Raw genomic sequence first — 55,761 nt, forward strand, 5'->3', positions numbered from 1 at the left:
AAGGCCTTGGCCTGGGCGCCGGTGGTCAGCTCCTGGCCGGCGTACTGCGACAGGTAGGGCTTGATCGCCGGGTCCTCGATCGCCTTGCCGGACGGCATCGTGATCTTCTGGTCGGCGAGCTGGCTGTGCACGTTGTCCGTCACGAAGTTGCTGGCCCAGGTCGCAGTCCGCCTGCGACCAGGAGGGCCGTGGCCATGATGCAGCCGGCCGCCGTGAGGAGGGTGTCGAGGGTCCTGCGTCGCCTGGTCCTCATCTCCCGCTGTACGGGGTTGGCGGCCCCAATTGCCTTGCCCTAGTGGGCATTCCCAAATACCGGGCGCATCATTCTGCTTGGCGTCGGGGCGGCTTCCAGTGCAACCGCCTTGTCGTCGTGATGCGATTCGAGGAGAGTGTCCACATGGACTTCAACGAGATTGTCAACGATGCCAAGAAGCTCGCAAGCGAGCACCCCGACCAGGCAAAGGCCGCCGTGGATGCGGGGGAAGGGCTCATCGACGAGCGCACGGGAGGCAAGTTCGCCGCCCAGGTCAAGCAGGGCGGCGACGCGGTAGAGGGTCAGCTGGCACTTCCCCCGGACACCCCCTGACACCACCTGACAGGAAGCCGTTGGTGCTGGGATCCTCGATCAGCGCTGGGTAGCAGCTCTCGAGCTGATCGCGGTGTAGACAAATACACCCGACGTGCCCGGGTTGCTGATGCACGTCTTTCCTAGCGCGCTGATGGGTTCGGTGGTAGTCATGAGCGACCGCGCGCCCCCCGGGCGCGCCCGAGCTCGGTGGGAGTAGACGATGGGTGATATCGCAGGCAAGGTCGACAAGGCGTTCGAGACGGTGAGCATCAGCGAGCTGGCGGACGCGCCAGTTGACGCGTTGCAGGGAGTCAGCCCGGGGGACGCAGAGCACCTCAAGGCCGCGTTCAACATCAAGACCGTCCGAGACCTCGGCACCAACAAGCACTTCCTGTGGGCGCAGGCCATCGCCAAGCTCGCCGAGTAAATCGTCGGGCAGGTGCCGACGGAACCGCCCCGGCCACGACGGCCGGGGCGGTTCCGTGTAGGTGATGCTTCCCCTGGTGACGAGGGCGGCCGTCATCGCCTTCCCGTGACGAGGTTGGAGGCGCATAGTGCACCTGCCTGAGGTCGTTTCACGCGCTCTTACAACCGCCATGGTTACCTAGCGCGTCCAGCGCGGACGTCGCCAGCCAGCCAGCCCTGGGGCGCGGTCGAACTGACCGGGTGTGGCCGACGTTGCCTGCCCGGTTGGCTTGGGTGCCGTCACGGCTTGACAACCAAGGCATGCCGTTCTCATCTCCCGGCGCCGTTCGGGGCCGGGCTGGTTGGTGGGCTCTGTGAGCGGCAATCGTCGCGTTGGGTGCCGTGCCCACGCATCATCTGGGTTGTCACCAGGGCTCCATAGCCTGACCGCATGGCGGGCTTGTGGCAATACCTACTTCATGACTGGGACCCCGAAGATGGCGTCAGCATGGAGGACTGGGCGCAAGCCCTTGCCGACAGGGGCTGGGTCACGTGGGCCGGGTCCGGCTGCTGGACCGCCCACGATGGCCGCGGGGTCTGGCGGGTATCGCTGCGCCGGGAACCTGAGTTTCTCAAGGCCGAGCTGCGGGAGAAGCGGAGGTCGCAGCGCGCCCTTCCCTGACGGCTGCGCCGTCCCGGGGCCGGCAGAGCGGGTGCTTGCCGCCGCCGGTCCCGCGCCTCTCGCAGGAAGCCGATACCGACGTCACTGCCGGTGAGCTGACTGAGGTGCTGGTCAAGGTGAGCAGCGAGCGTGCCAGGGGTCCATGGAGGCGGCGACGCTCTGAGGGTCAGATGGTTTCGGCGAGTTCCGGGAAGGGCGGGGCCGAGAACGGGACCACCGGCGTCAGGATCGGCGTGACCGGGAACGGGATGAAGTCAGCGGTCAGAGGGCAGGAGTACTCCGCCCAGGGAATCGTGTTGTCGCCGACGCTCACAGGTCCGCTGACGTTGTACATCTGCGTCATTTCGTCGAAGAGCGCCTTCTCGTTGCCCTCCGGCACACGGCCCCCGATGAGCTGGACGAGGTCGACAGGTACCCCCGCTGCCCCGAAGGCCCCGTAGTAGTTGTCGTGCCCGGTCACGAAGGAGGAGTAGGGCGGGACGCAGGGGAGGTCCAACCCGAGGCTGTCGGCTGTGGACGCGACCGCGAAGGCCTGGGCGTTGTAGGCGAACTGGGTCCGGTTGACTGCCATGCCCGAAAGGCTCCCGATGTCGATCGCGACACTGGCGTAGCGGAAGACCGCGTTTTCTATCAGGGTGTCTGCTTTGGCGTCTGCGAAGGCGAGGCCGCGCCAGTCACCGGGCGTGGGATCGATGCGGTCACCCGCCGTGGTGCCACCGGGCAAGGAATCGCGCCAGGAGGTGAAGACCACCGGCGCATCGGGGGTGCCACCGAGGTTGAGCTGCCCCTCGATGCGGATGGGTCGGTCGCCCGACGCCTTGACCACGGTGCCGGCGGGCACGCTGAGGCTGCTGCCCAGGGGGACGGCCGTCACGGTGGGCTTGGGGCTCCACCAGTTCCCGGAGGTGTAGCTCAGGACCAGGCCCCAGCCAGCACCACCGAACAGGGTCGCGCCATCGGCGAAGACGGTGTCGTTGAGCTGGACCCCGTTGACGCGGGAGTCGACCGCTGTGTTCCCTTGGGCCAGCCTGATGGGATCGTACGGCTCGGTCACGTTCACCGCGATGGTGTCACCGCTGATGATCTCGAACGTGCAGTCGACGACGTAGGTGGACGGCTCGGACAGCGAGATACCGGTAACCATCCGCGTGAAGCTGTCGTCCGTGATGGTCGTTCGCGCGCCCCGACCGATCGCCAGGCCCGTACCACCGCCCTCGAACGCGACGCCGACGACGCTTGCGGTGGCACCGTCCTCAACGGCTATCCCGGTCGCACTCTCGACGAAGGTCGACCCGCTGGCGGCCACAGCCCCGCCGGCGGTCGCGGCCACCCCGGCGGTGGCGTAACGCACGCTGGCACCGAGAAGCGTCGCGTGACCGCCGTCCAGTACGCGTACGCCCCCGAAGTGGTTGCCCCATCTCGGGTCCTGGTAGGTGCCTGGTTCGGCAATAGGGCCGCCGGCCGCGTCGTCCGTCAGTTTGGTCAGCGTCCCGTAGACGTTCAAGGTCCCGGCGACCCGCAGCTCACCGGCCTCGGCGTTGTTGGGCCAGTGGTCAGCGTAGGCGAACTTCACGACAGCACCGGAAGGCACCGTGACCGTGCTTCCAGCCGGCACGTTCGGGGGCGGCACGTAGGGCACACCGTAGGGGTAGGTATTCGTGACGACCATGCCCCAGCCAGGCCCACCGAACAGCCGGGCGCCGTCCGCGAAGACTGGGTTGTGAAGGTAGACGCCGTTGATCCGGGAGTTGGTCGCGACGTTGCCCTGCGAGAACCTCGCCGGGTCGAAGGCCTCGCCCATCACCACCGAGATCGTGTCGCCGCTGATGGCGTCGAAGGCACAGTTGGTCACGTTGGTGGAGGGGTTGGCGAGGTACACCCCGGTCTGCAGGCCGGAGAAGCGGTTGTGGTCCACCACGACGTCCGCGCCCGAGGGGATGTTGAGACCTGTGGTCCCCCGCTCGAACAAGGTGTCCTCGACGGTCCCCGAGGCGCCGGACTCGAAGGTGGCTCCGGTCCCGACGTCGCTCAGCTCGCTGCCCGAGACCACCGCCGATCCACCGCTAGCCACGGTCAGGGCGGAGGCGCCGTATCGCAGGCGGGACCCTGGCAGTACCCGAGCAACTCCACCGTCGACCACGTGGACGCCTGAGAAGTGGGCACCGCCCCACAGCGGGTCGTTGTACGTCCCGGGAGCGGCGATCGACCCTCCGGCGTCGTCGTCGGTCAGCTTCGTCAGCGTCCCGTACACGTTCAACGTCCCAGCGACTCTCAGGTCACCGACCTCGCTGTAGTTGGGCCAGTGGTCGAAGTAGGCGAACTTCACCACGGCGTCGGCGGGAACGGTCACGGTGCTGCCCGAGGGGACGTTCGGTGCTGGAACGCCTGACCCGCCATAGCCGTAGCTGTTGGTGACCACCAGTCCCCAGCCGGGGCGCCCGAAAAGGCGGGCGCCGTCCTCGAACACCGGGTTGCGCAGGTGCACCCCGTTGATCCTCGAGCTGGTCGCCTCGTTGCCCTGCGAGAACGACGTCGGGTCGACCGGGGAGTACTCCACGGAGATGGTGTCGGCCTGGATCGAGTCGAACCGCGAGTTCGACACCGTCGCACCGGGACCGCCGAGGGTGACGGCCGTCTGCAGCCCGGTGAACGTGGCGTCGTCGATCGTGACCGTCGAGTCCGCAGTGGTGACGACTCCGCGTCCCGACCCGGCGACCGTCGTGGAGCGCAGGATGCCGGTCGCGCCGTCCACCACCACTATCGCCACGGCGTTGTCGCTCAGCCGGGACCCGGTGACCACTGCGCTACCGCCCGCCTGGACGGTCACCCCGGTCTGGGCCCATCGCAGGGCCGCGCCGGATATCTGGGCCGTGCCCCCAGCCAGGACGCTGAGGCCGCCCCAATACGCCGGGAGCGCCGCCCCGGGGTCGGACGCCGTGAGGCCGATGCTGGGGTCGCCGGTTGAGGTCAGGATCACCGGGGTTCCGGCCGCAGTGGTCGCGAAGGTTCCTGCCACCTGCAGGGAAGCGTTGGCATCCGCGGCAATGGTCGTGCCGCCCTCGGCCCTCAGCGACGCGCCAGTAGCGACGGTGACGGGTCCCTGCAGCCTGTAGACACCAGCACACTCCGGCGACCACACCCGGTCGCTGGATAGCGTGCCCGAGACGTCGACGATGGCCTGGTACTCGGTCCCGCAGGCGCCCTCGTAGGCGAAGAGCCCGGTGGCCCCGGCACGCGAGGTGTCCTGGGCCGTCCAGACCTTAACGACGACGGGTCCGACGGTGCTCGCCGGCGGCGTCTCCACGATGATCTCGCTGTCGGAAACCACCGAGACGATCCTCGCCTCACGCGTGCCGAACAGGACCTTCACGGCCTGCCCCACCTCGTCGCCGGTGAGCGTGACGAGGGTGGCCCCTGACGTGTCCCCCGAGGCGGGGGTGGGCGTGACGGCCGTCGGTGCGGCGAGCACGGTGAAGAGATCCGCGGGGCCGTCGGTGGAGGTGCCAGCCGGTGTCACCACCCGCACGTGGACCTGGGCGGGACCTTCCATCGCGGGGCTGTTCACGATGATCTCCCGGTCGGACTCAATGCTGAATCCGGACGTCCTTTCCGCGCCGAACAGGACAGCCGTGGCGCCGGTCAGACCCGTTCCCTCGATGTGCACAACCGTCCCACCGCTGACGTCTCCGCTGTCAGGCGACACCGCGGTGACCACCGGCTGCGCCGCCGGCGTCACATACACGTACTCCAAGGAGTTACTGACCCCACCAGGGGTCGTCACCGTGAGCGGTACCGTGCCCGCGACGTGCGCGGGCGTGGTGACCGTCAGGGAGGTCGGGCCCGTGATGGTCAACCCGGTCCCCGCCGCGTCGCCGAAGGAGACAGCGGTGGCTCCCGTCAGCTCCGTGCCTGTGATGTGCACGAGCGTGCCGCCGCTTGGGTCCCCAGCTCCGGGGCTGACGGTTGTGACTGTCGGGGGCGGCGGGGTAGGCGGGGCGTCGTACGAGTAGCTCAGAGAGTTACTGACGCCACCAGCGGACGTGACCGTGACCGGGACCGTCCCCGCGACGTGCGCCGGCGTGGTGACGGTCAGGGAGGTGGCGCCCGTGACGCGCAACCCGGTCCCAGCCGTGCCCCCGAAGGAGACCGCAGTGGCGCCGGTCAGGTCCGTGCCGGTGATCACCACAGCGGCGCCGCCGGCCGTCGGTCCGACCGTCGGTGTGATGCCACCAATCCTGGGTGCTGCCCATCCGGTCACTTCGCGCGCTGTGGTGGTCGTCGCCGCGGCTGTGAGCGTGGGCGCCACCGAAAGGCGGAAGGACCAGGCCCCCAAGGACGGAACCGTGTAGGACGCCCGGTACGCCCCAGTCGCGGTGGTGGCCCCGGTGGCCACGGTCGACCACGTAGTGGCGCTGGCGGGTCGGCGCTCGATGCTCACGGTGCGGACAACGTACCGGCTGCCTGTCCTTATGGAGACGTCGTTGGTCACGGTGGACCCCACCGGGACCGCGCTTGACCTGGTCTCCCACCCGGCCACCGACGTGCTTTCGCCGGTGACGCCCGTGACCGTGCGTGCGCTGCTGGTCGCCGACGACGCTGCAACGGTCGCCGGGACGTAAACCCGGAAGTACCACGTGCCTGCGGCCGGGACCGCATAGGACGCCGTATAAGCCCCTGTGCTGGTGGTCGTGCCGGTCGCAGTCGTCGTCCACACGGTCGACGACGAGGGCCGCCGCTGGACACTCACCGCACGGTTCGGATACCCGGTCCCCGTCTTGACCCAGATCGCATCTCGGATGACATAGCCGGGGGCGGCGCTGGTGGCGGTCGCGGTCCACCCTGTGATGGTCGTTGCGACGCCCGCGACGCCTGTGACCTTCCGAGCGCCTGTCGTGAAGGCGGACGCAGCGGCGGTTCCCTTGACGGCCAGCCGGAAGTACCAGACCCCGGTGCCGGGAACCGCGTAGGCCGCTGTGTAGGCCCCAGAGCTGCTCGTGGTCCCCGTCCCGACCGTCGACCACGTTGCCGACGTGGACGGTCGACGTTGCACGACGACCGATCGCGCCGAGTACGAGGCTCCGGTCTTGACGGAGACGGCGTCCTTGATGACGTACCCCACCGCCGCGCTGGTCGCCGTGGTCGACCAACCTGACACCGCCGTCGGTGTGGCCGCCAGCGCCGGCGTCGGAACGCCCATCGACACCAGACACGCGACGATGAGCACCACCCACACACGACGCCGCATCCGCCTGCCTCCCCGTCCCTGTCATGGCGCAGGGAGGGCCGTTCGCTCGGGGCGGACTCCACTGCCGGCCCGAGTCTGCCGACTCAAGACCCGGCCTCGCAGGCGAATGGGCAACTGACCGCCCGTTGGGACGATGGCCGGCGTCCCTGGACCAAACGACACGGTCCACATGGAACCCACCCCCTGCCACGACCCGGGGTACTACTGCCGACCGTGCCCCGCCAGGCCAATACAGGACCTACACCCTCCGAGTACAGGAAGACCATCATGCGCATCCCCCTAGCCATCACCGCGGCAGCCGCCGCCCTTACCCTGAGTGCTTGCGGTGCAGCCACCACCGGCACCGACTTGGTCGCGGACCAGGAGGCTTCCAGCGCTGCTGCGCCTGCGGGCAACGCCAAGCCCAAGGCGTCGGCCAAGCCCAAGGCGCCGGCCAAGCCCAAGATGACCAAGACCCAGGCCAACGCCGTGCGCTCGGCGCAGAGCTACCTCGACATGAGCGGCTTCTCCAAGCAGGGGCTCATTCACCAGTTGTCGTCGTCGGCCGGTGAGGGCTACACGAAGGCGGACGCCACCTTCGCGGTCAACTACCTGAAGCCCAACTGGAAGAAGGAAGCCGTCGAGGCGGCCGAGAGCTACCAGCAGACCATGCCGATGTCCCGCGCCGGCCTGATCCACCAGCTGTCCTCCAGCGCCGGCGAGGGCTTCACCAAGGCCGAGGCGACCTACGCGGCCGACAAGGTGCTGAAGTGAGCACCGCCCAGACTCCCCGCTCAGGGTAGGTCCAGCAGGAAAGACAGAAGGCCCGCACCCCGCAGCCGGGGTGCGGGCCTTCGTGTGCGGATACTCAGCTACGGGGGGCGGAGACGCCCTTCACTGTCCATGCGCGGACGAAAGACATGGCGAACCGGTTGGTCAGGCCCGCGGCGTTCTCCCACACGGGAGCCGGGTCGTTGGCGGTCTAGCGAGTGTTTCCGTCGCTGGTCGTTCTGCGCCGCAAACGCAGGAAGGCCACGGGAGCCCCCTCCCGCCGTGGCGGGAGGGGGCTCCAGTAGCGCCTATACGCCGAGCACTCGTGATAGCTGTCGCCATGTGTCCCGGTCGAGGTCTCGAAAGTCTCCGGTGATCGTTCGCAGCATGTTGCGCTCCGCCCGACTGGTGCCCCTGACGATGCCCTCATGGTGCTCGTAGGTGTTCACCGCTTGGAGCGCACCGTGAGCCGTTCCCGCCCAAGGCGCGACTCGCTCGTCGTACGCGTACAGCCGTTCGAGCGTGGTCCTCTTGTTCTCGGCCAGGGTGAGTGCTCGTCCCGTCAGGGGGTCACCGGCGCTATCGGATCGCGGAACTATCAGGTCAAGAAGGCTTGACCAGTCAGCTGGTGCGACTGGCGTGGCGCAGAGCTGGGCGACCTCTCGGGAGAAGTCGTCGGCGAGGGTATGGACCATCGCCAACGCTTGTCGTGCCTCGCCGAGCCGGGCGTGGGAGTGCCGCGAGTGCTTGACCTTGTACTGCTGGCCGGGTTCAGCGAGGGCAAGGTCGCGGGTGTTGTCGCAGACGGTGTCGGTGATGGTGCGCTTGAACGTGGTGGCGATGGAGCCGTCGAACGATGTGGTGGCCAGCAGGTTGGGGCGGAAGGTGACGCCTTCCGGCGTAGTGATGCTCTGCGGGACGCTGACCTCGACCCAGGCGACAGCGCCACCACGGAGGAGGCCGGCGGAGCTGATGCACAGGTAGTCGTCGAGGATGTTCGCCACTGTGGTCAGCAGCCATTCGCGGTACTGGTGCATGACGTAGCCGCTGGTGAAGATGCCCATGACGTAGTGGGTGTCGCTGCGGGTGATGGCCTGACGATCACCGAGGGCATGCCATCTGCGGGGTAGTCCGTCGGCACCGAGGTGGGTCATGGTGTCGACGGTGGTGGGGACCTCCACTGCCGGTCGCCCACGTCGCTGAGGAACTGGGCATCTCTCGTCAGTGCGCCCACCGCTGAGTGGCCCGGTTCCGCACCCAAGGCCCCGCCGGGCTGCTCGATCGGTCCTCGCGGCCACGTCGGTTACGCACGGCGCACGCGGCCGAGCGTCTTCGCCTGGACGTACGGCGCGACCAGGTCTGGATCGGCCCCGAGCTCCGGGATCCCGGCCCGCTCCGTCTCAGCGATCCTGCGCCGGCATGGGGGCCCTACCTGCGCAGTCCGGGTGGCCATCAGGTCGCCTTGATGGTGATCGACTTGCTCGTGTTGTAAGAGAAGTAAGTGTCATTGGAACGGTAGCCGCCCAGGTTCGCTCGCAGCGTTGCCGCGCCTGTGTGGAACGCTGGCTGCCCACTCGCCGCCCAGATGTACATGCCTACAACGTGAGGGGCACCGTCACAGACGAGCAAAGGGGACGACCATTCGTTGTCGCGGTTGTTCTCCGCTGTATAGACAGTCCCGCCAATGCTCTGACTTAGCTGGAGCTGAAGGTTGGTCCACCCATTGCTAGCGGCGCAGCTTACGGTTGCCTGAACGCGCACCCTAGCGCCGCCATCCTTCAAATGGCCGTACCGGCTGAGCGAATTGATGTAGTTGCCTTGAGCGCCCACGGCCGCCTGGGCGGCAGGGGCGGTGCTCAGCGCTAGTGCGCCGACCAGAGCAGCGCTTACGGCGATCTTCCGAGCCGGGATGCGAGCTCCTTGACCTGAGGTCCGCCCGGTAGGAGATGGGGGTCGAATGGCCGACAGGCGTGGACTGTTCATGATTTTCCTCAATGACCTGATGGATAGGATTATTCGATCACCGCTCGGTGCCGTCAACGCGGCGCTGACAGCACCGAGCGGTGACGGTCACGCTGTTCGAATTGGGCCATGGGTTTCTGCTGACAGGGAAATTGGCCCAAAGTGATGCGAGGGCATTCCAGGAAGACCGCTCGGCCTGCAGCGGAATCGGCATTCTGGGGCCAATTCCGACCTGTGCTCGATACGAGGTTAGTGACACCCGTACCGTCTGACATCCCCTACCCTCCGTAGTCGAGACGCTGTAGCCGGACCGGGACGCGTGCGTGTGACTGATCCCGCTCTCTTCGTCGTCACCTAAGATGATGCACACTCGTACCGCCGGACGGTTAGCAATGAGCCACGGCGGGGTCCACAAAGGGCGTCCCCGTAAGGGGGCCCGACGTGGCGCCGTTGTTGTAGAACGCGTCGGCACTCACGTAGTAGGCGCTATTCCAGGGACTGGATGCGATTCGGTACCACCAGATGTTGCCGTCTGCGACGCGGAACCCCTCGAGGGCGCACGCGATCTGCACGCTCGTGAAGGCAGGGATGGTCGGACCCTGCGCCCCGCCCGCGTTCGTGTAGTTGGTCCAGCTCTTAGCATCACCGCCCACGGTCTCGGTCCACGTTTGAGCTGGCGGTGGAGGCGGTGATCCGACGGTGAGGGTGTTCGAAGTAGCTCCGCCGAGGGTCACCCACACCTGATCGCCGGGGATGTCGTCGTAGCAGGTCTGGCCGTTGTCGAAGGTCTGTGTACCGCCTGCCAGTATCACTGTGAAGGTCTGGTTTCCACCACTCGCGAAGTTGCACGTGTACTGGTAGCTACCGGCGTTGAACCCGCTGGTCGTCATCGTGATCCACGTGGGATGTGCCGTGCTCCAATCGATGGAGACAGAACCCACCGGCGGAGGCGGCGGCGTGCAGTGGGGTGCCCAATCGCCTGTGTAATCGGGTACTGACTGAATAGTCCTCAGCGTCAACGACCGTGGCTGCCCGACTTTGGCGGTCAAGCATGCCAGCTCGGTTGTGTTGGGCACCCAGTGTCGGTACCCGTCGGCCCCGACTTGCCAGACTCTCCCGGACACGCCGTCTCGCACCAGCCCGCCAGCTGAAAGCGGAGCGCCAGTCGTTTGATTTATCCAAGCCCGGTCGCCTGATGCACTAACCGGTGCCCCCCAGGTCCAGTGCGCGTTGTCGCTTCTTGAGGTGGCGGCAACGAGTTGCCACCCACCCCGATACCACATCAGCATTGGGCCCCCTGAATCGCCAGGACGTATCGACGAAGAAACCCCCTTCGAGCACAGGTTGCCCAAGTTGGAGTACGGGCAACTCGCGTACGTCTGGTCACCGTCTGGAGTCTTCACGGCATAGTTCGGCAACCGGTTTGAACCCAGAGCGCCGTATCCAAGAATGGTCCCGTGATTGCCGACGGTTGGCGTCGATGAAGGCGCGATTGGTACCGCCATAATCCACGAAGGCATGACTCCGGCCGTATGAATTAAAGCAAGATCGTGAAATGGACGGTTTACGTCCCCAGCAGGACTGTCATATGCCTGAGGGTCCGGCACGACGCTGTCGGCCAAAGACGTCCATGAGGCACTCTGACCGATCACCCCTTGAGTTACGCGTACATGCACGTCCGCGTTGGCCCACCGTTTGCCGCCAATAACTCCACCCTGGAAAACACAATGTGCGGCCGTGAGGATCCAACGGTCGGCGATGACGGTTCCGGTGCACACCTCATAGTTTGCGGGCGCTGGCGCTGGCACGTGAATCAGAACGACGAAGGGTTGGGACACGCTTGTTTGTGCTTGTCCACCAGCAATGGCATGAGCGGGCCCACTCGACGCAACGTTCAGCGTCACCGCTAGAGCTCCGACGAGTAGTACAGCGATCATGCGGATCTGCCTCAGCCAAGCACTCATGCGAGTCCCTTCGTAGCGGCGCCGAGGCTAGTGGCCCAAGCACTGGGCCGATCCTGCGCGCGAGGGGATCACGCAGTCAATGACCCAGTGGAGGGGTAGACAGACGGCCCAAACCTGTGGGTGGCGTCTGAGTCGGGCCGCCACTTGACGGGTCTGCTGCACGAACGGGTGACAGTTTCGGTTAGGCCACTTGGGTGGCGGGCGTAGTCATGATCAGCTCGTATTCGACGGGGGTCAATCGGCCGAGTGCGGCTTGTCGGCGTCGGCGGTGATAGGTCCTTTCGATCCAGGTCACGATCGCGATGCGTAGCTCCTGCCGGGTGGCCCACGGGTGACGGTCCAGGACGTTCTTCTGCAGCAGGCTGAAGAAGGACTCCATAGCCGCGTTGTCGCCAGCGGCACCGACGCGGCCCATGGACCCGACCATGGTGTGGCGGTTCAGGGTGCGAACCAGTTTCCGGCTTCGAAACTGCGACCCGCGGTCGGTGTGCAGGACACAGCCAGCGACCTCGGCGCCCTCGGCCCGGCGCCGGGCGACGGCGTTGTCCAAGGCCGCGACGGCCAGGCGTGACTTCATCCGTGAGTCGATCGAGTACCCGACGATGCGGCCCGAGTAGACGTCCTTGACCGCGCAGAGGTACAGCTTTCCCTCACCGGTCCAGTGCTCGGTGATGTCGGCCAGCCACAGCTGGTTTGGGCGCTGGGCGGTGAACTCGTGCCGGGTCCAGCCGTTGGCGTCGGTGACCGCGAGCAGGTCGTCATGGACCGGTGGACCCGCCTTCTTGCCGTTGCGGCCACGCTTCTTCCCGAACGCGGACCACCAGCCCAGCTGCGAGCAGAGCCGCCACGCGGTCCGGGCGGCCATGACCTGGCCGGCGTCGCGGGCTTCGTCGACCAAGAACCGTTAGCCGAACTCCGGGTCGTCGCGGTGGGCGTCGAACAACGCGTTCGCGCGGTACGCCGCGACCAGTTCGGCGGTCGTGACCGGGCCCGCCAGCCAGCGGTAGTAGGGCTGGCGAGCGATCTTCAGTACCCGGCACGTCACCGTGACGGGGATTCCGTCGTCGGCCAGCTCGCGGACGAGCGGGTACATCATTTTCCCGGCAGGTTCGCCTGGGACAAGTAGGCCGCGGCGCGGCGTAGGACCTCGTTCTCTTGCTCGAGCAACTTGATCCGCTTGGTCGCCTCACGCAACGCATCGGACTCATCGCCCCGCCGGCCCGAACCGGCAGAAGTCGATGAGCTGCGCTCGTCGATCGTCAGCCACCGCTTCAGACACGACGCCGAGATGCCGAAGTCCTTCGCGACCTGGGCCATCGATGCATCGGAGTCGCGGTAGACCCGGATCACGTCCTGACGGAACTCCTTGGGAAACGCCTTGGGCATGGTGCACATCCTTCCAGCGCCGAAACACATCGACGCAGATCAGGTGTCACCTATCCGTGCAGCAGACCCAAGGTCCTCGGCCAGCTGTGGGGCGCGTCACGCCGGCACAAGCGGAGGCGGCTGCCATGCCGTCTAGGGCCGTGTACGGACCCCACGCCCATACCAGCCCGACGGACGCTGCTCTAGGACTCTTCAGTCTCGACAGCGCGTCTCCCCGGACAGGCAGCGAACCGCAATCCGCCCTCGCGTGCCCCTGAGATGTGCTTCCATCATGATGCGGCGGAAGTTCTGTAGGGGGGATCGTGTCGAAGGCTTCATCGCGACTCTGGATTGCGTTGGGGATCGCGCTTCCCCTGAGCGCTGCTGTCAGCATGGTGGGTTGGGGGTTGGGCAACTCCGGGCATCAGCCGAGTGTGGCTTCTGACACACCGTCACCAACCACTGTGACTGTGACCTCTACCGTCGCCCCCACACCGCTGACCGTTACAAAGACGGTGCATTCAACCGTCACGCGGACGGTCGAACCGCCAACCGCGAAGAAGACAGCCCTCGCTCCCGGGACGCCCATGATGCGGAGGCCACAAGGAGAGTTGACTCTCGTTGCATTCCAGAACCCGTCGGCCGATCTGACGTGCGTGGAGGTGACGACGACCTACGACAACCGCTCAGACACGGCGATCGACTCAGTTACACAGACGTTCATCACCAACTACACGCCCAAGCACAAGGAGGGTGAGTACCCCGATTCGGTGACGGGCCCAGCGAAGACGATGACCCAAGTGGTCGGCATTGCTGCGTACAGCCAGAAGGTCGTCACTTGGGAAGTCTGCGCACCCGAACTTGCGAGCAAGCAAAACCCTCCTCGTCCCGATGGACTCGACTCATTTATGTCGGAGATTGGAGCCGCACCAGCCGACTTTTCGTGGCGGTGGGTGAACCGTTGAGCTCGGAGGGCCGGGCCGCCGACTGCGTTCCGACCTGCACGACGGTTGCCCTCCCAAGGGACCCGAGAACCGAGCTCGAGGACGTTGCAGCTCGCCTAGGCCGTTGGCATGCCTGACCTCTAGCATTCCCCCGGCAGGGGAGAAAAGCAGTCGGCGTCACCATAGACGCCATCCGCGGAGGTCACCTGAACCCCGAACATCAAGACCGCAACCACGGCCAAGAAGAGCATGAACTGGCATGCGGACTTGGGCCTCACGAGCCATGAGCTGGCATGCGACATTGTTGCGCCGGATGGAGCGTCGAAGCGTGTGAAGAGCGCCGTTGCGAATATGGCCGCAGCAGCTAGATCCAGTGACGCCCAAGAGTCCCGGTGCATGACTAGGGGCGCCACAGGATTGAAGACGATGGCGATCACGGCGAAGCAGGGGATGGCTACACGAGTCCACCACAGCTGGTCTTCGTTGTCGTTTGCACTTTGGTGGTAGCCCATGATGGCGATGGCGATGGCGATGGCTGATACGGCCCAACGCATGAACACGTAGAAGTCATAAGGCCAGCGGAACAGCGCGACCAGGAGCAGCACGCTGGCGACGGCGGCGAGCGGACGGTGGATACCCGATGCTTGAACACTGGAACGGGCGGAGTCTCGCGCTATGACGCCGCGGCTACCACCGTGCGACGACACTGATGACGCGGGTAGGGAAGCATCGGCATGACGCACGGAAGGCCTGCGTCCAAGACCAGGCGTTGTCGCGCGAGCCGTCACGCTCCCGGCAGCCCCAGTCGCCTCCCAGCGACCGGTGGCAGGAACGTGGTTGATAGGCCGGGTGACTTGAACACCATCGGCCACCGGATGGCCAGGCAATTGACCGCCACGGCACTCGACACCACCCACGGCGTGTCGACTGGGACGCGAGGACGCACCCTCAGAGACGAGTTTGTTGCCGCACACCGCGCACGCGACAACAGCACGGACGGGCTCGCTCCTCGGAGCGGGCGAGCCGTTGGCGCGATCGCCACCGCCGGCACTCCTGACGCCGACGCAGAAGCGCGTGTGGAGATCCTCACTGCCATGGAGCACCAGCTGCCGGCACTTGGGGCAGGGCGTCCGATCGGACTCTTCATCAGGCATTGCCAGACTGCTTTCTCCCGTGTTCGTCTCTCGCGACGCATAGTGACATAAGGATCAGCTCGAGAAGAATGAGCGGTGACACGGCCTCGTCAGTGCGCACCGCGCCGTGCTGGGGCTTGAATATCTCGAAGATGCCTGCACACCTTCCCATGCGCTGCACGGCATAGAGGCCGAGTGGTTTCCGCCACGTGAACTGCACACCGCCGACCAGTCCGGCTTCGATATCGCCGCCTACCTCGTGCTCAGCGATGGGCAGCGGCTGCTGGTCACGGTCGAGGTGAAGTACACCGACTCGTTCTCGGCGAAGAAGATGACGTGGGAGCGATACGCCGCACATCTTCAGGCTGCAGGCCTCGCTGAGCGCGCTATGCAGGACATCGTCCGGGCCGGCGGCAGCCAGTTCCTTCGGTCCGTCTCGCTGACGGACTCCCTCCGTCGTCGCGGCGTGCGGAGCGGCCCTGGCGTGGGGCGGGTGCTCGCTGTGGTGCTCGGTCGGGGCGACGACAAGTCGGCCAGAGCGGTCGTTAACAAGATCACCGAGTACCGGCCGAGCACCCCGGTCGCCTTTTGGTCTCACGAGAACTTCCCGCAGGCGTGCAGCCGCGAGCCTGAGTTAGCAGAGTGGTCGCAGTCCTTGAAGAGGCGCTACGTGTTGCCGGTCGGAGGCAGCATGTGAAGTCGTATCAGCCGATCAACGAAGCAGGCCTTGGTCATATCGAGCAGGCGACTGATCACTGAAGTCAGGGGCATGCATGGGACCGCGGGGTGTCGACCCAGTCGCAGCAGAAAGGCTCGCTTGTGAGACGTGGATTGCGACGCACGCCCGTGAGCGAGGATCTTCCGCGCGCCGGAACCGCGTCCCGAGGTCATTGCCGGTCGGTCGATCAGCCTGACGTCGATTGGGCCATGCCCGCGACCATCGTCGCGTCCAGCTACCGACCAACCCCGCACACCCCCATCACCGGCGGGCGACCGCTGCTCGAGCGGGATCTTCGGGCGCGGCACACTACCGCCGGTACGGCAGGGGGCGGCAGGGGCCTTCCTCATAGCAAAGGATCGTGGTGTCCGGGCCGACGGGGCCTCCGTCCGGGCCGGCGTGCCGGGCTCGGACGGAGATCATCCGGCCCCGGCTCATATCCAGCTTGATGCGGGCGGCAGGCTTGTTCGGTGCCGCAACGATCTTGAGGCCTTCGGCGCCGAACCCGTCCGCAATGACGTCGTAGCCGCCAGTCGCCCAAGGCGTCGGCTGCCAGGCCAGCTCGACAATCCGGGCGTCCTGGACGGTGCCGTACAGCCCGGTGATCTCCCCGGGCGCGGCCTGGACGCGGTGCGCGCGCTGCCACGCCGTCCACGCAGCGGCTGCCAACACGACGAGGACCGCCAGCGCGGCCCATCCGCGTACACGCCCTCGGCGCCGCTTCGCGCGCGCGGCGTCGACCGCGCGCGCGTCGGCGCGTTCACGCTCCAGGATGCCGCCCAGCTGGGCCAGGTCGTGGATCTCGTGGTGTCCGTAGAAGACGCCGCCGACGCTGTAGCGGGGGAGGGGCCCGTCGTTGACCTTTGCAGTCAGGTTCACGCCGTCGACGGTGAACATGCACGTGGCCACGGCGTGCTCCATCACGTTGTACCCGGGGTCCTCCTCGACCATGGCCACGGAGACCACCAGCGCCTTCGGTGCTGGCTCGATGCGCTGGTTGCGGCACCACTGGTCCACGAACGGCTGGGCGTTCGCACGGGCGCTGTGCTGCATGGCCTCACGGCGGGCAGCGGTCCCCCGGAGCTGTTCCGCGTACCGTCGACGGGCCTCGTCCCCTGCCGCCATCCCAGCCCCCGTCCTGCGCGCGTAGGAGTGTGCGATGAGGCTACTGGGGCCAAGCTGCGGGCACTAGAGCCCAGAGCGTGCCGGCGCAGCGGGACCGTGGGCCTGCGGGACACGGGGGTCAGCTGGCAGCCTCGGCCAGCGGCAGCAGATCCGGCATCACCGACGCCGTCGGCATCGCCATGCCCAGGTGCTGGTACGTGGCCGCGGTCGCGAGCCGTCAGCGGGAGGTCCGGTTCAACAGCACGACCCGCATCAGGGAAGACTCGTGCACCTCCCCCAACGTGCCGGCCCGGAGCTCGACGCGGACGCCGTCGCTCGGATGTGTGCCCCACCGTCATGGGCTGAGACACGCACCAACCGAAGTGTCCTGAGCAGAACCCACCCGTCCTGCAGTGTCCGGCCCAGAGCCCAGACCGAGAAACGTCTGGGTCAGACCGGCCATACACCCGCTGGCCGACACAACCGCCCAAACCGGGTGATGGTGGCGCTCGCCTGCTGAATGGGGCTGGACGAGACCGGCGGCGCGGGGGCTGAATGGTCTTCTGCCCCCGGCGGGGGTCGCTGCCCCAGGAGGGGGAGACATGGGCCCTGACCTCGCACAACACGCCCCACGGCGATGCAGCACGCGCCAGGTGCTCACCGCGGCCGTGGCCACCGCCGCGGTCCTGCTGACGGCCTGCACCGGCAGCAGCGATCCCGGCGGCAAGAGCAAGGCGGCGACCGCGACGCCGTCAGCGGCGGCCACACAAGCGGGCTTCACCGGCGCTGGCGAAGGCTTCGGGGTCGAGCCTGCGACCGCGGCAGCCCTGGGTGCCCGCGCCACCGATGTCAGCAAGGATCCCGCAGCGGTCGCCGGTCTGCCTGAGTGGAAGCGCGTCGCGCCAGTGCTCGAGGTCGACGTCAAGGCGCAGCCCACCAAGGCGACGACCATCTCCGTGCCGCTGACAGCCCCCGTCGGCCGCAACGACATGGTGGTCGTTCTGGCCCGGCACACCTCGGCCGACCCGTGGGAACCATTGAAGGCAACGGTGAGCGCCGACGGGCGTCACGCCGTCGCGGCGACGACGCACTTCTCCACGTTCGCCGCACTGCTGGCCCCGGTCCAGGAGATGCTGAAGCAGCTGCGCGCCATCGTCGACGAGGCCCTCTCCGGCGCGCCCTCCGAAGGCCAGCCTCCGACCTGCGAAGGGACAGAGTGGGTGAACTATTACGGCCCGAGCGTCAGGGAGTCAGGCAAGAAGGCGCTGTCGTGGTGCGTAGGTCTGGACCCCCTCCAACAGGTGAAGGTGGTCAACATGCGCCGGTACCCGCTCTTGGTGCGCCAAACCGGCTCCTACACCAAGGCCGTCAGCCAGGACTGGTTTGTCAAGCTCGTCACGAAGTATGCCCCGGGGTACAAGAACGCTGTGCTGCTGTTGCCCCGTGAGGGCGCCACCTTCGCCGCTCTGCCGTCAGCCACCGTCCGCTCCGAGTTCGATGGTCTCGCGGAGTCGCTGCTCGCCTTCACCGCCGCCTACGACGCGGCCGCCTTCGTCATGCCCAAGAGCGTTCCTAAAGTGTCCGTGAAGCACTGGACCCTGATCAAGGACGCAGTTGAGTCGACCAGGTGCCTCAACGCACTCAGCAGCGGAAACCCGGCAAGGACGATCGCCACGTGCATGACCGGCAAGGTGCTCCAACTGGCGTATGGGGATTGGGGCGAGGTGGCCTCGTGGATGCTCACCGGCGTGGCGGTCATGGAGTTCTTCCATTCGTCACTGAACGCGCTGGGCGACCAGTTCAACGACCGCTCCGTGACCACCCTGTCCATGCACGGCTGGGCTTTTGACGACGATGACGACGACGCCACCGTCATCAAGGCGATCAAGCTCGGAATGGCGATGCTGAACATGTCCACACAGTCCGGCAGCGCGGGGATGCGGGCGCTGTCCGGGCCTATCGCCAACCCCCTTGCGGACGAGTTGGACCGGAACATGGAACCCGTGACCAAGCACCAGAACTGCGCCATATTCACCCCCGGACCGCTCGCCTGCGACGTGCAACTGTGGATCGGGCCGCCGTCCGAGTCCAACCCCGCCAAGAACTACCGATTCGTGTTCAAGAAGGCCGGTGACGGCAGCGTCTCCTTCTCCCGGATCATCGACCTCGGGAGCTAGCCGGCCGAGCGCCTACGGGCTGCTGCGACGAGACTGAGCACGGGCCCACCCTGCCGCCCCACTTGACCGGCCCGACCGCGCTGCTGGCCGACCCCCGGTTCAACTCACGCGAGCCGTTCGACGCCGGCACCTTCCAGGTCGGGCGTAACGGCCTGCTCGGCGCGCGCAGCCCCGGCAACCTGTCGGCGGTCTCGGATCGGCTGAAGTCCTGGTGCGACGCGAAGGACCCGTCTGCCAGAACCTAATGGGCCAGGAAAGCGGCGTGCACAGCGGGACGCGTTATGAGTCCGCCCACGGGGACGCGATCGTCTCCTTTCTGCGCACAACACCATCAGGTAGGCGGGGCGCCGCCGAACGGCAAGGAGACGCGCGGAGTCCTGTCGGGCCCTGGGTCTATGGTCTCGCGGGGACCATTACGAGGGCTGGAGGGCGAACGGTGGGGAAGGCTTCACGCCTGAAGAAGCAGCGACGTCAGGCGCAACCGCAGCAGAGCGGCGACATCGTCGTTGTTAGTGCCGGAGACGGAGATCTCACCCTGCTGCTGGACACTGGGCAAGGTGTGGCGGTGCGGCGCATTCCGCAAGCGCTGCCGCTACCTCCGGATCTCAGCCCCGGTACCGGTGCGGAGAAGGCCACTCACGCTGCTGCAGCGATATACGGCTTGCCCGACTTCATCTTCGAGCCAGCACTGAGACAGGTCGGGGCTGGTGTTCGGGAAATGGGTGACGGCACCCTCTTGGTCGATCGCGATGCTGTGATGATTCAGGTCAAGAACCGTCCGACGGTTACTGAGGACATCGACAAGGAGGAGCGGTGGATCCGGTCCAGCATCGAGGCTGCCGTACGTCAGGCCAACGGCAGCGTTCGACAGCTTCGTAGTGGCCCCGCGAGGCTCACCAATGCGCGCGGAAGGGTCATTGAAATATCGGGCGACGATCTGAACTGGCTTGTCCTGGTCATCCTTGACCACCCAAACCCGCCCCCCGGTATGAAAGTCTCCGCGGCGACGGTGAAGGCCAAGTATCCGACTGTTGTGCTGCTCCGCAGAGACTGGGACTTCCTCTTTGCGCAGCTGAAGTCCTCTCATGCCGTGGTGCAGTACCTCAAGCGCGTCGCCGCAAACGACTCAGAACCTGACCTAGGGCATGAGGCGGTTCGCTACTACGAACTCGCAGCTGCAGATGCGGCCGCACCGCCCTCACCAGCGGATGAGCGCTTCATGGGTCCCAACGGCGTGCATGTCTCTGCTCCTCTGCTACCGCAAGCCCCGGTCGGTCAGCAAGACCAGAGAGCCCATGCCGTCCTCAGAGTCATGATGGAAGACATAGCTACAAGTCCCATGTCCCCTGAGGTGCCGGAGGCGGTTGCAGGTGATCTTGAGGCCGTACGCATCGAACTGCTTAGCATGATCGATCACCTCCCCGTCGCACACCGGGAAGGTCTTGGGTCGACGGTTTTAGAGTTCCTCCAAGACGTTCGCCAAGCCGGCCCAGATGACGTGCGCTGGCGCTTTCGCCGAATCCTCGGCGGCGACGACGCTCCGCAGTTGGCTTTCGGTGCTGCATCGCGATTCAGCGAGCAGATCCACGGCAGCTTCCGGGCATGGGTGATGTTGCGTCACGTGGACTTCTGTCGCGCCGCCGGCACGACCGACGGGACGAGAACGGCGGGGGTGCTTCTCACGCCACGCGGCGACGGCCTTCGGCCCTGGGACACCACGTGCTTCTTCATTGAGGGTGACCTCTCGTTGACGCCTGAGGAGGAGGCGGCCATGCGCAAGCTGTGGCCGGATGTCACCTAGGGATGCCTCCCCTCGAACGTTGAGCTTGAAGCTTCAGATCGTGGGTGCATTGGGGCTCGGCCATTCATCGTGGCTCAAAGGAGAGATGTAGGTCTCGACATCGGTTCGCTGGGCCTGTAACGGCTCGATCGAGTGTGCAGCGCACCAGCGAAGCCATCGGTCGAGTTGGTAGGTGCTCACGGCGTAGCAGGACGGTGCGCTTGCGGCGTGTGGCATCCCGCCGCGGTAAGGCGCGCGAACGCCTGAATGTCGTCGCTGGCTCTGCATGTCGTTGTCCGCAAGGATCAGGCCTTGCTCGCCCGAGATGCCCGAGAGGACACTGGGCAGCAGCAGGGCCAATGCCCGCCAAGGGCGGAGAGCGACACCACCATGTTCTGGATTATCGCCGGGCTGCTGCTCCTTCTGCTTCTCGCTGGCGCCTGGTGGTGGGACCGGCGACACACGCTGAATCGTGACAAGACGACTGAGCACGCGCCGGACGGGATCTCCAAGCGCGACCTGGGGGGTCCCGGGATCGGGTAACCCGCCGGAGGGCACTCGTGTCCATCGCCGCAGGTGAGGATGGCGTCCACCCAGAACCACGGCCATCACGGGTAACGCCGCCAGTTATCGTTCAGCAGCGTGCACGACTGCGTTGGCCAAGCGTTGCAGGTCGTCCTGGCCCAGCATGCCTTCGCCGGTCCGGAGATCGACGTAGCTTGAGACGACCATGACGAGCTGGCGGGCGGGGACGACCTGTACGAGCTGGCCGCCCAAACCCCAGGCGAAGTAGGACCGCATGCCGTCAACGGTCGTCATCCACCAGAAGTAGCCGTAGTTCGTCGGCTGGAATCGACCGTCGGTCGAGGGCTGAAAGGTCGCGCCGGCCCGGGCGGAGGTCGCCTGTCGTACCCATGCCGCGGGCACGACCTGCTTGCCCAGCCATTGGCCGCTCTGCAGGAACAGCTGGCCGAGACGGGCCATGTCCCGGGGACGAAGCTTGATGTGCGCAGCGCCGATCGCGTGCCCCTGCGGGTCGACCGGCCACGCGAAGCCGGCGGGGTCGTACTCGCCCAGGTGGGCGTCGTCGATGAGGGGCTGCGCCGCCGGCCTCGTCGGTATTCCCAGCGGGTCGAACAGGTGCGAGCGGGCGTAGGTCAGAACGCGCTGACCCGTTGCCTCTTCGAGGATTGGTGACAGCAGGTGCGCACCGTAGTCGGAGTACGCGAAAGACCTCCCGGGGGCACTGTCCTGGTGGTTAAGGATGAAACCGACCCAGTCCGGTGCATTGAGCAGCTCGGAAGTGCCAAACCCGGAGGACGTGTCGGTGAATCCCGCCGTCATCGTAAGCAGCTGCCGCAAAGTCACGCCGGCCACCCGCGGGCTCATCTTCGCGGCGTAACGCGGAAGCATCTGCGACAGCCGGTCGTCCAGGCGCAGCTTCCCTTCGGCGATGGCCTGCCCGACCAAGGTCGACATGACACTCTTGGTCACCGAGAACGCACTCCTGGACTCGGTCGCCGACGACCCGTAGTAGCGCTCGAACCGCGTGCGTCCCCTGACCGAGACGATGATCGCGCGGATCTGGTCGTCGGTGGTGTGGGTGTTGAAGTCCGCTGCGATGGCCGCCGCGACCGGGTCAGGTACGGACGTCGACGAAGGAGTGCGTGACGTTGACGCAGCTTGGGGCGGTCGATCACACGCCGCGCCGAGCAGGACGAGCACAACGGTCACCACGACTCGCAAGAGGTGGCGGTGCTGGTTCGCCGCGCGCCGCCGTTTGGAGCGGTCTTCTTGCACCGCATGGCCCACGGAAGCCACTGTCCACCTGTCGAGTCCACCGCACAAGCGCCCTGAGTCAGCCGGTCCCATTTGCCTCTGGCGAGCCCGCGGGGGGCTGCCTAGCCTGATTGCATGGCACGGGGACGAGCGGAACAGGGGCAGGGTGAACGTCGGGCCCCCGATGAAGACGTCGTGGTGCGCCAGTACCGGTACCTGTTGACGACGGCCACCGTGGACGCGTTGGAGGGCATCCACGGGGAAGTACTGGAGGCTCTGTCTGAGACCGAGCGGCGCATGGTTCTGCGAGCTTTGTCTGAGGCTTTCGCCACCGGGGGACATGTCGGCGTGGGCGAGGTTGGGAAGATCGCCCACCTCGTCGCAGCTGGCGCCCACCGACACTGTCGGGCGTGGATCGACAGTCTGGATCCTGCGTTCGCCCGGCAGCTCGCCAAAGCCGCCTTGGTCGCCGAGGCGTCGTTCGGTCGACTCAACGGTTACGCGTACTGGGACGGGACATCCTCAGAACCAGTAGAAGCCGCCGGGCCGAACGACGGCTTCAACCCCAAGGCGAACCGGTATCGCGTCGACGCCGACCCCAAGTTCAACCAAGGCGGAGGAATCGGCGGCGGCGGATAGACGAGACCCCGACTCACGCTCAGTCCGTCCGGTGGTTCGGGTGCTGGTCGTCAGCGGGTGGGGACGCGCGCGATCGGCATCCAGTGACGGGGTTCAACTCCCTCCGGCCGATCCGGGAGGTCGATGCCTGGCGGTGCTTGGTACGAGCCAAAATGGAACGGCTTCCGCGGCGCGATGGTCATCGGCTCAGGTGGCCCTCGCCTGTGGTCGCGCCAAGGAAAGGACATGACCGACCGATTCCCCGACATCGGCCCAGCCGCCGGCAGAGCTTTGACCCCGCCGCTTCCTCCCCGCGCTGCCTCCGAGCGTCACGGGACGTCATCCATGAACGCCAGCTCGTGACGCTACGGCTCGCGCCCGGTCTGGTGCTCCAGCAACACAACGCGGCCAACCCGTGCACCGGCGCTCCCCTCAGCACAGCACTACGTTGAGCACCATGGTCATCATCGGTGGGAACTGGCGTCCACGACGGCGCCGTGGCTACGGCTCGTACGGTCCGCGGCAGGGATATGGCTACGGCGGCGGCAGCTCATGCGCGCGTGACCTGTGCCTCATCGAGAGCGGCTGCTGTGTTGCCGAGCTGATCGGGTGCGGTCCTCAGCTCGGGCTGCTGGGACCCCTCTACATGGTGCGCACCGCTCGCTCGAGCTGGCGAGAAGCGAGGTCTGACTCCCGTCCCGGATGGGGCCCCAGGCTGGTGCTTGCCGCGATCCGCACCTACCAGCGGGACATCAGCCCGCGGCGTGGGCCGTGCTGCCGCTACAGCCCCACCTGCTCCAACTACGCATCTCGTGCCATCGAGGTGCACGGGCTCCGCCGCGGCGCACGTATGACCGTGGGGCGCCTGCTGCGGTGCCGCCCGGGTGCCCGCGGTGGGGCGGACCCCGTCCCCGCTGCCTGACCCGCCGGGAAGACGGGGCCGGGAAGACCAGGTCCGGCCGGCGGTGGGGTGTCGGGGGGTGAGCCGCGAGGAGAGGCGCCGTGCGGGGCGCCGCCATAAGCTCGACGCGGACGGGGACGGGCGCAAGGTCATGGAGGTCGTAATGGGTTTCTTGGACAGGCTCCTGGGGCGCGAGCCACAAGGACAGCCGGGCCGCGGGGCGCAGCAGTACCCGCCCCCGAACGGAGCACCGTCGGCGTCTTCTGGGCCGGGTCGGACACAGGCTGGCAGCGGGGAGGACGAGCGGGCCATCGCGCGATACCGCTACCTGCTGCGCACCGCAGCCCCTGAGGCGCTCGAGCAGGTGCACGCCGAAGCCTTCGGCCACCTCACCCCGGACCAGCGGGCCCAGGTGCTCACCGAGCTGAGCCGCGACTTGCCGCCGGGGGAGCGTCCTACTGGGGACGACCCGCAGTCCCTCGCGCGCACGGCGACCCGCGCGGAGCTGCGCCAGCCCGGGTACCTTGAGCAGACCTTCACCCGCAGCCGCTTCAGCGGCATGGGCGGCATGGGCGGCATGGGGATGGGTGGCACCATTCTGGGTTCGATGATGGGCAGCATCGCCGGTGTGGTCGTCGGCTCCGCCATCGCCGACGCGATGTTCGACGGCTATGGCGACTCGCCCGAGGCCGCCCAGGCCAACGACACCGATACGACCGGCAACGGCACCGGGAACGACGACAGCAGTAGCGACGGTGCCCCGGACGGCACCAACAGCGGCGCCTCGGACGGTACGGATTCCGCCGGTTCGAGCGCAGGGGACACCGGTTCGGACTACGCGGACTCCGGCTACTCCGATCCCGGGTACGCCGGGTCCGATGTGGCGGGCGACGACTTCGGCGGCGGGGACTTCGGCGGCGGGGACTTCGGTGGCGGCGACTTCGGCGGGGGGTTCTGAGCTCCACGCACCGCGCACATCTTCGGGGGTTGTCCACGGCCGGCGAAGGGTGCTGCCACAGGGCCTACGTCGTTTGGATGTATGGCCGCGAGGGCACTCGGCAGCTGCTGAGCGGAAGGCCGCGGCGCCCCGCCTCGTCGGCCCTCGGCTCGACAGGGGCCGACTTCACTAGGCCGAGCCAGTCTCGCGCGCACGCCACGGCGAACCATGCGATGGTCAGGACCAGCAGCACGTCGACAGGTCGGAGGGGCCGGGCAACGGTGTCGACGTTGGCGGTGTCATGGGGCGCAAGGATGACCCATCCGCCCAGAAGGTCGTTCAAGCCATCGCCGCTCACAGACCGCGCACACCATTGGCGTCTGGTCGCATACGGAGGTTTTCGACGCTGGCGGGCCCTGGCTCAGTTGACCACGTGGGCCTGGAGTCGCGCCTGGGCTTACGGATCGAAGGGGCGCACGAGTCTGAGCTGGGTGGGTGCCTCGCTCGGGGTCGCGTGCGCGATGAGCTCGGCCGCGACCATGCCGATCCCGCTGCGGGTGCTGAGTTGGTGCAGCACCGCCAGCGCGGCATCTCGGGTCAGTCCCCGGGTCGCGATGAGGATCCCCACGGCGACCCCGAGTCCCGTTCGGTGTGGATGACGTCGATGAAGCCCTCGATCACCTCCCTGCAGTAGGCCCGGACCAGCGACGATTCGACCTGGACCGCCAGCAACTCGGCAGCCAGCGCAGAGATCCCCACGAACCCGTCGGGTAGCCCGACTGGAGCCCCCTGTTGCGCGGGCGAGGTGGTCGTGTTTCAGTCGAAGCCAGTTGATGAGTTGCCCTGGACCCGGCAGCGTCAAGAACGACGGGACAGGACATTCATGGAACAGCAGCTGGTCGTCATGGGGCAGCCGCCGAGCGCCGATGCGGCGACGGGGATGGGTCCGATGCCTACCGCGCGGCGGGTCAGGGCGCCCAGCGACTACTCCCAGCTGGCTGCCCAGGTTCGCGCAGCCGGCCTCATGGACCGCCGGCAGGGCACCTACCTGCTGCTGGGTGCCGGGCTGGCGGTGGGCCTCGGCGCGGTGGTGTCGTTGGCAGTGGTTCTCGGAGACTCGTGGTGGCAGCTGGGCAATGCCGTCCTGCTGGCGTTCGTCCTGGCCCAGTTCGGGTTTTTGGGGCACGACGCCGCCCACCGCCAGATCCTCGCGAGCCCGAGAGGCAACGAGTGGCTGGCCAGGGTCGTGTCGACCGGCGTCGTGGGCCTCAGTTACGGCTGGTGGACGCACAAGCACAGTCGACACCACAGCGCCCCGAACCAGGTCGGCCGGGACCCGGACATCGCCCCGGGCGGGTTGGTCTTCACAGCTGAGGATGCGCGGGTCCGTTCCGGAGCCGGTCGGTGGTTGGCGGCCCACCAGGGCGCGCTGTTCTTCCCGCTGCTGCTGCTGGAGGGCCTGAACCTGCATGCGGGGAGCCTGAGGGCTCTCCTGGCCAACCGTGAGCTGCCGTGGCGACGTCTGGAGCTGGTTCTGCTCCTGACGCGCCTCGTCGGCTCCGTCACGGTTCTCGTCCTTGCCCTCGACCCGCTCAAGGCGGCGGTGTTCTTGGTCGTGCAGCTGGGAGTCTTCGGAGTGCTCCTGGGAGGCGCGTTCGCCCCCAACCACAAGGGGATGCCGATCGTTACTCGCAACTCGCGAGTCGACTTCCTGCGACGACAGGTGCTCATGTCGCGCAACATCCGCGGCGGGGCCCTGGTCACCGTGGCCATGGGCGGGCTGAACTACCAGGTCGAGCACCACCTGTTCCCCAGCATGCCCAGGGCCAACCTCCGCCGCGCCCGGCCACTGGTGCAGGCCTTCTGCCACGACCTGGACGTGCCGTACGCGGAGACGAGCTTGTGGGCTTCTTACGCCATCGTGGTGCGGTACCTCAACCACGTGGGGCTGGGGCAGCGAGACCCGTTCACCTGCCCCATGGTCGAGCAGTACCGCAGCTGAGGGGGATGCGTCGAGCCCCGCCGGGATCAGCGACCTCGTCGACGCCGCACGGCTGCCGCGGCCAGCGGTACAAGCACTGCTACCACGCCCGTGAGGCATCCGAGCGGAAGGGGGAGGCAGCACCCGGCGCAGGAGACCCTCGTGCCGTTGGCTGTCGTGGTGGAGTAGTGGGGGACGGGTCCCATCCGGAACCGTCCGTTGCGTGCTGGGCCCATCGTGAGCTCCTCAGGTGGTGCCAAAAGGAACGGCCACCGGCGCCGGCGAGGTCATCGCAGGGCGCCGGTGACCGCTTCGGTCAACGCAACCGTCAGGCGTCGTGGTCGCTGTCGTTGCCGCGCGTACCAGACTTGGCCAGACCGCGGGCGACCATGTAACCGATGGTCAGGAAGGTGATGTAACGAAGGGCCTGCTCGGCGCTGAACGGGTCAGCGCCACCGTCGCCGCCGTCACCGACGAAGAGGGCGGTCAGCGCGACGGCGAGCACAGCGGCGACATACGCGATGAGCTCGGTGGTCTTGGCCGCCGGGCGGGTCTCGGTCGCCCAGCGGCGGGTGCCGCGAGCAGTGTGAACGTCAGTGGTGGTCTGGGTAGCCATGTGGACTCCTGTTTCCTCCGACAGTGCAGAGGTGTGGATCGGATCCGCGCAATGGCCCTCTTTTGGACACTCAAACCCCTCAGAGTGAGGGGGCGGCGGCCGGCCTCGACAGGGCGGGCCGCTTCATGCGGTCCCTGAACACTGTCTGAGTCGGTGGGCTGTGTCAAATTCAACGGGCGTTGAAACTGGGACGAACCCGCTGGTCAGCGGCTTGCTGCGAACGCGCCTACCCTCAGGGCGTGCCCTCATTCGACCGCGTGGTCCTGATCTTCAACCCCAACAGCACCGGCGAGGCCCAGCAGCGGGCTGAGGACCTGCGACGGGACCTGGCGCAGCAGTCCCCCGACCTGGCCGTCGAGATGCTCCCCACGGAGCACGCCGGCCACGCCACGGAGCTGGCGCGCACCGTGGCTCAGACCGGCGCGCCGCTTGTCGTCTCGGTCAGTGGGGACGGTGGCTACAACGAGGTCGTCAACGGGGTGATGCAGGCAGGGAACGAGCAAGCCGTGGCTGCGGTCCTGGCCGCCGGCAACGCCAACGACCATCGGCGCGCGACCCAGGAGCGCCCGCTGGCCGAAGGGATCACCCGCGGGGACATCACCCGGATAGACCTCCTCCGATTCACCTCGGACGGCCCCGACGGCCGAGCCGTCCGCTATGCCCACTCCTACATCGGGCTCGGCCTGACTCCAGTGGTCGCCGTCGACCTCGAGAAGGGCGGCAAGGGCTCGTTGCGCGAGATGGTCACCGTCGTCCGCTCCTTCGCCAAGTTCCGCCCCTTCGAGATCGAGACCGACGACGCCGGTCGCGAGAGCTTCGACAGCCTGGTGTTCGCGAACATCGCGCAGATGGCCAAGGTGGCCACACTCGCCGAGGACCAAGGAAGGCCCGACGACGGCATGTTCGAGGTGATCACCCTTCGGCACACCGCCAAGTGGCGCATCCTCGCCACCGCCCTCAAGGCCAGCACGACCGGGCTGGGCAAACAGCCCAGCGTCCGCACCTACGCCTTCACCACCGTGACCCCTCTTCCCCTGCAAGTGGACGGGGAGGTCGTCGAACTGCCCGCGGGCACCGCGGTACGGGTGGACATCGTCCCCGACGCACTGCCCACTCTCCTGTGAGCTCTCGCCGTCGAAACCATTTGCCTGCTGCCGCCCTCGACGACATCCATGAGCCCCCCATCCTTGAGCCCGTCGTGAACCAGGAGTCGACCGCCGACGTTCGGCCTGCGACCGCGTCGTACCTCGTCTCGGGGTCCGGCCCAGTCGTCGTCCTGGTGCCGGGGTTGGGTCTGGACTCCCGCTCCTGGCGGCTGGTACGCAAGGCAATCGACGCTCCCAGCTCCGTCGTCCTGCTGCCCTCCATGGGCCAGCGCGCGCCGCGTGGCTCTGCGCTCTCGGTCGAGTCCCACGCCGCCCGGCTGATGGCGAGCCTCCCGAAAGAAACGCCAGTGATCCTTGTGGGACATTCGGCCAGCTGCCCAGTCGTGGTCGAAGCGGCTCGCCGTACCGCCCAAGTGGTGGGACTCGTCCTTGTCGGCCCCGTGACCGACCCGGCAGCACCCACCTGGCCACGCATGCTGGCCCAGTGGGCCCGCACGGCCACCCATGAACGGTTCAGCGAAGCAGCCGTCCTGGTTCCCCAGTACCGGCGGACCGGGCCCCTCAGCATGGTGCGAGGCATGGACGCAATCCGCCACTTCCGCACGGACGTGGCGCTGACAGGGCTCGGTGTGCCCGTCGAGATCGTCCGCGGCCATACCGACCGCATCGCCTCCCGACAATGGTCGTCAGCACTGCGCCGGATCGCCGACGGGCGACTCACCACCGTGCACGGCGCTGCGCACATGCTTCCGCTCACCCATCCGAGCGCCGTGGCAGCAGCGGTGGCCAGGGCCAGCCTCGCCACCACTACGACGTAACCCGTCGGAACGCAGCTCCCTGCGCAGCTTCGCTACCAGCCCCGGAGCGCTTCCGGTTCGACCACCGGCTCCTCGTCGAAGCAACGTTCGGGCCACGGAAGCCGGACTAGTCGGCGGTGTGCAGCTCGTGCGGCGGGAACCACTCGGCCTCTACGCCGTGCAGAGCATAGGCAGGTGTGCGGAAATCCTCGAGATGTTCAAGGCATAGCGCGGCAACCCGGTGATCCCAATACGGACTCCACTGACTAGACGACTACCCCCGACCGGGAGCTCTATAGCCCACGTGGCAGGTCCGGCGGGCGCGGGGATCAGCCCTCGCCACCCTGCTCGGGGTCGTCGTCCTCGTCGTGCCGTTCGTCCTCGAACGCCCGGACAAGCTCCTGCGCGCGCTCGTCCCTGCCCGCGGTGTCGTTGTCGTTCAGGTCGTTCATCGCCTGACCCAAGGCCCAGTCCGGCAGGTCCTGGCCGGGGTCAGGACCGGATGTGGTCGCCACGTCCTTCACTCTGCGCCGCCCACCCGCAACTGTCCACGGTTATGACCTCAGGCGTGATGCTGCGGAGCTCCAGTCCTGGCCACCTGTCTTGCCCCGCTGCGAGGCGGCATTGTCTCTCGTCGACCATCCCCGCAGCAGGGATCGACTACTAGGTCGAAGGACCGTCACCTCAACGGGTCGGACGACGTCTCCGCTCGAGGGACGTCCGAGCGGAGACGTGTCGTTCGGCCTGGGGCCACCATTCCTTGGAGGTGGCGGCGCGGACGGCGCTGCCCCGCATTCGGCCAACCTCTGGGGCCGATATGGGCAAGGTAGACCACCCGCCAAATGATCGGCCCGGGTCCGGCACCCGCTGCGCCAGGACGAAGTTGATGAGATTCTCGGCGTGGACGGGTCGCGCGACGGCACGCAACCGCGGGCGCAGGACACAGGCGGCTGCCCAGTGCCTGGGGAACGTCGGGAGGCGGCGAGGAGCGTGTCGACCAGGGCGTGGCCCGGCTGACGCAGGTCGGGCCACGCAGACCAACCCGCAAGCGCCCGGCCGCCAAATCGGGTGCTGGGCTGGCTGCAGGTGAGTGCGAAGGACCCGAAGGACTCTGTGCTCGACCCCGCAGCGGGAAGCATGAGGGGTTCAACAGGTTGGGTCCTTCGGGTCCTTCGTGACCGCCCTGCTCCACAACTGAAGTCAGTCGTGCGGCGTGCCGTAGGTGCCGTAGGCGGTGTCCGCGAGCGCTTGCGCTCGTCTCACAGCGTCCGAGACCGATCTCAATGCCTGCCGGTCGGCCATCAGCAGCAAGATCGAGCCGATCCGCACCGCGAGGTGCGGTCGCCCAGGCCCGGTGACGGGGGTGAGTACCCGAACGGTGGTTGCTTGCGGTCCGCTGAGGGTTGCTTGGCACACAAGCGTGCAGTGACTGTCACTGTCCTCGCGCACCGGGACAGCCCTCAGCTGTTGCGGTGCGGCTGTCATGGTTCGTCCTCCTCGTAGTCGTAGCCGCGGTCGTAGGAGCTGCCGTAGCCCCATGTCTTCGACGAAGCGGCCTTTATGCGCTGGGTGCCGGCGAGCACGTCCACGACGCCTTCGACGGCCTTGGTGCAGACCACCACGATGGCGGCGAGCTCCCGCACGGCGCGTAGGCCTTCGGTGCCAGCTTCGGGTGAGTGGGTGCGCAGCCGGGTGTACGCCACTACGGTGAGCGCGGCGGCCGCGGCGATGCTGATGACGATGAGCATGCTGCTTCTCCTTGTGGTGGGGCGGGAGGAGCCAGTGCATGGCACGGCTCCTCCCGCCGTGATGGGGTCAGTGCCGGGCCGAGGCCCGCTTGGCCCTGGCCTGTTCCTGCTGTTGTGCGCGCCGTTCGGCACGGTTCAGTGGTTCCGCAGCCACGGGCGTTGCCACCAAGGTGGCGTCGTCCGTCTCGGGGGCAGTCGGCGCCTGCTGGGTCGCCTCGCCGTTCGCGGCCCCTGCGGCGCCTGGTGCCTGCACTGGCACCGGCGTCGGTGCACTGGACGGCGTGGGCCGCAGTCCCGCCCGGACCTGGCCTGGCAGGGCCGGGACCAGCAGCAGGGGCAGGGCGAGCAGCTCGAGGGCGACACGCACCCAGAGGCTTGGGACCAGTAGGCCGACGAGGCGGTGGACGACGACGCTGTGACTTACCGGCCGGACCAAGCCGGCCAAGCTCTTGACGACCTGGGTGACCGGCTGAATGGCGGGGTGCGTGGCGACGGTGTGGACGGTGTGCCGGGCCCAGGTGCCTGCGGTGGACAGGGCGCGGGAGGCATCTGCCCCGAGGGTGCCGCCACGGCCCAGGAGTGTCTTGGTGCGGGCCCACAATCCGCGACCGAATCCGTGCAGGGCTGCGCTAGCCGCGCGCACCAAGCGGGTGGTGGCGGACCAGACCGGTGGGGTGCTCAGCAGCGCCGCAGCAATGGGCACCAAGCCGATGCCGCGAACCACGTGTGCGGTGTCGCTGATGCGGGCACCGATCCAGGCCAAGACGCTGTGGTCACTGGCTGCGTCGAGCAGGGCGCGGACATGCCGTAGCGCCCATCCGGCGGCACTGCGTGGCAGGGCGAGCAGGGTGTCGAGGGCCTGCTCGGCGCGTCGACGCAGGGCGAGCAGGAACGCGAAGCGTGCCTTCGTCGCGGGTGGTGGGACCGCGTACAGCGGCCGGTCATAGGTGGCTGTGCTCATGGTGCTGTTCTCACTTTCACGTTGCCGTCCGCGTGGACGGGTGGTTCCCTGCGGACGGGTTGCCGCGGGCGTCTGGGGTCCGGACATGACGAAGGCCCGCCGCGTGTGCGGCAGGCCTGGGTGCTTCCGGGACTGGAGTGGTGGCTAGGGGTGGGGTCTGGGGCGGATGGCCAGGTCGACCATGCGCTCGAGCAGTCGTGCCAGGCGGTAGTCCGGCTGGCATCGCAGGGCACGATCGAGGGCTGCTCGGGTCAGGGCGCCGTTGCCACGCCACCAGGTGAAGCAAGCCAGCACGGTCAGCGCTGGCGCGGCGTGCTCGTCAGGCAGCATGGCGCAGAGCCGGATCAGGCGTGCCTGAATGCGGTTCATGGCCACGATCGCCACGGTGTCGGCTCGGCCGTCGTCCCAGTCCCGGTCGATCACAGCGAACAGCGACCGTGCCCGCTCGGGGAGTTGAGCCGGATCAAGGCCGCCGGGCGTCAGCCACGCTACGAGACTGTCACGCACGTGAACGTCCCGGAGCGACACGGCGGCCGCCGCCGCCAAGGCCCGCGTGACGTCACCGCGGTGATCCGTGGCGTCAAGGATCCGCTCCCACGCCGCCGCCAGGGCAGCCGCGTCGAGGCGCTCGGCCGTCTCCATCTCGTCGCGTGAAGCGGTGTCCGGGCCGGCCCCTAGTTGGGCGACAAAGGTGTCCCGGTCGATGTACGGCGACTGCTCGTGGCCGACGAACTCCGCCGTCAACTCGGGCACGTCCGCCGGTGTGGGCACTGGTTGCCCTCCGGGTGGGCAGCACGAGGGCTCATGGCAGTCCAGGGAACGCCACCGGCCGTCCCGCACGACGAGCCGGTCGTGGATCGGGATCCGGCTGCCGTGAGCGCGGGTGTCAGGGCGTCGACCATCTCGGCGCTGCGGTCCGGTCGGCTCTCATAGGCGATGAGAAGCACCTGGTCGGGGCGCTCATGCAGCAGGGACGGCATCAGCGACGCAACTGCTGCGTCGCCTTGACCGGCGGGTGGGAGGTCCAGGCGCTGGGTCAGGCCGATCCTGCTGTCCTGCAGGCAGATGACCATGATGCTGTTCGTAGGCTCGAAGCCCACCAGGTATGGCACCACGGCGAGCAGTTCTCCGGGGCTGCGCAGTCTGAGTGTTTCGGTGGTCATGGTGGCTCCTTCAAGGATGGGCGCCTGTGCGGGCATGAAGAAGGCCCGCCACGGATGTGGCGGGCCTGCAGTCGAGGGGGTTTGTCCAGCCCGTCAGCGGACGTGGTTATCCCAACCTCGTGATACCAATTGTAGCGCGAATACCGTTGCGAATAAGGGGATCTACGACGCCGGCACATCCGGCGCGGCGCTTTCGGCACTTGTCAGCCCCGTTGCCTATCCTCGACGCATGGGACGCGGTGAACAGCGCAGGCGGAGCTGGGCTAGTTATGTGGTCGGCCGCCGCAGACGTGCGCGGACGTCCCGGGACGCGTGGGCGTTCATGGAGGAGCACCTCCGGGCAGAGCGAGCGGTTGAGGACGCTGTCCTTCGCGCTCCCGGCCCGGCCATTGAGAGGTCGTCATGAGCATCGCCGCGCTGCCACGCGTCGACGGGCAGCATCGCAACCGCGCCCTGGCTTCCGCTCGGCGTACCCGCGCGATCGAGCTGCGGACCCAAGGGTGGACCTATGAGCAGATCGCGGAAGAGCTGGGCTACGCCAACCGAGGCACGGTCTGCCGCATTGTCGGTAACGCACTCGCCACGCAGCAGGCAGAAGCGATCGAGGACCTCCGATTCGTGGAGCGCCAGCGACTCGACGCCCTCCAAGTAGCCCTGTGGGACACGGCAATGACGGGTGACGTGAAGGCGGCGCAAGCCATACTCGCGATCATCATGGCGCGGGTTCGGCTGCTCGGCTTAGACAAGACTTCTGCCCATGACCAACCAAGGACGCCGCGGACTGTAGTCGTGCCGCCGACGTAGTGACTTGGGCGCTGGCTGCCTGTCGGCGTTGCGGGTGGCATGACGGCGTTCTATTCACTCGCTCCACGCGTGTAAGCCTCCCGTGCTGGTCGCCACCGCTCCAGCTCGCGCCGAGGACCGACGACGAGGCGGTCGCCCGCGGTTGGTTCGTCGACTATCGCCCGGCTGGGATTGAGGGCCTGGTCGTCAAGGGCAGCGGTCAGCCGTACAGACCGAACAGGCGCGAGTGGGTCAAGGTCAAGAGCCGCGAGACGCATGAGGTCATCGTCGGGGCGGTGACCGGGCCGATCACGCGCCCAGACACTGTTGTCGGCGGCCTGTGTCGCGGCGGCGAGCTGGTTATCGTTGGCAAGTCGGTGTCCCTGTCTCGTTCGCAGGCCGCCTCCCTGGCCGAGGTGCTGAAGCCAGGGCCGCCGCATCATCCGTGGCCGGACGAGGTGTCGTCCAGCCGGTTCGGTTCGTCGCGCGACAAGGTGAAGCTGACCAAGGTCGAGCCGAGCATCGTCGCTGAAGTCCTCGCCGATTCCGCGCTGCAGGCAGGCGTCTGGCGGCACCCGCTGCGGTTCGTGCGTCACCGACCGGACCTCACACCGGCCGACCTACCCTCCCTGGACCCATAGCCGGTGGCGCACCTGGGGACCTCGGGAGGGGCCAACGTTGCATCGTGTTGCCGGTGACGCCGCCGGTGCCTACGTCGAGCGCGCAGACGCCCAGATTGCGCCAGGCAAGACGCAGCGACCAGCGGCATTTGATGCCACTGCACGGCTGCAGGGGGCGGGACGCCAACGAAGTTACGGCGTCCCACCGGGGTCAAGCCAAGGGAGACGGTCATCCGTCATCCTTCTCCGCACTGCTAGGAACGCCGTCAGCACAGCGACAAGCATTGCGGAGGCCCAGACCCAAGGCTCATTAAGCGTCGTGAATGTGGCGACAATGAGGGCGTCGAACACGAGGGGTGGAGCCATGGCCATGAGGCCCATCGTCAGGATTGCCCAGTGCAGGAGAACAGCGCAGCATCCGGCTACTGAGGGCAAGCCCAAGGTCCGTAGGACGAGCATGGTAGTGCGCGTCCGACTTCGGGCCACGGCGAGTCGGGCCAAGCCGAAGGCGACGGACGCGGCGACCGTTGCAGCCGCCGCCCCTACGAGCAGCCTCACGACCAGCGTTGTCAGGGAGTGGAGTGGGGGGAAACCGTAAGTGTTTGCGCCGGGCGGGATGGTGGGAACCAAGTTGGCGCCACAGATGGACCCTACGGACAATGCAGCCGCGGCACGCGGCAGCTGCCAGCGTTTGCGCCCGATGCAGTGCTGCGCGATCGCGTCACGCCACGCGATCCTCCATAGTCCTGCCCCCGCGAAAGCGCCGATCGCGAGGGCTGCCGCCGTCGGCGCGAAGGTCATTGCGCTCCTTCCGTAAAGGATTTGTTGCCACACGAACTCCAGCGCGGGCACGGAGTAGTACGCCAGCGCGCCGAGGCAAGCAACGTCAAACATGCTCGCTCTGAGAAGCCTTCCCGGCGCCCCCACGACTTCGAGTCGACGCACGGGAGTCGGGTGAGTTGACGCGAGCCCCCAACGCGACTCCTGGCCTTGGGTGACGGCCCTTTGCAGCAGTTTGAGAAGAGCTGCCCGGTGAATAGGCGAACGCGCAGCGACGACGTCCGCCTCGAACTCGCGGGCGCGCAGCGTGGCATTCCTGAGCCAGCGAGCCCCGGCAATCACGACGACGAACTTCACGAGGGGAGCAGTATTCATCCAGGACCACTTCGAAAGTGACCCGATTGCGTAAGGAAGCACCACGAAGACCGTCAGAGTCCACCAGGCAGCAATAGCAAGTTGGGCACGCAGCACGTCCCTGTTGACCACGTGGCCGAGCTCATGGGCGACGACCGCGTCAAACGACGCCGGATCCGACCGGAATGCATGGAGCATGCCCAGCCGCACGACTAAGAGTGGCGGTTGTCGCCCGTCGCTCAGCATGTGTGCACTGGCAGCGGCCACCGGCTCTACTAGGACGCGCGGTCGGGACACCCCGAACTCCCGACTGAGCTCGACGACCCGGTCACCCGCCGCAAACTGTTCGGCTGTCAGCGGATGTATGCCCCGGCTGCGGAGGTACCCGGCAGCGAGCAGCGGGACCGCTGCGACGGTAACCACGATGAGCGCGAGAGATGACATCAGCAGAGTCCGCGCTGCGGGGTGGGCGACGACGTCCGCCCAGCAACGTGCCAAGTCGCTGCTGTAGGGCGGGGAGGGGTGGGTCGAACTCTGTTTCGCGCAGTCCATCAGACCGGCCGGCGCTGGGTCGATGTACCGGAAGTGCAAGTATTGCCAGGCATAGGTCGATGTGGTGAGGGTGGTGAGGACCAAGAACCAAAAGCGCAGGGACGTCTCCGTCCCGCCATGATCGGAGCCACTTCGCAGGCTGGCCACTATGCCTGCGCCAGAGCTAATCGGCCCACGACAGCCTCGGCCAAAAGGGAGGACTCGGGGGCCGATGTCCCAAGAGCCTTGGCTCTCGCCTCGACCACCTCTCGGAGTTCCTCGAGCTGCTCCGGATTGAGCGTTGGTAACCCGACAGGGTCCTGTTCTGGCGGGACGAGCCGCCATAAGACAGGCACCTTGTGGAGCAACACCCGGATTCGGGCCAGTGGTCCAGCGGCCTGCTTGGCTAACGCGGGCGACACCATCTTCCAACCGGCCCCAACGGCGAACTTGACCAAGGAGATGATCAGTGGGGTCAGCACGGCCGCCGCATCAATGCCAACGCCCAGAACGTCCTCACCCTTGGGCACCACCGCCCCAGGGCGGCGAGCCGCCACCACCACTTCATCGAAGAGCTGGAGCTCGTCCGCGGCAACCGTCTGAACGACATCGCGGGCAAGTTGTTCCGTTGCCGTCAGTCTGTCCACCAGCGTCTCCCTCATGCGAGTAAAGCAAATGCTATTGGGCAGTCAACCCGCTGACCATGAACAACTTGAGTCTGATCGGGGTGGTTCCACGCGCCTTGTGCGGGTCATCCCCAGCACATTCAGTCATCGGCTCGCCAACGACTTGGGCACCCGGCGGGAGTGCCGGCCTCCGGGGAAGCGAGGAGATGCTGGGTGGAAGCGACCCGCTCAAGATCCCTGAAACGTGGCGCATCCGAGGCCCGGCCCATCAGGGGGGCCAAGCGCACGTTGACTACGTCGTGGCGACGTCGTCGGGTTTCCCATCCGCCCCTGGGGGCGTAGAGGCTGCCGGCCACCGGGCCGTCGTTCCTGATGGAGTAGGCGAACGTCGCAGTGCTGCCCCAAGGACGGGCGGCGGAATATGCGCCTTTAGTGGGCGGTGCGGGCGTACGACCGGTCGAAGTTCTCCGCTGCCGTGCGGGTTTCGGGAGGGCGGCAGAGTCGTCCGGCAATCTGTCAGGCACAGGCCTGTCGCGGCCCGCCGGCGTAGTACCCGCCTAGGTAGCCTTGGAAGTTCGACTCCCAGAGGTTCGCTCCCGGGTACCGAGTGAAGATGTTCGAAAAGCAGCTGTAGTTGTGGCGGCTGGTCATCTCCACGTGCACGTGCGGCCCCGCCCAGCAACTGTTACTGGTGTAAGAACCGACCGTGCCGATCCGTGAGCCCCACCGCGAGATCCATTGTCCCTGATACACCGTCGGGTTGATGTGCGCATAGGTGACTGTTCCAATCTTCGTGGAACCGACGTAGATGCCAATGGTCACTCGGTAACCGCCGTACGCGATCACCCCGGACCGGCAGGCAGGACCCACCGTGTCGACGTGGGCTGTGGGGTTGTAGCCGCTGTTGACCGGAGCGGCGTAGAGCATCACGCGCTCGCCGGCATATACGCCTTGGTCGTCGGCGGCCCAGTCGCCTCCCCAAGACGTACCCCAGTCAAACGAGGAGGGGTACACCGCGTGGTGGACGGTCGGCAGCGAGCACAAATCACTCGGGAAGACCGCGCCGGCGCAGTCATCCCTGTTCGGCCAGCGGCCGTTAACCGGGCTGCCGACCCACACCGCCGGGTCAGGGGTGCTTGCCGCGGCTAGGCCCGGGTTCACGAGAACGGGAGTAAGGAGTAGCCCGCAGCTGATCACAGCGGCCGCGAGTCGCTTGACCACGCGCGGTGGCCGGGCGCGACAGATGCTCAACATGCGGGTCATGACAATCACCTTGTCTTTCCTTAAGCCAGCGCGAGCCCAGGTCTGTCACGCTATTGAGGTGCCCCATCGGCGCACTTCCCGCATAAGTGCGATTCCGCATACGTCGAAGGGCTCGCAGCATTGGGGCTAGCCTCGGCGGGTGATCTGCTCTGCTCCTGAGGTGACCTGACACGTCACGGTGCGAAGCTTGGTCCTGTCCTAGTAGGGCAGTGCTCGTCTTCGCTCAGGCAGGAGGGCCGGCGAGCGCCTGGTCAGCGCGGCGCTCAGCCTGGGCGACGGCCTGTGCAACCGTGGCCAGTGCTTCCCGGTCGGCGATCAGGAGCAGGATTGACCCCACCCGCAGGGCAATAAGGGGACGGGCGTTCCCTGAAACGGGAATGAGACTGCGGACGCAGATCTCCTGGGGCCCTATGAGGGTGGCTTGGCACGCGACCGTGCAGCCATCGACCGTGCCGTCCTGCGCCGGAACGACGCTCAGCCTGTGCGGTGCGGCGGTCACGGCTCTTCCTCGAAGTCGTAGCCGCCGTCGTAGGAGCTCCCGTAGCCCCACGCATTCGACGAGGCGCCCTTGATGCGCTGGGTGCCGGCGAGGACGTCGACGACGCCTTCGACGGCCTTTGTGCAAACCACGACGATGGCGGCGAGCTCCCGGACGGCGCGCAGGCCTTCGGTGCCGGCTTCGGGTGAGTGGTGACGCAGGCGGGTGTAGGCCACGACGGTGAGTGCGGCGGCCGTGGCGATGCTGATGACGATAAGCATGGGGCTTCTCCTTCTGGTGGTGCGGGAGGAGCCTTCGCCGGGGAAGGCTCCTCCCGCGCGATGGGCTCAGCGCCGGGCGGGGGCCCTCTTGACGCGTGCCTGTTCCTGCTGTTGGGCGCGGCGCTCGGCTCGGTTCAGTGGCCCCACCGCCGCGCTTTTGGCGTCAACCGCCGGGTGGGCGGCTTGTGCCGTGTCAGCCGCAGCGGCGGCCCCGCAAGTTTCGGTGGCCTGCAGGCTGGGTGCCGGTGCCGGTGCCGGCACCGGCGCGGGCGGGGTGGGCCGCAGCCCCGCCCGAACCTGGGCGGGGAGTGCGGGCACGAGCAGCAGCGGCAGGGCGATCAGCTCGAGGACGACCCGCAGCCAGAGGCCTGGGACCAGCAGCCCGACCAGCCGGTGGACGACGACGGTGTGGCTGACCGGCCGGACCAGGCCGGCCAGAGTCCTGCTGGCCTGGGTGACTGGCCGCATGGCGGGGTGCGTCGCGACCGTGTGCACGGCCCGCCGGACCCAGACGCCTGCGGTGGACATAGCGCGGGAGACGTCTCCCCCGATGGTGCCGCCGCGGCCCAGGAGTGCCTTCGTGCGGAACCAGAGGCTGCGACCCAGCGCGCTCACGGCGGACCCCGCCGCGCGGGCCAAGCGGGTAGCGGCGGCCCAGACCGGTGGCGTGCTCACCAGTGCCGCAGCCATCGGGACAGGGCCGATGCCGCGGACCAGCTGTGCGACGTCGCTGATGCGTGCGCCGACCCACGCCAGCACCCGGTGGTCGCTGGCGGCGGCGAGCACGCTGCGCAGGTGTCGCGTTGCCCATCCTGCAGCGCTACGGGGCAGGGCGAGCAGGGTGTCGAGGGCCTGCTGGGCCCGTCGGCGGAGTGCGAGGAGGAAAGCGAAGCGTGCCTTCGTCGCGGGTGGTGGGACCGCGTACAGCGGCCGGTCATAGGTGGCTGTGCTCATCTGTGCTGTTCTCTCTTTCAGGTAGCCGTCCACGCGGACGGGTGGTTGCCTGCGGGCGGGTTGCCGCAGGACGTGTGGGTCCGGACATGACGAAGGCCCGCCGCTACGCGGCAGGCCTGGGTGGTTCCGGGGAGTGGTGGCTATCGGTGCATTCGCGGGCGGATCGCGAGGTCGACCATCCGCTCGAGCAGCAGGGCCAGACGGTAGTCCGGTTGGCACCGCAGGGCACGGTTGAGTGCTGCCCGGGTCAGGGTGCCGTTGCCGCGCCACCAGGTGAAGCAGGCCAGCACGGTCAAGGCGGGCGCGGCGTGCTCGTCGGGCAGCAGGGTACAGAGCCGGATCAGGCGTGCCTGGATGCGGTTCATGGCCACGATGGCGCCGGTGTCGGCTTCCTCTGCGTCCCAGTCCCGGTCGATCGAGCTGATGAACGACCTCACGCGGCTTGGTAGTTGCGCAGCGTCGAGGGTGCCGGGCGTCAGCCACGCGACCAGGCCGTCCCGCACGTGTACGTCCCGCAGAGTTGCGGCGGCTATTGCCGCCATCGCCGGCGTGACCTCCGCCGGGCTGTCGCCGGCGTCGAGGATCTGTGGCCACGCGGCCAGACGGGTCTCGTCGTCAAGTGCCTCCGCGCCCGCGAAGTCCCGGTCGCAAGCGTGATCCGGTCTGACGTTGAGCTGGTCGACTAGGGCGTCCCGGCTGGCGTGCGGCGACAGCTCGTGGCCGACGAACTCCGCCGCCAGTTCCGGCACGTCGGCCGGAGTAGGAACGAGCTGCCCCTCTACCGGGCAGCACTTCCGCTCGTGGCAGTCCAGGGAACGCCACCTGCCGTCCCGGACCAGCAGCCGGTCGTGGATCGGAATGCTGGCTGCGCCGAGGGCGGACGTCAGGTGATCGACCGTCTCGGCGCTCACATTTGGGACCTCTTCGTAGGCGAGGACGAGGACCTGGTCCGGGTGCTCGCGCAGCAGGGACGGCATGAGCAATCGGACGGCATCCTCGCCTTGACCGGCGGGTGGCAGGTCGAGTCGTTGGGTCAGGCCGATCCTGCTGTCCTGCAGGCAGATACACATAATGCTGTTCGTAGGCTCGAAGCCCAGCAGGTATGGCACCACGGCGAGCAGTTCGCCTGGGCTGCGCAGCCTGAGTGTCTCGGTCGCCATGGTGGCTCTCCTTCAATGGTGGGTAACCCGTGTCCGGGCATGAAGAAAGGCCCACCACGGATGTGGCGGGCCTGCAGCCGAGGGGGTTTCTCCAGTCCGTCAGCGGACGTGGTTATCCCAACCTCGTGGTACCAATTGTACCGCGAAACGTGTTGCGAATAAAGGGATACGAAGCGTGCTCCCGTCCAGCGCCGCTTCCCCGAAGTTGTCAGCCCCGTTGCCTATCCTCGACACATGGGACGCGGTGAACGGCGCAGACGGAGCTGGGCTTGGTACGTGGTCGGCCGCCGCAGACGTGTGCGGACCTCCCGAGACACATGGTCCTTCGTAGAAGAACAACTTCGGGCAGAGCGGGCGGCCGAGGACGCCGTTCTTCCCGGTCCCGGCAGGGCACTTGAGAGGCCGTCATGAGTTTCGCCGCGCTGCCGCGCGTCGACGGCCGGCACCGCAACCGCGCCCTGGCTGCCGCTCGGCGTACACGCGCGATCGAGCTCCGGGCACAAGGGTTGACCTACGAGCAGATCGCCGAAGAGCTGGGCTACGCCAACCGAGGGACGGTCTGCCGCATTGTCGGTGACGCACTCGCCACACAGCAGGCCGAAGCGATTGAGGACCTCCGGTTCGTGCAGCGGCAGCGACTTGACGCCCTCCAGGTCGCACTGTGGGACACCGCAATGGCCGGGGACGTGAAGGCGGCGCAGGCCATCCTGGCCATCGTCCTGGCACGAGTTCGGTTGCTGGGTCTAGACGGAACTTCTGCCCATGACCAGCAAAGGACGCCGCGAACGGTAGTCGTGCCCCCGACGTAGTGACCTCGGCGCTGGCGTCCTGCTCGGTGCCGCCGAAGCGCCGATAAGACTTCTTGTGTCAACTTGATCGTTCAACGAATTGCATCCGGGCCTTGCCTTTCGCGACAGCTTCCGCTGCGCCCGTCCCTTGACTTATCCTCCTGCAACCACCAAGCCGACCGTGGCCACGACAAGGCCGACCGTGGCGACCACCAGAGCCCAAGTCGCTACGAGTAGCTGGCGAGATGCTCGACGTTGCGCCTCCATGTGCGACTCGGCAACCCAAACATCAAGGAGCGATTGAGCACCCCAAGAGACACTCGGTCCTCCCACTTGCCTGAGGAGCGCCTGGATGCGCTCCAGATCCTCTGCAGTCACGTGGTCGACGGTCTCTTTGCCCTTGCCGTTAGCCCTGCGCATGGGCGCGAGCCTAGGGCAGCTCCCACACCTCGCATCAGCGCCTCAGGTGGCGCGACGGAACAGCAGCCAACCTGTGTGGTTATCTGCACCTGCCGTGAGCGGCCTCGGCGCGCTACTCACCAGACAGTCGATGACCACCCGGTCCGTTGCGCGCTTGCGGCCGCGCCGTGAGGTCGTTCAAGGGCAAAGTTTGAGCAAACCCCCCGGCCACCCAAGCCGTATTCGGCACACTCACACGAGTGACGACACCGGACTTCATGGACCGCCTCGGGCAGCGGTGGGACCGCCGCCAGCAGACCTACCGCGACGGTCGCGAGCCTTTCACCGCACACACCTCGATCGACATTGCGGCGCAGCCACAGGTGGTTTGGGACTTCCTCAAGGCACCGGGCGTCGGAGTCCTTCTGGACCACCGACACCTGAAGACCTTCCCAGTCCCCAACACGCCGGATGCCGATGTGGGACACCAGTACTGCTCGATAAGCCGGACCGCCACCGAGGCACTGGCGGTAACCCTGTGGGAGATCGTGGAATGGCAGGCCCCTCATCGGCTGGTGGAGAAGGTGCTGAGCACCGCCGTGCCGATCCTCGAGGCCACCACCATCACCGCCACCGACCAGGGCTGCCAATACGCCGTCAGCATCGGGCTGCGCATCGTGGCTGGCCGCACGAAGACCGCCGACCCCAAATTCAGAAGGAGCTCGACGAGCGGGCAGCCAAGGTCAAGGCCATCGTCGAGTCCGGCGTCTGGCCCGGGGAGCCCGACAGCCCGAATGAGGTACACGGATTGGGACGGTTGCGATCCTGAACCGGAAGACGACTCAACGTGGGCCGAGGGCGGCTTCGACCGCGAGAGTGGTCGATGGAACGCTCAGCGGCGCGGCCGCCTTCCCGATGACGGTGTTGTGGGTCCGGCCCTCGGGGGAGGCGGTCCGGGCGGAAGCTGACGCTTCCAGAGCGCTTGCTCGCGCCCGGTTTGTGCTCGTCCTCGGTCTTGCCTTGGACCTGAGGGGGGTGGACACTGCGATAAGGAGATGAGGCCCATGCGCATCGTCACGACGGCCTTTCGCTGGACGCGGATGAAAGTTTCTCGCCTGCAGGCCCTCATCGCTGGCAAGGATCACGACTCGTGGTACGACGACCATGCGGGTGACTACGAGAAGCCACCCAACGTCAGTGGCAACATGTGGGCCAACGGCGGTGGCGGCGGAGGCGTTGGTGGCGGCTGACTAGGCAAGGTTGAAGCCGCGACCTGTCCCAGTCGCGCTGATGCGGACGCCGCGCCGGCATGCAGTGAAGGACACAAGTTCCTTTCCGGCGCGTCACCCGATGCCGGGACCTCCGAGGTCGCGCTTGCCGATCCCGTCCGGGGTGTGGCCCGTCGTCTTGTCCTCATTCAGCGTGTGCCGCCGGTCCCACCACCAGGTGCCAACGAGAAGCAGCACGAGCAGCACTGAGCCTGGTCGCCACAATGATCGAACGATTCACCCTATATCTGCTCCTGGTGTCCCTGCCCAGTGGCAACCACAAGGCCGACGCGGTCGCCGACGCCCTCGCCGCCGCCGTGGGCCACCTACCCGCTTAGCTGGCCAGGTCTGCGTCGCAACGTCATGATGACCATTGGCATGGCGGCGTCCAGGTGGGACGATGCGGGGAGGGTGGTCGCACGAGCGGCCGGAAGGACCATCGCTATGTGGTTCGTGATCATCGCAGGCACATTTGTGGTCCTGCTTGTGATTGGCGCTTGGTTGTGGGATCGGGGCCACGGCACGAGCGGAACAAGGATAGAGATAGCTGACCGCCGTCCTGACTCAGACCGTCCCGGCGTCGGGTGAAGCGCCAGTAACCCACATCACCCGGAAGTGAGGCCGCCATGTTTTGGATCTTCGCCGGGGCACTGCTCCTGCTGCTGCTCGTAGGCGTCTGGCTGTGGGACCGGCGGCACACGCTGATTCCGGACAAGACGGCCGGGCACGCGCCGGACGGGATCGACCGACAGGACCCCGGACGTCCCGGGATTGGCTAACGAACCAAGAGCATTAGCGGACGGAAGGACCATAGCTATGTGGCTCTGGATCATTGCGGGCACCTTTGTGGTTCTGCTTGTGGTGGGGGCTTGGTTGTGGGATCGCGGCCACGGGACTAGCGGAACCGAAGTAGAAATACGTGAGCGCCCGCTGGACGACGGAAGGCCCTACAACTTTGGAGATGGTGGCGGCTTTTAACATCCGCTTATCGGCTTGTCAGAACTACGCACCGTCGAGTGGGTCTGCTGCAGGTTCGGTTGACATCTTGACCTGACCTACGGCTTGGTTTCCAGATCTGGTGGTGAGTCGAGGGCCTGACTGAAAGGCTCCGACAGTGCCTCGTCCTTACCCTCCTGAGTTCCGTGCCCGTGCGATCGCGCTGGTCCATTCGGGCAAGCAGGTCAAGCAGACCGCCTATGAACTGGGCATCAGCGCCGGCTGTCTGCATGAGTGGCTCAAGCAGGACCGAACAGACCGGGGCGAGATTCCCGGCAAGACGACCACGGAGTCCGCCGAGCTCCGCGCCGCGCGAAAGCGGATCCGCGAACTGGAAACCGAGTTGGTGATCGTCCGCCAAGCCGCGAAGTTCTTGGGCGAGGACAAGCCCCACCCAAAAGGATTCACCCGGTGATCGACCGACTGGCCGACGCCGGGATCCCTGTCGACAACTGCTGCCGATCCCTGGGAGTGTCCCGACAGGGCTACTACCGATACAAGCGTCGCCCGACTTCGGCCAGCGGCTGCGTCGACAGTGGCTGACCGGGCTGATCCGCGAGATCCACGTGACGTCACGCGGCACCTACGGATACAGGCGTATCCACGCCGAGCTGACCATGGCAATGGGCATCAATTGCAGTTCGCGGCTGATCTCTGTGCTGATGACCCAAGCCGGAATCTACGGGCTGCCAGGGCCCGCGAGAGTCAGACGACTGCGCGGCATCGTCACCGCTGACGACCTGGTGAACCGCAAGTTCCACCGTCTGCACCCCAACGAGCTGTGGGTTACCGACATCACGGAACACCCGACCAGAGAAGGGAAAGTGTTCTGCGCTGCGGTGATGGACGCCTTCAGCAGGCGGATCATCGGCTGGTCCATTGACTCGCGCCAGGACTCCACGTTGGTCGTCAACGCGCTCGACCTGGCCATCCGCAACCGTCGTCCCGGACCCGGCGGGATCGTCCACGCGGATCACGGAGTCCAGTTCACGTCATGGGCCTTCGGCGACAAGATCCGCTCCGCCGGCCTCATGCCTTCCTTCGGAAGCGTCGGCGACGGCCTAGACAACGCCATGATGGAATCGTTCTGGTCATCCATGCAGATCGAGCTGCTCAACCGCAGGAAGTGGAAGACCCGCCTCGAGCTCGCGAACGCGATCTTCGACTACATCGAGATCTTCCACAACCGCCAGCGACGCCACTCCTCGCTCGGCTACCGCACCCCGATCGGGTACGAGCTACTCTCCGAGAAGAACACCATCCCAGCCTGAGACTCACCACCGCGAGTGGAAACCAAGCAGTAGGGCAGGTCATGACGTCAACTGAAGTTGCAGCAGACCCGATCGGTGCCTGTCCTGCTCGTCGCTTGGGCCTCAAACACCGAGCAGGCCGCCACGATCAAGACAACGACACCACCCTCAAGATGTCCATGCCGAGCACGACAAAGGCACGCCCCTTACTTCTTGGCCGTGGATGCCTCGATCTGGCGCAACCGTCGGCACAACACTTGAAGTAGGTTCCGCGCGATCTCAGGGTGGTCGTCAAGCAGCAACTGGAAGGCCTCGCGAGGGATGGCGAAAGTTCGCAAAGGACCCTGCGCGACGACGGTAGCGGATCGTGGCTGCCCGTCGATGAGGCTGATCTCGCCGAAGTGGTCCCCGGGCCCCATGATCCGGCGCTCCATCCCGACACTCGTCACGACGGCGTGACCCTCCAAAATCACGTGGAAGGCCAGTGAGAGGTCACTGCCCTCGCCAATGACCCGATGGTCCTGCTCGTGACGCACCTCGCGGCCAGAGCCAACCAGCCTGCGAAGTGCCTTGTCGGACATGTCATGGAACAGGTCGACCTGGGAGAGGCGGTCCTCCAGTTGAGTCGTCTTCATGTCTCCTCCAAACATTGACTACGGGAACTCTCAATGGGGCGTCCCCCCAGTGTCCGGGCTGTGAAGGCGCCTTGTATATGACGGGCGTGACACAAGAACCCACATTCCGCCTCTCGAGGACGAGAGATCTGCATGCGTGTGCAAAAGGGCCGTGACTCCCCTGCGCAAAGGTGGACACACCCTATGCAGCCGGATCTCTCCAAGGCTTATGCGACGTCGTCCCATGGTGGGTCGGGATGGGGGCTGCTGCAGCCGCACAAGCGATGGGATCCACCGGCCACCTCCGACGTCGTAACCGAGCCCGGGACCTCATGACGAGGGTTCATCCATGTCGGTCTGTGTGAGTACCTGGTACACCGAAGCTCGGCTGACTCCCACGACCCGCGCAATGGCAGCGACGTCATGCTCATGACTGTCGTACATCTGCCGCGCCACCGTCAGCTTCTCCGGAGTCCACACGGTCGGTCGCCCACCGGTCCGTCCACGGGCGCGGGCAGCGGCGAGTCCAGCCAGCGTTCGCTCACGGATCAGGTCGCGCTCGAACTCCGCAAGCGCCCCGAACACATGGAAGATCAGCTTCCCGCCTGGCGTGGAGGTGTGGTCGGCACTGCGCCGCGCAGTGTCAGGGAGCCCGGCTCGCGTGACGGGGTTCAGGTCATGCCGCCCATGCTGATCCCGGCTCCGGACATGCCGGTCCGGCCGTCGCCGCGTTCCTTGAGGCAGTGGGCGCACCGGACGAAACGCTGGCCGTCCGGGGTGTGCGCCGACTCCCAGACGTGGTGGAGGTTGGTGCGGCAGAGGAAAGGCTTTCGGGGGGTGGTCATGGCGACCTCCATGGGTGTCGGGCTCGGATGTGACGACACCGCCCTGCGCAGTGCGAGAGAGCTGGCCAGGACGCCAGTGGCGAACTTCGCCTGGGCTCGCCAGGTCAGCGGATCGAGCTCCGCGAGGAGCTCGGCGCGGTAGCGGTCCCTGACCGGGCCGCGGGGAAGGGTATGGGTCGCGAGCCGCACCACGCGCTTGGGCCACGGCCGGCCCCGGCCGACCTGCCCCACGAGCGATGGTGCCAGCGTGCGCATCTCATGCCTCCCCGCTCGCCGGGTGAGGGAGGGAGAAGCCGCGCCGAGGTCGGTATGCCCGGGCCACGGCCGACTGCGCGGACTGGGCACCGGCACCCGTCAGGCGGTAGTACCGCCGCGCGGGGCGGCCTTCGACGCGTGGGTCGATGTCCTCCCATCGCGACTCCAGCCAGCCGAAGCCCTCGAGCCTGGCGAGGATTGGGTGGACCGTGCCGCTGGGGAGTCCGGCCTCCGCGCCGATGTCGCTGCCGTACCGATCGCGACTGGCGTCGTCGAGGAAGACCTGCAGCACGAGCTGGGTCGGGATCGTCATCCGTGGCTGGTGACCGGTGCCCACGGTCGTACTCTACCTAGCCCCTAGGTAGAGATCAATGGGGTCTCACCGGTATGGCACCTACCCCAACCGGTCACCTTCCCACGGCCGCTCGCAGCGGCGTGCCTAAGCGCCGATGGGACGCCTTGTGTCAAGTTGATCGTTCAATGAACTCCATGTTGCGTTGCCTTTCCAACGTTTCCTGCTTGGTTGTCGAGCTGGGAGGGCAACGCTGCTTCGAGCTGGGGCGACGCTAGCGACTCAGAGGATGATCTGCAACGCCGCAGAGTGACCTTCCTCGTCGAGCGCCCTTGCAAGCCACGCGCTGATCCCATTCGGGGCGTCGATCGGTACACGCCACTGTCGAAGTCGGGCCTCGTATGCCTGCATCGCCCGGTCATGGGCAGCCAGCTCCTGGCTCGAGGCGAACCTTGCAGCCCTGGGTAGCTTGGGCTCCGGGCCGGCCAGCTCACGCTCGTACCGTTCATAGGCTGTGCGGATCCTGCGCCTCAGGGAGGTTGTTGGCGGCAGCTGATCCCGACGGTCGCACTGGCAGGCGTTACTTGGCTGGGCCGGTTCCTCCCACCAACTGTGGGCGAGCACGGCGTCGAGGGTGGAGATGTGATTTGCGTCGACGAGTAGGTAGCCCATGGACTTGCGGCAAGGGCGGCATCGCGCGTGGACGACGCGCCGGTTGCGGATCGCTGCCGCGAGGTCCGCTGCGGGCTGACCAAAGTGCGGCGTCACCGGTTTCCTGTCGTCCCCGAGGTACGTGGGCCGTAGCTCCTGATCGCGTTCTGGCATGCCGAAAACTCCTGTGAGTCTCAGGACGCTACACCTGTCGTTCACGCCGCGCCGAGGAGCCCGTAGGAAGTGCGTTGTGAAGGTGTGGCAAGGAGGGTACCCCTCGGTGGGGGGTCGAGAATCCTAAGTGTTTGCTGCAAGGATCGGTGTAACGGCATCATCAGCTCGGCAAGGTCTGGAAGGTCGGTTCACGGCGACCCACTTGCGCCCGTCCATGCGATGTCGATGGTGGAGGGGTCGAAGGTCCGTCGGCCGCGCCCACTGGGTCCGATGGTGACGTCCATCAGCACTCGCAGCACCTCGCGTTGGTTGTCCACGTGAAGTGCCTCCCAGGCGGCGCGGATGTCGTCGGCGGTGACCAGGCGGCCAAGGGCGGGGGAGCGGGCCGCCCTGGCTAGGCCCTCGGTGACCTCGGCGAGCTGGGTGTTGAGGCGGCGTGAGCCGGCGGCGAGCTGCATGCGGTCGACGTCGCCGGCGGCGTAGGCCTCGGCGAGGCCGTCGAGTCGCTGTCGAAGGGCGCGTTCCTTGTCGACCAGGTGGGCGGTCTCGTCCCGGACATCGCGCCGGGCGAAGGCGTCCGCGGCGTCGGGCATGGACAGTCGGCCCACCACGGTCGCTACGACGAGCTGGTCGACCGGCTCCCCGCGACGGACGACGTGTCGGCGGGTCTCGCACAGGTATACGGGCCCACGTGGTTCGGTGGTGCCGAAGATCCGGCCGCCGCAGACCCCGCACCGGGCGACTCCGGAGAGCAGGTGCCGGCGTGGACGTCCGCGCCGGTGCCGGGACGGGTCTGACAGGACGGCGCCGACGCCGACCCACGTGTCGGAGTCCAGGATCGCCGGCCAGGCCGCGTCACCGACGACGTCACCGCGGTGGACTCGAAGGCCCGCGTACCGGGGGTTGGCCAGCATCCGCCGCACCTCCGTTGGGCGCCAGGGCCCACCTGTCGTTGTCGTGGCGCCGCGGGCGTTCAAGTCGGCGGTGATGCCGCGGACACTCGCGCCGCCCAGCACGGCCTCGGCGGCCCGCCGGACCTGCGTGGCCTCGTCCTCGCGGACGGTCATCCCATCGAGCTCGAACCCGTAGGGGCGGCGGCCAAGGTGCGGGGCACCGCTCTCGGCGCGCTGGTCGCTGGCCGCGCGCTGCCGGGCCGACTTGCGCTCCACCTCTGCCCGGGCGACCGCGCCCTTGATCCGGGCGAACATGCGCCCGTTGTCCGTGGCCAGGTCCACGTCCCCGCCCACCGACGCCAAGGCAACCTGCTTGCGGTCGGCTAGGTCGATGAAGTGCTCGATCTCGATCGGGCGGCGGGTGAGCCGATCCAGGTCCCACACCACGACCGCGTCCACCTCGCCCGCCTCCAGGGCCGCCAGCATCCGCTGGTACGCCGGCCGGGGCTTGGCGCTGCTCGCGGACACGTCGTTGTCCTCGAACACCTCGCCAACGGCCCAACCCATCGCCGCAGCCTTCCCCTCACAGCCCTTCAGCTGCCGGCTCACTCCCAGACGCGTCCCCTCGGGGTCGGAGGAGATGCGGACGTAGATCGCGGCGGTGCGCTTGGCCATAGCGACTACAGTACTAAAAAGAGGTTGGTGCTGAAGATCCCGCTGCGCGACGTCGCCTCGATGCAGTGCCGCCAGCCGAGCCTCGAGGGCACCGGCGAGATCCCGCTGCGACGACTGGTCAAGGAAGCGCTACGCATGCGGCCGTCGCGCATCATCGTCGGCGAGGTGCGCCAGGCCGAGAGCCTCGACCTGCTGATCGCCCTCAACAGCGGGCTTCCGGGCATGTGCACGATCCACGCCAACAGTGCGCGCGAGGCGATCACGAAGATGTGCACCCTGCCGTTGCTGGCCGGCGAGAACGTCGGCAGCCGCTTCGTCGTCCCGACGGTGGCCTGCTCCATCGACATCGTCGTCCACGCCGCTCTCGAGCACGACGGGGTGCGCCGGGTCCGTGAGGTCGTCGCGGTGCCCGGGCGCGTGGAGGGTGACGTCGTCGAGACCGCGGACCTGTTCGTGCAGCGCGATGGGGTGCTGCGTCGCGCCGACGGCTTTCCCCCGCACCCGGAGCGCTTCCGCCGAGCGGGGTACGACGTGGCCGCCCTGCTGGCGCAGGAGTGAGCGCCGTGAACCCCCTCGCCGAGCTGCACGCGACCGGCAGCCTGCTCGGGTTGCTGCTCGGGTGCGGCGTGTTCTGCATCTGGTGGTCGGCCTGGGTCCCTGCCCCCTCGCGGCCCGAGTCCCGGCGACCCTCGGTCGGCGACCGCCTCGCGGACCAGCTCGTCCAGGCCGGGTACGCGACGATGGGCCCTCGGGCGCTCATGACGGGGTGCGTCGTGGCGTTCTCCCTCGTCCTGGTGACCGTGTTCGCCATGACCGGGGTTGCGCCGGTGGCCCTGTGCTTCGCTGCGATGGCCGGGTACGCGCCGGTTGCCCTCGTGCGGATGCGCGCCCGGCGGCGGCGAGCCAGCCTTCGTGAGCTGTGGCCCGACGCGGTCGACAACATCGCGTCCGCGGTCCGCGCCGGCCTGGCCCTTCCGGAGGCGCTGGTGCAGCTGGGCCGGCGTGGGCCTGAGGAGCTGCGTCCGGCCTTCGAGGCGTTCGCCGAGGACTACCGCGCGACGGGGAGGTTCCACGAGAGCCTCGACGCGCTCAAGGAACGGCTGAGCGACCCGGTAGGTGACCGCCTCGTGGAGTCGCTGCGCATCGCCCGCGAGGTGGGGGGCAGCGACCTCGGCCGCCTGTTGCGGACCTTGTCCACGTTCCTGCGCGAGGACAGCCGGACGCGCGCCGAGCTCGAGACCAGGCAGGGCTGGACGGTCAACGCCGCCCGCCTGGCGGTCTCCGCGCCCTGGATCGTCCTCGGCATGCTGTGCACCAGACCGGAGTCGGTGGGCGCCTACAGCAGTGCCACGGGCGCAGGCGTCCTGCTCGCCGGGGGTGCGGTGTCGGTGGTGGCGTACCGGCTCATGATCCACATCGGCCGCCTGCCCGAGGACGAGCGGGTGCTGCGATGACTGCGTGGCTGGGAGGCCTGCCCGTCTCGTGGTCCGGGGCCGCGGCAGGGCTGGGACTGGGTCTCGGGCTCGTGCTCGTCTGGGCCGGCGCCCCGCGCAACCGCCGTGCGACGCTCGACCAGCGGGTGCTGTTCTACCTGCGCGACGCGCCACGCCCCTCGCGACTGCTGTCCACCCGCCCGGTCGGCGGCACCAGCGCCCTGGGGGTGCACGTGCGCCCCGTGGTTGCCGACCTCGGGCGTCGGGTCGAGCGTGTCCTCGGAGGCTCGGCATCGGTGCGCCGACGGCTCCAACGAGCCGGCCACGCGCCCGACGTCGAACGGTTCCGGGCCGAGCAGGTCCTGTGGGGCGCGGTCGGCCTCGTGGTCGGCCTGTTCGTCGGCGGGTTGTTGTGGCTCGGCGACCACGGCTCGGTCGTGCCTGCCGCCGTGGTCACGTTCGTCGGCGCGGGAGTCGGCGTGGTGGCCCGCGACCAGTGGCTGAGCCGCGAGGCCAACCGCCGCGAGGAGCGGATGCTCGTCGAGTTCCCCACCATCGCAGAGTTGCTCGCGCTCGCCGTGGGCGCCGGGGAGGGTGCCGTCGGGGCACTGGAACGCGTGTGCCGGCTCTCCCACGGGGAGCTGTCCGCCGAGCTCGGGCGCTGCCTGGCGGATGCCCGCGCCGGGGCCAACCTGCCCACCGCGCTGCAGGGCCTCGCCGATCGGACCGGTCTGGTGAGCCTGGCCCGGTTCGTCGACGGCATGGTCATCGCGGTCGAACGCGGCACCCCGCTCGCCGACGTCCTCCGTGCCCAGGCCCAGGACGTCCGCGAGACCGGGCGCCGGGCCGTGATGGAGGCGGGAGGCAAGAAGGAGATCGCGATGATGGTCCCCGTCGTCTTCCTGGTGCTGCCGGTCACCGTGCTCTTCGCCGTCTACCCGGGGTTCTCGTTCCTGCGGTTCTCCCTCTGAGCACCCTCGAGCCCCATGCCATGCGCCCCAAGCCTCCACGAAAGGAAGACTGATGACAGTCCTGACCCTCGCGCTCACCCGCGCCCAGCTCGCGCTCGAGGCCTCCGTCCGGCGCAGCGAACGGGGTGACGTCCCCGGCTGGGTGATGATCACGCTCATGACCGCCGGGCTCGTCGCCGTGCTGTGGACCGTCGCGGACGAACAGCTGCGGTCTCTGTTCTCCCGAGCGATGACCAGCGTCACCGGTCCCTGACCGATGGGGCGGGCGCCGGAGCGCTGCAGCCACCCGGGCCGGGAGTCCGGCGCTGCCGTGGCCGACTTCGCCATGGTGTCGGGGCTGGTCGCCGTGTTGTTCGTCGCGGTGTTCCAGGTGGGGCTCGCCCTCCACATCCGCAACACGCTGATCTCCTGTGCCTCCGAGGGCGCCCGCGTGGGAGCGCGTGCGGGTGCAGACCCGGCCGACGGTGTCGCTCGGACCAGACAGCTCATCGGACAGTCCATGTCCCCGCGCTTCGCGCAGGACGTGACCGCCGACGTGGTCGTCGTCGATGGGGTGCGGGTGGTTGCCGTACGCGTGACCGCGCCCCTTCCCGTGCTCGGTCCGCTCGGCCCCGACCGTGCCCTCGACGTCGTGGGCCACGCGTTCCTGGAGGACCAGTGATCCTGTGCCTGCGGCGGACCCTGGCGCGCGCAGCTCGTCGTGGTGAGGGCGGCAGCGCCCTCGTCGAGTTCGTCTTCCTCGGGGTGCTGCTGCTCGTGCCGTTGATCTACCTCGTGATGACCTTGGCCCGCCTCCAGGCCGGGGCGTATGCCGCGTCGACCGCGGCCCGCGAAGGAGCGCGGGGCTTCGTCACGGCGACGTCCGAGGACTCCGCCGAGCCCCGCGCCCGTGCCGCCGCGCAGCTCGCCTTGGAGGACCAGGGCTTCCTACCCGCCGACGGCACCATGAGCCTGGGGTGCGACGGCGACCCGTGCCTGCGGCCCGAAGGACGCGTCGAGGTGCAGACGACGGTGCGGGTGCCGCTGCCTTTCGTACCGGTCTTCGCGCGCGACGTCGTGCCTCTGGAGGTGCCCGTCTCCGCGACCCACGTCGGCGTCGTCGACCGGTTCAAGGAGGCGCCGTGACCATGGGGCGTAGGGCGCAGCCGGCCGGCGCCCTCCAGCCCAGCGCCTGGCGCGTCACGAGCCGGGCGCCGAGGGCCGTGGGTGCAGTCCGGGTCCGGCGCGGCGTGGCGCGCGGCGTGGGGCGTGGGGCGGCACGCGGCGTGGAGCGTCGCCGGGCGGGGGACGAGACAGGGCAGGTGAGCATCCTCATCCTCGGGTTCGCCGTGGTGGCGATGCTGCTCATCGTCGGGACCATGGCGGTGACGTCGGCCCAGCTGTCCCGGATGCGGCTGCTGGACGCCGCCGACGGTGCGGCGCTCGACGCCGCCGACTCCCTCGATGTGGCCGCCTACCGCAACGGGCTCGGGACGTCCGTGGCCGTCAGCGACGACACGGTCGTGCGGACCGCGACGGCCTACCTGCAGGACCGTCCCCTGCCGGTCGGCATGCTGGGCTGGGAGGTCGCCGCGGGGAGCGGCAGCCCCGACGGGGAGACCGCCGTCGTCCGGCTTCAGGGCGAGGCCGAGCTGCCCTGGGTCGGCCCACTCCTGGATCAGCTGGGTGGATCGGTGACGATCACCGTGGAGTCCCGGGCGCGCTCGGACCTGCAGCCAGTCCCTTGACGGCACGGAGCTCCCTTGAGGGGCACGGAGCGAGCACCCATGGGGCGCACCCATACGGCGGCACTCCCGGGTGTGGGCAGGGCCACCCGACCAGGCCGTCTCGCACGCGGCGAGCCGGACTAGAGTGGCGGTCGAACCACACCAATGGCGCTGGAGGCTTGAACCATGTCCGACCGTCCTGTTTCCGTCATCGTCGCGGGCGCGCGTACCCCCATGGGCCGCCTCCTGGGGTCGCTCAAGGGCTTCTCCGGCGCAGACCTCGGCGCCGTCGCCATCAAGGGCGCGCTCGACAAGTCCGGCGTCTCCGCCGAGCAGGTCGACTACGTGATCATGGGCCAGGTGCTGCAGGCCGGTGCGGGCCAGATCCCCGCCCGCCAGGCAGCCGCGAAGGCCGGCATCCCGATGAACGTCCCGGCGCTGACGATCAACAAGGTCTGCCTCTCCGGCATCAACGCCATCGCCATGGCCGACCAGCTGATCCGCGCGGGTGAGGTCGACGTCGTCGTCGCCGGTGGGCAGGAGTCGATGACCAACGCGCCGCACCTGCTCGAGAAGTCCCGTGAGGGCTACAAGTACGGCGACGTGACGATGCGCGACCACATGGCCTTCGACGGCCTGTGGGACGCCTTCACCGACCAGGCGATGGGGCTGCTGACCGAGCAGGCCAACACCGGTGACCAGCAGTTCACGCGCGAGCAGCAGGACGAGTTCTCCGCACGCAGCCACCAGCTGGCCGCCCGTGCCTGGAAGGACGGCCTCTTCGACGACGAGGTCGTGCCGGTCTCCATCCCGCAGCGCAAGGGCGACCCGATCGAGTTCAAGACCGACGAGGGCATCCGCGCCGACACCACCACCGACTCGCTCGCCAAGCTGCGCCCGGCGTTCTCCAAGGACGGCACCATCACCGCCGGTTCCGCCAGCCAGATCAGCGACGGCGCCGCCGCGGTCGTCGTCATGAGCAAGGCGAAGGCCCAGGAGCTCGGCCTCACCTGGCTCGCCGAGATCGGCGCACACGGCATGGTCGCCGGCCCCGACTCGACGCTCCAGCAGCAGCCGGCCCGCGCCATCGCGAAGGCCTGCGAGCGCGAGGGCATCTCGGCTGCCGACCTCGACCTCGTGGAGATCAACGAGGCGTTCGCCGCCGTCGGCCTGGCCTCCGCCAAGGAGCTCGGCATCGACGTCGACAAGGTCAACGTCAACGGGGGCGCCATCGCGCTCGGCCACCCGATCGGCATGTCCGGTGCCCGCATCGCCCTGCACCTCGCGCTCGAGCTGAAGCGGCGCGGAGGCGGCGTC

At 67.6% G+C, this 55,761-nt stretch carries 54 protein-coding genes and 6 pseudogenes (1 of these 60 only partly in view); 30 read left to right on the forward strand and 30 right to left on the reverse strand.

What is annotated here, in order from left to right; all coding sequences use genetic code 11:
- Positions 1 to 397 precede the first annotated feature (397 nt).
- Both AB4Z02_RS07455 and AB4Z02_RS07460 read left to right on the forward strand, forming a co-directional pair.
- Positions 398 to 586, forward strand: coding sequence for an antitoxin (locus AB4Z02_RS07455; protein ID WP_441970212.1), 189 nt, complete (start codon positions 398 to 400; stop codon positions 584 to 586).
- A gap of 202 nt (positions 587 to 788) precedes the next feature.
- Positions 789 to 995: a hypothetical protein gene (locus AB4Z02_RS07460; protein ID WP_441970213.1), complete on the forward strand. Its 207-nt coding sequence runs from the start codon at positions 789 to 791 to the stop codon at positions 993 to 995.
- 826 nt (positions 996 to 1,821) lie between these two features.
- On the opposite strand, the gene AB4Z02_RS07465 is transcribed toward AB4Z02_RS07460, so the two are convergent.
- Complete coding sequence (locus AB4Z02_RS07465) at positions 1,822 to 6,144, reverse strand: IPT/TIG domain-containing protein (RefSeq protein ID WP_441970214.1); 4,323 nt, start codon at positions 6,142 to 6,144, stop codon at positions 1,822 to 1,824.
- On the opposite strand from AB4Z02_RS07465, the gene AB4Z02_RS07470 reads away from it, so the two are divergent.
- Both AB4Z02_RS07470 and AB4Z02_RS07475 read left to right on the forward strand, forming a co-directional pair.
- Complete coding sequence (locus tag AB4Z02_RS07470) at positions 6,041 to 6,274, forward strand: hypothetical protein (RefSeq protein ID WP_441970297.1); 234 nt, start codon at positions 6,041 to 6,043, stop codon at positions 6,272 to 6,274. The genes AB4Z02_RS07465 and AB4Z02_RS07470 overlap by 104 nt on opposite strands.
- Positions 6,275 to 7,167: 893 nt before the next feature.
- Positions 7,168 to 7,653 (forward strand): Ltp family lipoprotein, encoded by a 486-nt coding sequence (locus tag AB4Z02_RS07475; RefSeq protein ID WP_441970215.1) that lies wholly within the window; start codon positions 7,168 to 7,170, stop codon positions 7,651 to 7,653.
- 305 nt (positions 7,654 to 7,958) lie between these two features.
- On the opposite strand, the gene AB4Z02_RS07480 is transcribed toward AB4Z02_RS07475, so the two are convergent.
- Entirely contained in the window at positions 7,959 to 8,804 is an 846-nt protein-coding gene (locus AB4Z02_RS07480; protein ID WP_441970216.1) for a DUF932 domain-containing protein, read from the reverse strand.
- Positions 8,805 to 8,833: 29 nt separating this feature from the next.
- Between AB4Z02_RS07480 and AB4Z02_RS07485 the strand changes: the two are divergent.
- Positions 8,834 to 9,089 (forward strand): annotated as a pseudogene (locus AB4Z02_RS07485) (helix-turn-helix domain-containing protein); the annotation flags it as partial.
- Between the two features lie 909 nt (positions 9,090 to 9,998).
- On the opposite strand, the gene AB4Z02_RS07490 reads toward AB4Z02_RS07485, so the two are convergent.
- From AB4Z02_RS07490 to AB4Z02_RS07500, 3 genes and pseudogenes are all read right to left on the reverse strand, one after another.
- A complete protein-coding gene (locus AB4Z02_RS07490) occupies positions 9,999 to 10,502 on the reverse strand; it encodes a hypothetical protein (RefSeq protein ID WP_441970298.1) in 504 nt (167 codons plus the stop codon).
- 402 nt (positions 10,503 to 10,904) lie between these two features.
- A pseudogene (locus tag AB4Z02_RS07495) lies at positions 10,905 to 11,576 on the reverse strand (trypsin-like serine protease); the annotation flags it as partial.
- A gap of 181 nt (positions 11,577 to 11,757) precedes the next feature.
- Positions 11,758 to 12,962, reverse strand: a pseudogene (locus tag AB4Z02_RS07500) (IS3 family transposase).
- A gap of 641 nt (positions 12,963 to 13,603) precedes the next feature.
- Here AB4Z02_RS07500 and AB4Z02_RS07505 point away from each other — a divergent pair.
- On the forward strand, positions 13,604 to 13,906 hold the full coding sequence (locus AB4Z02_RS07505) for a hypothetical protein (protein WP_441970217.1): 303 nt from the start codon (positions 13,604 to 13,606) through the stop codon (positions 13,904 to 13,906).
- Positions 13,907 to 14,025: 119 nt separating this feature from the next.
- On the opposite strand, the gene AB4Z02_RS07510 is transcribed toward AB4Z02_RS07505, so the two are convergent.
- Positions 14,026 to 15,039: a DUF6804 family protein gene (locus AB4Z02_RS07510; protein ID WP_441970218.1), complete on the reverse strand. Its 1,014-nt coding sequence runs from the start codon at positions 15,037 to 15,039 to the stop codon at positions 14,026 to 14,028.
- 106 nt (positions 15,040 to 15,145) lie between these two features.
- On the opposite strand from AB4Z02_RS07510, the gene AB4Z02_RS07515 reads away from it, so the two are divergent.
- Complete coding sequence (locus AB4Z02_RS07515) at positions 15,146 to 15,715, forward strand: PGN_0703 family putative restriction endonuclease (protein WP_441970219.1); 570 nt, start codon at positions 15,146 to 15,148, stop codon at positions 15,713 to 15,715.
- 330 nt (positions 15,716 to 16,045) lie between these two features.
- Here AB4Z02_RS07515 and AB4Z02_RS07520 read toward each other — a convergent pair whose 3' ends face one another.
- Positions 16,046 to 16,789, reverse strand: coding sequence for a hypothetical protein (locus AB4Z02_RS07520; protein ID WP_441970220.1), 744 nt, complete (start codon positions 16,787 to 16,789; stop codon positions 16,046 to 16,048).
- Positions 16,790 to 17,493: 704 nt separating this feature from the next.
- Here AB4Z02_RS07520 and AB4Z02_RS07525 point away from each other — a divergent pair.
- From AB4Z02_RS07525 to AB4Z02_RS07535, 3 genes are all read left to right on the forward strand, one after another.
- A complete protein-coding gene (locus AB4Z02_RS07525; protein ID WP_441970221.1) occupies positions 17,494 to 19,017 on the forward strand; it encodes a hypothetical protein in 1,524 nt (507 codons plus the stop codon).
- Between the two features lie 62 nt (positions 19,018 to 19,079).
- On the forward strand, positions 19,080 to 19,262 hold the full coding sequence (locus AB4Z02_RS07530; RefSeq protein WP_441970222.1) for a hypothetical protein: 183 nt from the start codon (positions 19,080 to 19,082) through the stop codon (positions 19,260 to 19,262).
- 191 nt (positions 19,263 to 19,453) lie between these two features.
- On the forward strand, positions 19,454 to 20,818 hold the full coding sequence (locus AB4Z02_RS07535) for a hypothetical protein (protein WP_441970223.1): 1,365 nt from the start codon (positions 19,454 to 19,456) through the stop codon (positions 20,816 to 20,818).
- Positions 20,819 to 20,851: 33 nt separating this feature from the next.
- Here AB4Z02_RS07535 and AB4Z02_RS07540 read toward each other — a convergent pair whose 3' ends face one another.
- Both AB4Z02_RS07540 and AB4Z02_RS07545 read right to left on the reverse strand, forming a co-directional pair.
- Complete coding sequence (locus AB4Z02_RS07540) at positions 20,852 to 21,289, reverse strand: hypothetical protein (RefSeq protein WP_441970224.1); 438 nt, start codon at positions 21,287 to 21,289, stop codon at positions 20,852 to 20,854.
- Positions 21,290 to 21,424: 135 nt separating this feature from the next.
- Positions 21,425 to 22,609: a serine hydrolase domain-containing protein gene (locus AB4Z02_RS07545; RefSeq protein WP_441970225.1), complete on the reverse strand. Its 1,185-nt coding sequence runs from the start codon at positions 22,607 to 22,609 to the stop codon at positions 21,425 to 21,427.
- A 102-nt stretch (positions 22,610 to 22,711) separates the two neighbouring features.
- Here AB4Z02_RS07545 and AB4Z02_RS07550 point away from each other — a divergent pair, with 102 nt between their 5' ends.
- The 3 genes from AB4Z02_RS07550 to AB4Z02_RS07560 all read left to right on the forward strand — a co-directional run bounded on the left by AB4Z02_RS07550 (position 22,712) and on the right by AB4Z02_RS07560 (position 25,053).
- Complete coding sequence (locus tag AB4Z02_RS07550) at positions 22,712 to 23,215, forward strand: hypothetical protein (protein ID WP_441970226.1); 504 nt, start codon at positions 22,712 to 22,714, stop codon at positions 23,213 to 23,215.
- A gap of 625 nt (positions 23,216 to 23,840) precedes the next feature.
- Positions 23,841 to 24,116 (forward strand): membrane protein insertion efficiency factor YidD, encoded by a 276-nt coding sequence (yidD, locus tag AB4Z02_RS07555; protein WP_441970295.1) that lies wholly within the window; start codon positions 23,841 to 23,843, stop codon positions 24,114 to 24,116.
- Positions 24,117 to 24,258: 142 nt separating this feature from the next.
- Positions 24,259 to 25,053, forward strand: a complete 795-nt coding sequence (locus tag AB4Z02_RS07560; protein WP_441970227.1) for a hypothetical protein — start codon at positions 24,259 to 24,261, stop codon at positions 25,051 to 25,053.
- Between the two features lie 436 nt (positions 25,054 to 25,489).
- Here the strand turns inward: AB4Z02_RS07560 and AB4Z02_RS07565 are convergent, their stop codons facing one another.
- A complete protein-coding gene (locus tag AB4Z02_RS07565; RefSeq protein WP_441970228.1) occupies positions 25,490 to 25,660 on the reverse strand; it encodes a hypothetical protein in 171 nt (56 codons plus the stop codon).
- Positions 25,661 to 25,915: 255 nt separating this feature from the next.
- On the opposite strand from AB4Z02_RS07565, the gene AB4Z02_RS07570 reads away from it, so the two are divergent.
- Positions 25,916 to 27,034: a fatty acid desaturase family protein gene (locus AB4Z02_RS07570; RefSeq protein WP_441970229.1), complete on the forward strand. Its 1,119-nt coding sequence runs from the start codon at positions 25,916 to 25,918 to the stop codon at positions 27,032 to 27,034.
- Between the two features lie 307 nt (positions 27,035 to 27,341).
- On the opposite strand, the gene AB4Z02_RS07575 is transcribed toward AB4Z02_RS07570, so the two are convergent.
- On the reverse strand, positions 27,342 to 27,629 hold the full coding sequence (locus tag AB4Z02_RS07575) for a hypothetical protein (protein WP_441970230.1): 288 nt from the start codon (positions 27,627 to 27,629) through the stop codon (positions 27,342 to 27,344).
- 239 nt (positions 27,630 to 27,868) lie between these two features.
- On the opposite strand from AB4Z02_RS07575, the gene AB4Z02_RS07580 reads away from it, so the two are divergent.
- Together AB4Z02_RS07580 and AB4Z02_RS07585 are read left to right on the forward strand one after the other, a co-directional pair.
- A complete protein-coding gene (locus AB4Z02_RS07580; RefSeq protein WP_441970231.1) occupies positions 27,869 to 28,753 on the forward strand; it encodes a diacylglycerol/lipid kinase family protein in 885 nt (294 codons plus the stop codon).
- 74 nt (positions 28,754 to 28,827) lie between these two features.
- Positions 28,828 to 29,553: an alpha/beta fold hydrolase gene (locus AB4Z02_RS07585; RefSeq protein ID WP_441970232.1), complete on the forward strand. Its 726-nt coding sequence runs from the start codon at positions 28,828 to 28,830 to the stop codon at positions 29,551 to 29,553.
- A gap of 308 nt (positions 29,554 to 29,861) precedes the next feature.
- Here the strand turns inward: AB4Z02_RS07585 and AB4Z02_RS07590 are convergent, their stop codons facing one another.
- From AB4Z02_RS07590 to AB4Z02_RS07610, 5 genes and pseudogenes are all read right to left on the reverse strand, one after another.
- Complete coding sequence (locus AB4Z02_RS07590; RefSeq protein ID WP_441970233.1) at positions 29,862 to 30,047, reverse strand: hypothetical protein; 186 nt, start codon at positions 30,045 to 30,047, stop codon at positions 29,862 to 29,864.
- A gap of 685 nt (positions 30,048 to 30,732) precedes the next feature.
- Positions 30,733 to 31,017 (reverse strand): hypothetical protein, encoded by a 285-nt coding sequence (locus AB4Z02_RS07595; RefSeq protein WP_441970234.1) that lies wholly within the window; start codon positions 31,015 to 31,017, stop codon positions 30,733 to 30,735.
- Positions 31,014 to 31,280 (reverse strand): hypothetical protein, encoded by a 267-nt coding sequence (locus AB4Z02_RS07600; protein WP_441970235.1) that lies wholly within the window; start codon positions 31,278 to 31,280, stop codon positions 31,014 to 31,016. Before AB4Z02_RS07600 ends, AB4Z02_RS07595 begins: the two co-directional genes overlap by 4 nt.
- Positions 31,281 to 31,347: 67 nt before the next feature.
- Positions 31,348 to 32,241 carry a hypothetical protein gene (locus AB4Z02_RS07605; protein WP_441970236.1) on the reverse strand — a complete coding sequence of 298 codons (894 nt, stop codon included), beginning with the start codon at positions 32,239 to 32,241 and terminating at the stop codon, positions 31,348 to 31,350.
- A gap of 144 nt (positions 32,242 to 32,385) precedes the next feature.
- Positions 32,386 to 33,440 (reverse strand): annotated as a pseudogene (locus AB4Z02_RS07610) (DUF4192 domain-containing protein).
- A gap of 366 nt (positions 33,441 to 33,806) precedes the next feature.
- Here AB4Z02_RS07610 and AB4Z02_RS07615 point away from each other — a divergent pair.
- On the forward strand, positions 33,807 to 34,208 hold the full coding sequence (locus AB4Z02_RS07615; protein ID WP_441970237.1) for a helix-turn-helix domain-containing protein: 402 nt from the start codon (positions 33,807 to 33,809) through the stop codon (positions 34,206 to 34,208).
- 275 nt (positions 34,209 to 34,483) lie between these two features.
- Positions 34,484 to 34,828 (forward strand): hypothetical protein, encoded by a 345-nt coding sequence (locus AB4Z02_RS07620; protein WP_441970238.1) that lies wholly within the window; start codon positions 34,484 to 34,486, stop codon positions 34,826 to 34,828.
- 171 nt (positions 34,829 to 34,999) lie between these two features.
- On the opposite strand, the gene AB4Z02_RS07625 is transcribed toward AB4Z02_RS07620, so the two are convergent.
- From AB4Z02_RS07625 to AB4Z02_RS07655, 7 genes are all read right to left on the reverse strand, one after another.
- Positions 35,000 to 36,385: a M48 family metallopeptidase gene (locus AB4Z02_RS07625; protein ID WP_441970239.1), complete on the reverse strand. Its 1,386-nt coding sequence runs from the start codon at positions 36,383 to 36,385 to the stop codon at positions 35,000 to 35,002.
- Positions 36,386 to 36,639: 254 nt separating this feature from the next.
- A complete protein-coding gene (locus AB4Z02_RS07630; RefSeq protein WP_441970240.1) occupies positions 36,640 to 37,134 on the reverse strand; it encodes a hypothetical protein in 495 nt (164 codons plus the stop codon).
- Positions 37,135 to 37,614: 480 nt separating this feature from the next.
- On the reverse strand, positions 37,615 to 38,361 hold the full coding sequence (locus AB4Z02_RS07635) for a hypothetical protein (RefSeq protein WP_441970241.1): 747 nt from the start codon (positions 38,359 to 38,361) through the stop codon (positions 37,615 to 37,617).
- Between the two features lie 223 nt (positions 38,362 to 38,584).
- Positions 38,585 to 38,860 carry a hypothetical protein gene (locus AB4Z02_RS07640; protein WP_441970242.1) on the reverse strand — a complete coding sequence of 92 codons (276 nt, stop codon included), beginning with the start codon at positions 38,858 to 38,860 and terminating at the stop codon, positions 38,585 to 38,587.
- Positions 38,857 to 39,120 carry a hypothetical protein gene (locus AB4Z02_RS07645; RefSeq protein WP_441970243.1) on the reverse strand — a complete coding sequence of 88 codons (264 nt, stop codon included), beginning with the start codon at positions 39,118 to 39,120 and terminating at the stop codon, positions 38,857 to 38,859. The genes AB4Z02_RS07640 and AB4Z02_RS07645 overlap by 4 nt, the downstream gene beginning before the upstream one ends.
- Positions 39,121 to 39,186: 66 nt before the next feature.
- Complete coding sequence (locus tag AB4Z02_RS07650; protein ID WP_441970244.1) at positions 39,187 to 40,074, reverse strand: hypothetical protein; 888 nt, start codon at positions 40,072 to 40,074, stop codon at positions 39,187 to 39,189.
- 140 nt (positions 40,075 to 40,214) lie between these two features.
- On the reverse strand, positions 40,215 to 41,234 hold the full coding sequence (locus AB4Z02_RS07655; RefSeq protein WP_441970245.1) for a DUF4192 domain-containing protein: 1,020 nt from the start codon (positions 41,232 to 41,234) through the stop codon (positions 40,215 to 40,217).
- Between the two features lie 407 nt (positions 41,235 to 41,641).
- Between AB4Z02_RS07655 and AB4Z02_RS07660 the strand changes: the two genes are divergently transcribed.
- The 3 genes from AB4Z02_RS07660 to AB4Z02_RS07670 all read left to right on the forward strand — a co-directional run bounded on the left by AB4Z02_RS07660 (position 41,642) and on the right by AB4Z02_RS07670 (position 43,671).
- Complete coding sequence (locus tag AB4Z02_RS07660; RefSeq protein ID WP_441970246.1) at positions 41,642 to 42,043, forward strand: helix-turn-helix domain-containing protein; 402 nt, start codon at positions 41,642 to 41,644, stop codon at positions 42,041 to 42,043.
- Positions 42,044 to 42,681: 638 nt separating this feature from the next.
- Positions 42,682 to 43,389, forward strand: coding sequence for a hypothetical protein (locus AB4Z02_RS07665; protein ID WP_441970247.1), 708 nt, complete (start codon positions 42,682 to 42,684; stop codon positions 43,387 to 43,389).
- A gap of 96 nt (positions 43,390 to 43,485) precedes the next feature.
- Positions 43,486 to 43,671 (forward strand): hypothetical protein, encoded by a 186-nt coding sequence (locus AB4Z02_RS07670; RefSeq protein ID WP_441970248.1) that lies wholly within the window; start codon positions 43,486 to 43,488, stop codon positions 43,669 to 43,671.
- 93 nt (positions 43,672 to 43,764) lie between these two features.
- Here AB4Z02_RS07670 and AB4Z02_RS07675 read toward each other — a convergent pair whose 3' ends face one another.
- A complete protein-coding gene (locus AB4Z02_RS07675; protein WP_441970249.1) occupies positions 43,765 to 43,887 on the reverse strand; it encodes a hypothetical protein in 123 nt (40 codons plus the stop codon).
- 916 nt (positions 43,888 to 44,803) lie between these two features.
- Here AB4Z02_RS07675 and AB4Z02_RS07680 point away from each other — a divergent pair.
- A pseudogene (locus AB4Z02_RS07680) lies at positions 44,804 to 45,956 on the forward strand (IS3 family transposase).
- Between the two features lie 185 nt (positions 45,957 to 46,141).
- Here the strand turns inward: AB4Z02_RS07680 and AB4Z02_RS07685 are convergent.
- From AB4Z02_RS07685 to AB4Z02_RS07710, 6 genes are all read right to left on the reverse strand, one after another.
- Positions 46,142 to 46,570, reverse strand: coding sequence for a cyclic nucleotide-binding domain-containing protein (locus AB4Z02_RS07685; RefSeq protein WP_441970250.1), 429 nt, complete (start codon positions 46,568 to 46,570; stop codon positions 46,142 to 46,144).
- 309 nt (positions 46,571 to 46,879) lie between these two features.
- On the reverse strand, positions 46,880 to 47,302 hold the full coding sequence (locus AB4Z02_RS07690; protein WP_441970251.1) for a recombinase family protein: 423 nt from the start codon (positions 47,300 to 47,302) through the stop codon (positions 46,880 to 46,882).
- Entirely contained in the window at positions 47,221 to 47,394 is a 174-nt protein-coding gene (locus AB4Z02_RS07695; protein ID WP_441970299.1) for a hypothetical protein, read from the reverse strand. Before AB4Z02_RS07695 ends, AB4Z02_RS07690 begins: the two co-directional genes overlap by 82 nt.
- A gap of 256 nt (positions 47,395 to 47,650) precedes the next feature.
- A complete protein-coding gene (locus tag AB4Z02_RS07700) occupies positions 47,651 to 47,986 on the reverse strand; it encodes a PadR family transcriptional regulator (protein WP_441970252.1) in 336 nt (111 codons plus the stop codon).
- Positions 47,987 to 48,223: 237 nt separating this feature from the next.
- Positions 48,224 to 48,766, reverse strand: coding sequence for a hypothetical protein (locus AB4Z02_RS07705; RefSeq protein WP_441970253.1), 543 nt, complete (start codon positions 48,764 to 48,766; stop codon positions 48,224 to 48,226).
- A 188-nt stretch (positions 48,767 to 48,954) separates the two neighbouring features.
- Positions 48,955 to 50,334 carry a recombinase family protein gene (locus tag AB4Z02_RS07710; RefSeq protein WP_441970254.1) on the reverse strand — a complete coding sequence of 460 codons (1,380 nt, stop codon included), beginning with the start codon at positions 50,332 to 50,334 and terminating at the stop codon, positions 48,955 to 48,957.
- Between the two features lie 30 nt (positions 50,335 to 50,364).
- Between AB4Z02_RS07710 and AB4Z02_RS07715 the strand changes: the two are divergent.
- The 8 genes and pseudogenes from AB4Z02_RS07715 to AB4Z02_RS07750 all read left to right on the forward strand — a co-directional run.
- Positions 50,365 to 50,892: pseudogene (locus AB4Z02_RS07715) on the forward strand (ATPase, T2SS/T4P/T4SS family); the annotation flags it as partial.
- 5 nt (positions 50,893 to 50,897) lie between these two features.
- A complete protein-coding gene (locus AB4Z02_RS07720; RefSeq protein ID WP_441970255.1) occupies positions 50,898 to 51,788 on the forward strand; it encodes a type II secretion system F family protein in 891 nt (296 codons plus the stop codon).
- A complete protein-coding gene (locus AB4Z02_RS07725; protein ID WP_441970256.1) occupies positions 51,785 to 52,738 on the forward strand; it encodes a type II secretion system F family protein in 954 nt (317 codons plus the stop codon). The genes AB4Z02_RS07720 and AB4Z02_RS07725 overlap by 4 nt, the downstream gene beginning before the upstream one ends.
- Before the next feature lie 52 nt (positions 52,739 to 52,790).
- Positions 52,791 to 52,991 carry a hypothetical protein gene (locus AB4Z02_RS07730; RefSeq protein ID WP_441970257.1) on the forward strand — a complete coding sequence of 67 codons (201 nt, stop codon included), beginning with the start codon at positions 52,791 to 52,793 and terminating at the stop codon, positions 52,989 to 52,991.
- 3 nt (positions 52,992 to 52,994) lie between these two features.
- On the forward strand, positions 52,995 to 53,399 hold the full coding sequence (locus tag AB4Z02_RS07735; RefSeq protein WP_082590085.1) for a TadE family protein: 405 nt from the start codon (positions 52,995 to 52,997) through the stop codon (positions 53,397 to 53,399).
- On the forward strand, positions 53,396 to 53,863 hold the full coding sequence (locus tag AB4Z02_RS07740) for a TadE/TadG family type IV pilus assembly protein (RefSeq protein ID WP_441970258.1): 468 nt from the start codon (positions 53,396 to 53,398) through the stop codon (positions 53,861 to 53,863). Before AB4Z02_RS07735 ends, AB4Z02_RS07740 begins: the two co-directional genes overlap by 4 nt.
- A 2-nt stretch (positions 53,864 to 53,865) precedes the next feature.
- A complete protein-coding gene (locus tag AB4Z02_RS07745; RefSeq protein WP_441970296.1) occupies positions 53,866 to 54,465 on the forward strand; it encodes a pilus assembly protein TadG-related protein in 600 nt (199 codons plus the stop codon).
- 165 nt (positions 54,466 to 54,630) lie between these two features.
- Positions 54,631 to 55,761, forward strand: partial view of an acetyl-CoA C-acetyltransferase gene (locus tag AB4Z02_RS07750; RefSeq protein WP_441970259.1) — the 5' portion only. It continues 72 nt past the right edge of the window; 1,131 of the gene's 1,203 nt are visible here — the first part of the coding sequence; its start codon is at positions 54,631 to 54,633; the stop codon falls past the right edge of the window.

This window comes from Pedococcus sp. 2YAF34 (genome assembly GCF_052114585.1).
Taxonomy (GTDB): Bacteria; Actinomycetota; Actinomycetes; order Actinomycetales; family Dermatophilaceae; genus Pedococcus.

What these genes read in the sequence shown, in the direction of transcription:
- AB4Z02_RS07460 (WP_441970213.1), top strand. Translation starts at nt 789, where the DNA reads ATGGGTGATATCGCAGGCAAGGTCGACAAGGCGTTCGAGACGGTGAGC.
- AB4Z02_RS07550 (WP_441970226.1), top strand. Translation starts at nt 22,712, where the DNA reads ATGGCACGGGGACGAGCGGAACAGGGGCAGGGTGAACGTCGGGCCCCC.
- AB4Z02_RS07650 (WP_441970244.1), bottom strand. Translation starts at nt 40,074, where the DNA reads ATGAGCACAGCCACCTATGACCGGCCGCTGTACGCGGTCCCACCACCC.
- AB4Z02_RS07705 (WP_441970253.1), bottom strand. Translation starts at nt 48,766, where the DNA reads ATGCCAGAACGCGATCAGGAGCTACGGCCCACGTACCTCGGGGACGAC.
- AB4Z02_RS07660 (WP_441970246.1), top strand. Translation starts at nt 41,642, where the DNA reads ATGAGTTTCGCCGCGCTGCCGCGCGTCGACGGCCGGCACCGCAACCGC.
- AB4Z02_RS07560 (WP_441970227.1), top strand. Translation starts at nt 24,259, where the DNA reads ATGGGTTTCTTGGACAGGCTCCTGGGGCGCGAGCCACAAGGACAGCCG.
- AB4Z02_RS07455 (WP_441970212.1), top strand. Translation starts at nt 398, where the DNA reads ATGGACTTCAACGAGATTGTCAACGATGCCAAGAAGCTCGCAAGCGAG.
- AB4Z02_RS07475 (WP_441970215.1), top strand. Translation starts at nt 7,168, where the DNA reads ATGCGCATCCCCCTAGCCATCACCGCGGCAGCCGCCGCCCTTACCCTG.
- AB4Z02_RS07655 (WP_441970245.1), bottom strand. Translation starts at nt 41,234, where the DNA reads ATGGCGACCGAGACACTCAGGCTGCGCAGCCCAGGCGAACTGCTCGCC.
- AB4Z02_RS07710 (WP_441970254.1), bottom strand. Translation starts at nt 50,334, where the DNA reads ATGGCCAAGCGCACCGCCGCGATCTACGTCCGCATCTCCTCCGACCCC.
- AB4Z02_RS07745 (WP_441970296.1), top strand. Translation starts at nt 53,866, where the DNA reads ATGGGGCGTAGGGCGCAGCCGGCCGGCGCCCTCCAGCCCAGCGCCTGG.
- AB4Z02_RS07490 (WP_441970298.1), bottom strand. Translation starts at nt 10,502, where the DNA reads ATGACGACCAGCGGGTTCAACGCCGGTAGCTACCAGTACACGTGCAAC.
- AB4Z02_RS07730 (WP_441970257.1), top strand. Translation starts at nt 52,791, where the DNA reads ATGACAGTCCTGACCCTCGCGCTCACCCGCGCCCAGCTCGCGCTCGAG.
- AB4Z02_RS07480 (WP_441970216.1), bottom strand. Translation starts at nt 8,804, where the DNA reads ATGACCCACCTCGGTGCCGACGGACTACCCCGCAGATGGCATGCCCTC.
- AB4Z02_RS07645 (WP_441970243.1), bottom strand. Translation starts at nt 39,120, where the DNA reads ATGCTTATCGTCATCAGCATCGCCACGGCCGCCGCACTCACCGTCGTG.
- AB4Z02_RS07735 (WP_082590085.1), top strand. Translation starts at nt 52,995, where the DNA reads ATGGGGCGGGCGCCGGAGCGCTGCAGCCACCCGGGCCGGGAGTCCGGC.
- AB4Z02_RS07520 (WP_441970220.1), bottom strand. Translation starts at nt 16,789, where the DNA reads ATGCAGCACAGCGCCCGTGCGAACGCCCAGCCGTTCGTGGACCAGTGG.
- AB4Z02_RS07625 (WP_441970239.1), bottom strand. Translation starts at nt 36,385, where the DNA reads ATGTCATCTCTCGCGCTCATCGTGGTTACCGTCGCAGCGGTCCCGCTG.
- AB4Z02_RS07510 (WP_441970218.1), bottom strand. Translation starts at nt 15,039, where the DNA reads ATGCCTGATGAAGAGTCCGATCGGACGCCCTGCCCCAAGTGCCGGCAG.
- AB4Z02_RS07695 (WP_441970299.1), bottom strand. Translation starts at nt 47,394, where the DNA reads ATGACCACCCCCCGAAAGCCTTTCCTCTGCCGCACCAACCTCCACCAC.
- AB4Z02_RS07615 (WP_441970237.1), top strand. Translation starts at nt 33,807, where the DNA reads ATGAGCATCGCCGCGCTGCCACGCGTCGACGGGCAGCATCGCAACCGC.
- yidD (WP_441970295.1), top strand. Translation starts at nt 23,841, where the DNA reads ATGGTGCGCACCGCTCGCTCGAGCTGGCGAGAAGCGAGGTCTGACTCC.
- AB4Z02_RS07600 (WP_441970235.1), bottom strand. Translation starts at nt 31,280, where the DNA reads ATGCTCATCGTCATCAGCATCGCCGCGGCCGCCGCGCTCACCGTAGTG.
- AB4Z02_RS07670 (WP_441970248.1), top strand. Translation starts at nt 43,486, where the DNA reads ATGCGCATCGTCACGACGGCCTTTCGCTGGACGCGGATGAAAGTTTCT.
- AB4Z02_RS07605 (WP_441970236.1), bottom strand. Translation starts at nt 32,241, where the DNA reads ATGAGCACAGCCACCTATGACCGGCCGCTGTACGCGGTCCCACCACCC.
- AB4Z02_RS07685 (WP_441970250.1), bottom strand. Translation starts at nt 46,570, where the DNA reads ATGAAGACGACTCAACTGGAGGACCGCCTCTCCCAGGTCGACCTGTTC.
- AB4Z02_RS07575 (WP_441970230.1), bottom strand. Translation starts at nt 27,629, where the DNA reads ATGGCTACCCAGACCACCACTGACGTTCACACTGCTCGCGGCACCCGC.
- AB4Z02_RS07630 (WP_441970240.1), bottom strand. Translation starts at nt 37,134, where the DNA reads ATGAGGGAGACGCTGGTGGACAGACTGACGGCAACGGAACAACTTGCC.
- AB4Z02_RS07595 (WP_441970234.1), bottom strand. Translation starts at nt 31,017, where the DNA reads ATGACAGCCGCACCGCAACAGCTGAGGGCTGTCCCGGTGCGCGAGGAC.
- AB4Z02_RS07725 (WP_441970256.1), top strand. Translation starts at nt 51,785, where the DNA reads ATGACTGCGTGGCTGGGAGGCCTGCCCGTCTCGTGGTCCGGGGCCGCG.
- AB4Z02_RS07570 (WP_441970229.1), top strand. Translation starts at nt 25,916, where the DNA reads ATGGAACAGCAGCTGGTCGTCATGGGGCAGCCGCCGAGCGCCGATGCG.
- AB4Z02_RS07635 (WP_441970241.1), bottom strand. Translation starts at nt 38,361, where the DNA reads ATGACCCGCATGTTGAGCATCTGTCGCGCCCGGCCACCGCGCGTGGTC.